Annotated in this window: 54 protein-coding genes and 3 tRNA genes (2 of these 57 running past the window's edge); 21 read left to right on the forward strand and 36 right to left on the reverse strand. The window is 61.3% G+C overall.

Going from position 1 to position 56,639, the window contains the following annotated elements:
* From AC3YMN_RS10460 to AC3YMN_RS10480, 5 genes are all read right to left on the reverse strand, one after another.
* Positions 1–640 carry the beginning of an urease subunit alpha gene (locus AC3YMN_RS10460; RefSeq protein ID WP_489889972.1) on the reverse strand. The gene continues 1,079 nt to the left of window position 1, outside the view, so only the first 640 of its 1,719 coding nucleotides appear in the window; the start codon lies at positions 638–640; its stop codon lies off the left edge, out of view.
* Positions 641–672: 32 nt separating this feature from the next.
* A complete protein-coding gene (locus AC3YMN_RS10465) occupies positions 673–1,086 on the reverse strand; it encodes an urease subunit beta (protein WP_206524711.1) in 414 nt (137 codons plus the stop codon).
* Positions 1,087–1,102: 16 nt separating this feature from the next.
* On the reverse strand, positions 1,103–1,405 hold the full coding sequence (locus tag AC3YMN_RS10470; RefSeq protein ID WP_127752977.1) for an urease subunit gamma: 303 nt from the start codon (positions 1,403–1,405) through the stop codon (positions 1,103–1,105).
* Positions 1,406–1,757: 352 nt separating this feature from the next.
* Positions 1,758–2,195: a CrcB family protein gene (locus AC3YMN_RS10475; protein WP_248305282.1), complete on the reverse strand. Its 438-nt coding sequence runs from the start codon at positions 2,193–2,195 to the stop codon at positions 1,758–1,760.
* 22 nt (positions 2,196–2,217) lie between these two features.
* On the reverse strand, positions 2,218–2,607 hold the full coding sequence (locus AC3YMN_RS10480) for a fluoride efflux transporter FluC (RefSeq protein ID WP_172123252.1): 390 nt from the start codon (positions 2,605–2,607) through the stop codon (positions 2,218–2,220).
* 403 nt (positions 2,608–3,010) lie between these two features.
* On the opposite strand from AC3YMN_RS10480, the gene AC3YMN_RS10485 reads away from it, so the two are divergent.
* On the forward strand, positions 3,011–3,610 hold the full coding sequence (locus tag AC3YMN_RS10485) for a HupE/UreJ family protein (protein ID WP_489889973.1): 600 nt from the start codon (positions 3,011–3,013) through the stop codon (positions 3,608–3,610).
* A gap of 273 nt (positions 3,611–3,883) precedes the next feature.
* Positions 3,884–6,703 (forward strand): cation-translocating P-type ATPase, encoded by a 2,820-nt coding sequence (locus tag AC3YMN_RS10490; protein WP_489889974.1) that lies wholly within the window; start codon positions 3,884–3,886, stop codon positions 6,701–6,703.
* 35 nt (positions 6,704–6,738) lie between these two features.
* Here the strand turns inward: AC3YMN_RS10490 and AC3YMN_RS10495 are convergent, their stop codons facing one another.
* From AC3YMN_RS10495 to AC3YMN_RS10545, 11 genes are all read right to left on the reverse strand, one after another.
* Complete coding sequence (locus AC3YMN_RS10495; protein WP_127752973.1) at positions 6,739–7,047, reverse strand: hypothetical protein; 309 nt, start codon at positions 7,045–7,047, stop codon at positions 6,739–6,741.
* A 179-nt stretch (positions 7,048–7,226) separates the two neighbouring features.
* Positions 7,227–7,302, reverse strand: a tRNA-Val gene (locus AC3YMN_RS10500).
* Between the two features lie 121 nt (positions 7,303–7,423).
* Complete coding sequence (locus tag AC3YMN_RS10505) at positions 7,424–7,702, reverse strand: HU family DNA-binding protein (RefSeq protein WP_127752972.1); 279 nt, start codon at positions 7,700–7,702, stop codon at positions 7,424–7,426.
* Between the two features lie 197 nt (positions 7,703–7,899).
* On the reverse strand, positions 7,900–9,087 hold the full coding sequence (gene tet, locus AC3YMN_RS10510) for a Tet(A)/Tet(B)/Tet(C) family tetracycline efflux MFS transporter (protein WP_489889975.1): 1,188 nt from the start codon (positions 9,085–9,087) through the stop codon (positions 7,900–7,902).
* A gap of 130 nt (positions 9,088–9,217) precedes the next feature.
* The gene (gene lon / locus AC3YMN_RS10515) at positions 9,218–11,650 is read right to left on the reverse strand and encodes an endopeptidase La (protein ID WP_489889976.1); all 2,433 of its coding nucleotides are present in this window, start codon (positions 11,648–11,650) and stop codon (positions 9,218–9,220) included.
* A gap of 363 nt (positions 11,651–12,013) precedes the next feature.
* A complete protein-coding gene (clpX, locus tag AC3YMN_RS10520; RefSeq protein ID WP_127752969.1) occupies positions 12,014–13,291 on the reverse strand; it encodes an ATP-dependent Clp protease ATP-binding subunit ClpX in 1,278 nt (425 codons plus the stop codon).
* Between the two features lie 170 nt (positions 13,292–13,461).
* On the reverse strand, positions 13,462–14,088 hold the full coding sequence (locus tag AC3YMN_RS10525) for an ATP-dependent Clp protease proteolytic subunit (protein WP_127752968.1): 627 nt from the start codon (positions 14,086–14,088) through the stop codon (positions 13,462–13,464).
* Positions 14,089–14,334: 246 nt separating this feature from the next.
* Positions 14,335–14,565, reverse strand: a complete 231-nt coding sequence (locus tag AC3YMN_RS10530) for a hypothetical protein (protein ID WP_127752967.1) — start codon at positions 14,563–14,565, stop codon at positions 14,335–14,337.
* 65 nt (positions 14,566–14,630) lie between these two features.
* Positions 14,631–16,121 carry an NAD(P)H-hydrate epimerase gene (locus AC3YMN_RS10535; protein WP_489889977.1) on the reverse strand — a complete coding sequence of 497 codons (1,491 nt, stop codon included), beginning with the start codon at positions 16,119–16,121 and terminating at the stop codon, positions 14,631–14,633.
* Positions 16,122–16,199: 78 nt separating this feature from the next.
* Positions 16,200–17,579 (reverse strand): trigger factor, encoded by a 1,380-nt coding sequence (tig, locus tag AC3YMN_RS10540; RefSeq protein ID WP_489889978.1) that lies wholly within the window; start codon positions 17,577–17,579, stop codon positions 16,200–16,202.
* A gap of 43 nt (positions 17,580–17,622) precedes the next feature.
* A tRNA-Leu gene (locus tag AC3YMN_RS10545) sits at positions 17,623–17,707 on the reverse strand.
* 292 nt (positions 17,708–17,999) lie between these two features.
* On the opposite strand from AC3YMN_RS10545, the gene AC3YMN_RS10550 reads away from it, so the two are divergent.
* Both AC3YMN_RS10550 and glnA read left to right on the forward strand, forming a co-directional pair.
* Complete coding sequence (locus AC3YMN_RS10550) at positions 18,000–18,338, forward strand: P-II family nitrogen regulator (RefSeq protein ID WP_035079039.1); 339 nt, start codon at positions 18,000–18,002, stop codon at positions 18,336–18,338.
* 51 nt (positions 18,339–18,389) lie between these two features.
* Positions 18,390–19,799 carry a type I glutamate--ammonia ligase gene (gene glnA / locus AC3YMN_RS10555; protein ID WP_127752964.1) on the forward strand — a complete coding sequence of 470 codons (1,410 nt, stop codon included), beginning with the start codon at positions 18,390–18,392 and terminating at the stop codon, positions 19,797–19,799.
* A gap of 63 nt (positions 19,800–19,862) precedes the next feature.
* Here the strand turns inward: glnA and AC3YMN_RS10560 are convergent, their stop codons facing one another.
* Positions 19,863–20,519, reverse strand: coding sequence for a PilZ domain-containing protein (locus AC3YMN_RS10560; protein ID WP_489889979.1), 657 nt, complete (start codon positions 20,517–20,519; stop codon positions 19,863–19,865).
* 466 nt (positions 20,520–20,985) lie between these two features.
* The gene (locus tag AC3YMN_RS10565) at positions 20,986–21,306 is read right to left on the reverse strand and encodes a hypothetical protein (protein ID WP_127752962.1); all 321 of its coding nucleotides are present in this window, start codon (positions 21,304–21,306) and stop codon (positions 20,986–20,988) included.
* 270 nt (positions 21,307–21,576) lie between these two features.
* On the opposite strand from AC3YMN_RS10565, the gene parE reads away from it, so the two are divergent.
* Together parE and AC3YMN_RS10575 are read left to right on the forward strand one after the other, a co-directional pair.
* Positions 21,577–23,598, forward strand: coding sequence for a DNA topoisomerase IV subunit B (parE, locus tag AC3YMN_RS10570; protein WP_489889980.1), 2,022 nt, complete (start codon positions 21,577–21,579; stop codon positions 23,596–23,598).
* A gap of 353 nt (positions 23,599–23,951) precedes the next feature.
* Entirely contained in the window at positions 23,952–25,466 is a 1,515-nt protein-coding gene (locus AC3YMN_RS10575; RefSeq protein WP_489889981.1) for a DEAD/DEAH box helicase, read from the forward strand.
* A gap of 119 nt (positions 25,467–25,585) precedes the next feature.
* Here the strand turns inward: AC3YMN_RS10575 and AC3YMN_RS10580 are convergent, their stop codons facing one another.
* The 8 genes from AC3YMN_RS10580 to AC3YMN_RS10615 form a co-directional block, all read right to left on the reverse strand.
* Entirely contained in the window at positions 25,586–26,854 is a 1,269-nt protein-coding gene (locus AC3YMN_RS10580; protein ID WP_489889982.1) for a 3-phosphoshikimate 1-carboxyvinyltransferase, read from the reverse strand.
* 70 nt (positions 26,855–26,924) lie between these two features.
* Positions 26,925–27,305, reverse strand: a complete 381-nt coding sequence (locus tag AC3YMN_RS10585) for a HesB/IscA family protein (protein WP_489889983.1) — start codon at positions 27,303–27,305, stop codon at positions 26,925–26,927.
* A gap of 53 nt (positions 27,306–27,358) precedes the next feature.
* Positions 27,359–27,760, reverse strand: coding sequence for an SUF system Fe-S cluster assembly protein (locus AC3YMN_RS10590; RefSeq protein WP_489889984.1), 402 nt, complete (start codon positions 27,758–27,760; stop codon positions 27,359–27,361).
* Positions 27,761–27,775: 15 nt separating this feature from the next.
* Positions 27,776–28,996, reverse strand: a complete 1,221-nt coding sequence (locus AC3YMN_RS10595; RefSeq protein WP_489889985.1) for a cysteine desulfurase — start codon at positions 28,994–28,996, stop codon at positions 27,776–27,778.
* Positions 28,997–29,091: 95 nt separating this feature from the next.
* Positions 29,092–30,285 (reverse strand): Fe-S cluster assembly protein SufD, encoded by a 1,194-nt coding sequence (sufD, locus tag AC3YMN_RS10600; protein ID WP_489889986.1) that lies wholly within the window; start codon positions 30,283–30,285, stop codon positions 29,092–29,094.
* 18 nt (positions 30,286–30,303) lie between these two features.
* A complete protein-coding gene (gene sufC, locus AC3YMN_RS10605) occupies positions 30,304–31,053 on the reverse strand; it encodes a Fe-S cluster assembly ATPase SufC (protein WP_489890194.1) in 750 nt (249 codons plus the stop codon).
* A gap of 71 nt (positions 31,054–31,124) precedes the next feature.
* Positions 31,125–32,624 carry a Fe-S cluster assembly protein SufB gene (sufB, locus tag AC3YMN_RS10610; protein WP_127752955.1) on the reverse strand — a complete coding sequence of 500 codons (1,500 nt, stop codon included), beginning with the start codon at positions 32,622–32,624 and terminating at the stop codon, positions 31,125–31,127.
* Positions 32,625–32,686: 62 nt separating this feature from the next.
* Entirely contained in the window at positions 32,687–33,835 is a 1,149-nt protein-coding gene (locus AC3YMN_RS10615) for a cysteine desulfurase family protein (protein ID WP_489889987.1), read from the reverse strand.
* Positions 33,836–34,118: 283 nt separating this feature from the next.
* Between AC3YMN_RS10615 and AC3YMN_RS10620 the strand changes: the two genes are divergently transcribed.
* Together AC3YMN_RS10620 and tyrS are read left to right on the forward strand one after the other, a co-directional pair.
* Complete coding sequence (locus AC3YMN_RS10620) at positions 34,119–34,781, forward strand: alpha/beta hydrolase (RefSeq protein WP_127752953.1); 663 nt, start codon at positions 34,119–34,121, stop codon at positions 34,779–34,781.
* A 39-nt stretch (positions 34,782–34,820) separates the two neighbouring features.
* Positions 34,821–36,071 (forward strand): tyrosine--tRNA ligase, encoded by a 1,251-nt coding sequence (gene tyrS / locus AC3YMN_RS10625; RefSeq protein ID WP_489889988.1) that lies wholly within the window; start codon positions 34,821–34,823, stop codon positions 36,069–36,071.
* Positions 36,072–36,219: 148 nt separating this feature from the next.
* Here tyrS and clpA read toward each other — a convergent pair whose 3' ends face one another.
* Complete coding sequence (gene clpA / locus AC3YMN_RS10630) at positions 36,220–38,562, reverse strand: ATP-dependent Clp protease ATP-binding subunit ClpA (RefSeq protein WP_127752951.1); 2,343 nt, start codon at positions 38,560–38,562, stop codon at positions 36,220–36,222.
* 9 nt (positions 38,563–38,571) lie between these two features.
* Complete coding sequence (gene clpS / locus AC3YMN_RS10635; RefSeq protein ID WP_127752950.1) at positions 38,572–38,979, reverse strand: ATP-dependent Clp protease adapter ClpS; 408 nt, start codon at positions 38,977–38,979, stop codon at positions 38,572–38,574.
* Between the two features lie 315 nt (positions 38,980–39,294).
* Between clpS and AC3YMN_RS10640 the strand changes: the two genes are divergently transcribed.
* Together AC3YMN_RS10640 and AC3YMN_RS10645 are read left to right on the forward strand one after the other, a co-directional pair.
* Complete coding sequence (locus tag AC3YMN_RS10640; RefSeq protein ID WP_127752949.1) at positions 39,295–40,905, forward strand: SPOR domain-containing protein; 1,611 nt, start codon at positions 39,295–39,297, stop codon at positions 40,903–40,905.
* Positions 40,906–40,997: 92 nt separating this feature from the next.
* Positions 40,998–41,276 carry a hypothetical protein gene (locus tag AC3YMN_RS10645; protein WP_127752948.1) on the forward strand — a complete coding sequence of 93 codons (279 nt, stop codon included), beginning with the start codon at positions 40,998–41,000 and terminating at the stop codon, positions 41,274–41,276.
* A gap of 13 nt (positions 41,277–41,289) precedes the next feature.
* Here AC3YMN_RS10645 and AC3YMN_RS10650 read toward each other — a convergent pair whose 3' ends face one another.
* From AC3YMN_RS10650 to mgtE, 4 genes are all read right to left on the reverse strand, one after another.
* On the reverse strand, positions 41,290–42,195 hold the full coding sequence (locus tag AC3YMN_RS10650; protein ID WP_172123172.1) for a division plane positioning ATPase MipZ: 906 nt from the start codon (positions 42,193–42,195) through the stop codon (positions 41,290–41,292).
* Positions 42,196–42,338: 143 nt separating this feature from the next.
* A complete protein-coding gene (locus tag AC3YMN_RS10655; protein ID WP_489889989.1) occupies positions 42,339–42,764 on the reverse strand; it encodes a DUF1489 family protein in 426 nt (141 codons plus the stop codon).
* Positions 42,761–43,438, reverse strand: a complete 678-nt coding sequence (locus tag AC3YMN_RS10660) for a glutathione S-transferase family protein (protein WP_489889990.1) — start codon at positions 43,436–43,438, stop codon at positions 42,761–42,763. The genes AC3YMN_RS10655 and AC3YMN_RS10660 overlap by 4 nt, the downstream gene beginning before the upstream one ends.
* 382 nt (positions 43,439–43,820) lie before the next feature.
* A complete protein-coding gene (gene mgtE / locus AC3YMN_RS10665) occupies positions 43,821–45,236 on the reverse strand; it encodes a magnesium transporter (RefSeq protein ID WP_172123170.1) in 1,416 nt (471 codons plus the stop codon).
* Positions 45,237–45,366: 130 nt separating this feature from the next.
* Between mgtE and AC3YMN_RS10670 the strand changes: the two genes are divergently transcribed.
* Positions 45,367–45,738, forward strand: coding sequence for an MmcQ/YjbR family DNA-binding protein (locus AC3YMN_RS10670; protein WP_489889991.1), 372 nt, complete (start codon positions 45,367–45,369; stop codon positions 45,736–45,738).
* 64 nt (positions 45,739–45,802) lie between these two features.
* Here the strand turns inward: AC3YMN_RS10670 and AC3YMN_RS10675 are convergent.
* Together AC3YMN_RS10675 and AC3YMN_RS10680 are read right to left on the reverse strand one after the other, a co-directional pair.
* Positions 45,803–45,887, reverse strand: a tRNA-Leu gene (locus tag AC3YMN_RS10675).
* Positions 45,888–46,012: 125 nt separating this feature from the next.
* A complete protein-coding gene (locus tag AC3YMN_RS10680; RefSeq protein WP_127752944.1) occupies positions 46,013–46,246 on the reverse strand; it encodes a FliM/FliN family flagellar motor switch protein in 234 nt (77 codons plus the stop codon).
* A 49-nt stretch (positions 46,247–46,295) separates the two neighbouring features.
* On the opposite strand from AC3YMN_RS10680, the gene lipB reads away from it, so the two are divergent.
* Both lipB and AC3YMN_RS10690 read left to right on the forward strand, forming a co-directional pair.
* Complete coding sequence (gene lipB / locus AC3YMN_RS10685) at positions 46,296–47,060, forward strand: lipoyl(octanoyl) transferase LipB (protein WP_489889992.1); 765 nt, start codon at positions 46,296–46,298, stop codon at positions 47,058–47,060.
* A 30-nt stretch (positions 47,061–47,090) separates the two neighbouring features.
* Positions 47,091–47,624 carry a DUF4282 domain-containing protein gene (locus AC3YMN_RS10690; RefSeq protein ID WP_127752942.1) on the forward strand — a complete coding sequence of 178 codons (534 nt, stop codon included), beginning with the start codon at positions 47,091–47,093 and terminating at the stop codon, positions 47,622–47,624.
* A gap of 74 nt (positions 47,625–47,698) precedes the next feature.
* Here the strand turns inward: AC3YMN_RS10690 and AC3YMN_RS10695 are convergent, their stop codons facing one another.
* On the reverse strand, positions 47,699–48,100 hold the full coding sequence (locus AC3YMN_RS10695) for a DoxX family protein (RefSeq protein WP_489889993.1): 402 nt from the start codon (positions 48,098–48,100) through the stop codon (positions 47,699–47,701).
* 228 nt (positions 48,101–48,328) lie between these two features.
* Between AC3YMN_RS10695 and rimO the strand changes: the two genes are divergently transcribed.
* From rimO to folK, 8 genes are all read left to right on the forward strand, one after another.
* Entirely contained in the window at positions 48,329–49,699 is a 1,371-nt protein-coding gene (gene rimO / locus AC3YMN_RS10700) for a 30S ribosomal protein S12 methylthiotransferase RimO (protein WP_489889994.1), read from the forward strand.
* Between the two features lie 172 nt (positions 49,700–49,871).
* The gene (gene cysP / locus AC3YMN_RS10705) at positions 49,872–50,870 is read left to right on the forward strand and encodes a thiosulfate ABC transporter substrate-binding protein CysP (protein WP_489889995.1); all 999 of its coding nucleotides are present in this window, start codon (positions 49,872–49,874) and stop codon (positions 50,868–50,870) included.
* 51 nt (positions 50,871–50,921) lie between these two features.
* A complete protein-coding gene (cysT, locus tag AC3YMN_RS10710; protein ID WP_489889996.1) occupies positions 50,922–51,764 on the forward strand; it encodes a sulfate ABC transporter permease subunit CysT in 843 nt (280 codons plus the stop codon).
* Positions 51,758–52,582 (forward strand): sulfate ABC transporter permease subunit CysW, encoded by an 825-nt coding sequence (cysW, locus tag AC3YMN_RS10715; RefSeq protein ID WP_489890195.1) that lies wholly within the window; start codon positions 51,758–51,760, stop codon positions 52,580–52,582. The genes cysT and cysW overlap by 7 nt, the downstream gene beginning before the upstream one ends.
* A 102-nt stretch (positions 52,583–52,684) precedes the next feature.
* Positions 52,685–54,454 (forward strand): SLC13 family permease, encoded by a 1,770-nt coding sequence (locus tag AC3YMN_RS10720; protein ID WP_489889997.1) that lies wholly within the window; start codon positions 52,685–52,687, stop codon positions 54,452–54,454.
* 66 nt (positions 54,455–54,520) lie between these two features.
* The gene (gene folP, locus AC3YMN_RS10725) at positions 54,521–55,387 is read left to right on the forward strand and encodes a dihydropteroate synthase (RefSeq protein WP_489889998.1); all 867 of its coding nucleotides are present in this window, start codon (positions 54,521–54,523) and stop codon (positions 55,385–55,387) included.
* Position 55,388: 1 nt separating this feature from the next.
* On the forward strand, positions 55,389–55,775 hold the full coding sequence (gene folB / locus AC3YMN_RS10730; RefSeq protein ID WP_172123161.1) for a dihydroneopterin aldolase: 387 nt from the start codon (positions 55,389–55,391) through the stop codon (positions 55,773–55,775).
* Positions 55,775–56,209 (forward strand): 2-amino-4-hydroxy-6-hydroxymethyldihydropteridine diphosphokinase, encoded by a 435-nt coding sequence (gene folK, locus AC3YMN_RS10735; RefSeq protein WP_489889999.1) that lies wholly within the window; start codon positions 55,775–55,777, stop codon positions 56,207–56,209. Before folB ends, folK begins: the two co-directional genes overlap by 1 nt.
* Here the strand turns inward: folK and AC3YMN_RS10740 are convergent.
* On the reverse strand, positions 56,206–56,639 hold the 3' portion of the coding sequence (locus AC3YMN_RS10740; RefSeq protein ID WP_127752932.1) for an ATP12 family chaperone protein. It continues 346 nt past the right edge of the window; 434 of the gene's 780 nt are visible here — the last part of the coding sequence; the start codon falls outside the window, past its right edge — the gene reads right to left on this strand; it ends in the stop codon at positions 56,206–56,208. The genes folK and AC3YMN_RS10740 overlap by 4 nt on opposite strands.

Genomic DNA, 56,639 nt, shown 5'->3' on the forward strand with positions numbered 1-56,639 from the left:
TCTGCTCTTCGAGCGGTGCCGGCGAGGAGCAGTTGCCCTTGCCCAAGACCCCGGCATTGACCGGCCAGGCATCAAAAGAACGCAGCATCATCTCGATGTTCCAGGTGCCGGGCGTGATGGTGGTACCATTGGTGCCATCGGTCGGCCCGACGCCACCGCCAAAGAGCGTGGTGATGCCGTTGCTCAGCGCCGCTTGCGCCTGTTGGGGCGAAATGAAGTGCACATGCGCGTCAATGCCGCCGGCGGTGAGGATCAGGTGCTCGCCTGAAATGGCGTCGCATCCTGGCCCCAGCGCCAGGCCGGGCGTGACCCCGGACATGACGGAAGGGTTGCCCGCCTTGCCGATGCCGCAGACCACGCCGTTCTTGATGCCAACATCAGCTTTGATGATGCCCTGGATGGCATCAATGATGGTCACATTGGTGATGACCAGGTCCGGTGAGCCGGCGGCGCTTGTGAGCTCGTTGTCAAAACCCATGCCGTCGCGCAAGGTCTTGCCACCGCCATATACGGCTTCCTCGCCATATACCCGCAGGTCCTTCTCGACCTCGACGTAAAGGTCGGTGTCGCCGAGACGGATTTTATCGCCAGTGGTCGGACCATAAAGGTCCGAATATTGCCGCCTTGAGATCTTCGCCATGGTGTGACCCGTTCTTGAAGTAGCTGTTCAAATTATTGGGGGGTGTTCTTGAAGCCGTAGCGCTGGACCCGTTCCATCGCGTCAGCCAGGCGGGGCCGCTGGTCGTCATAGCTCTCATCGCCGACCCAGCCATTGACGAGGCCATTGAAGCCGATGACGCGCTGCTTGCCCTGAAAAGGGATCAACACCACTTCCTTTTCGTCGCCGGGCTCGAAGCGCAGCGCGGTCGTGGCCGGGATATTGAGGCGCTTGCCGAAGGCCTGTTCGCGGTCGAACTCCAGCGCGGAGTTCACTTCGAAGAAATGGAAGTGGGACCCGACCTGGACGGGCCGGTCGCCAGTATTGCGGACCTTGAGCGTATTGGTCGGGTAGCCGGCATTGATCTCGATCTCGCCATCCGCGAGCACCAGCCCGCCAACAGGAGTATTCGTGGTCTCGGTGGCCATTGAACCACTCCTTTGCTTATTGGATCGGGTCGTGAACGGTGACGAGGCGGCTGCCATCGGTGAACACCGCTTCGACTTGGACGTAGGGGATCATGTCCACGACACCCTCCATGACGTCCCCGCGGGTGATGGCTTTGCGCGCAATTTCCATGACTTCCTCGAGCGTCTTGCCGGCGCGGGCATTGTCGAGCGCGCTGGCGGCGATCAAGGAGACGGCCTCGGGATGATTGAGCTTGAGCCCATCATCCTTTCGGCGCTGCGCGACCATGGCCATCATGTAGATCATGAGCTTGTCGGTCTCTCGCGGCGTCAGGTGCATCTCTAACCTCCGACATGGGTGAATTCTGGCGACGTCGTCTCGTCTTAGGCTGCAACAGGCTGGCTGCCACGCCCCGATAAAGAACAACGCCCATAAACAAAGGGTATGCCTCGCCATCGTGTAAGTAAATCTGCAACCCGACTGCTTCGGGCGCGATGCTGAACGCGTACTGAACACAGAACAACAGCAATATAAGAAGTTCTATTTTGTCTTTGTCGCCGTTTTGTTTGGCATTGTCTCGGTTGCGATACGAGCTTCATGCATGTTCATCCGCGATGGACACGGTGACATCGCACGACTTATATTCACGTCTTGCAGTTGGAGAAGAACTACGGACCCGCAGTCGCGGGAGTCAGGTGCCGCCGTCGCTTTGCCGGCTCAGCATCTCGCCAGCCCTCAACCCAAGCAGCACCGCGACAAAGCCAATGAGAAGGCTCAACACGGCGTAGAGCAGGCCCACGGAGAGCCCGATCGTTGAGGTCGTGAGCAGCACAAAGGTCGCGTAAACAAAGCTGGAAAAGGTGGACATGCCACCCGTCAGGCCCGTTCCGACAAAAAGGTTCGCTCGCGTCCCGATCGCGCCGTGCGAATGCAGGCCGTTCACCATCCCTAGGACAAAGGACGCCACGATGTTGGCCACGAAGATGGAATAAGGAAAGCCATCGCGCCCGGTCGGCACCCAGAGCATGAGCAGTTCCCGGATGGTCGCCCCAACGGCGCCGCCCAAGAATACCAGGATGACCGTCAGGACCAGGCCGCTGTCCTGTTTGCTTTGTTCGTTGGAAGCCATCAACCCAACTCCATCTGCGGACTTAGCCAGCAAGCCGCGCCAGCTGCGCGCCGGCACCTGCCGCGAGAATGCCCAGAACCACCGAGCCCAGCAGATAGCCGACAGTCTTGCCGGGGCTGCCGGAGTGATAAAGCTTGGCGGCATCGAGCTGCATGGTGCTGAACGTGGTGTAGCCACCCAGAATGCCCGTTAGGACGCCCGCGTTCAGCAGGCTCCCATAGCGGTCATGCCACTCCACCGAGAACAGCACTGAAAGAAGACCGATCACGAAGGCACCGGTGACATTGATCAACACCGTCGACCATGGAAACCCACCTGGCCCCTGCTCCTTGACGAGCTTGCCCACAAGCCACCGGAGCACCGATCCAATACCGCCACCACCGGCTACGAAAACAAGGTCAGAAAACTGCATTGTGTCGATCCGCTGGTGATATCGGCGTGGTTCGAGCGACCGAGGCGATCCGCTGGTTCGGCAACTCGATGCGTTTGATCACTATGCTCCGGAACACGCCGCGGGATTTGACCACCGTCAAAAGTGCTCCGCACGAAACGACTATAGCTTGCGCGGCGGGTCGGGCGGCTGCGGCTGGTGTGCAGCTGGCCCTCTTTGATCGAGGTCGAGTTGGGGTGATAATAATCGAGAGCACCCCGCTTAACGCCTCCAGATCATTGGAAAGAAGTGCGGAGTATCAAGATCAACACACCAGTCGATTTTACTTGTTGTGGACGGAAAATCAAAAGAACTCCCCCACACCCTCTGAATAGAAGTTGTCCCACTTAGATTCCCGGGCGGACCAAGAACAGGAGACACGTCCATGGCATTCAAATCAGCAATCCGGGCCGCGGTGGCGGCGGTTGCCTTGCTTCCAACGGCAGCGTTTGCCCACCCCGATATCGGGGAAAGCAGCGGCATCATGCACGGCCTCGCGCACCCGGTTTCCGGGCTCGACCATATTCTGGCGATGGTGATGGTGGGCGTGCTGGCCTATCAACTTGGGGGCCGGGCCTTGTGGCTGGTGCCGGTCACTTTTGTTGCGGTGATGGCGCTGGGTGGCGGTTTGGGCATCGTCGGCATCCAGGTGCCAATGGTCGAGTTGGGCATCGCCCTTTCGGTAATCGTATTGGGTGCCTGTGTCCTGATGAACATCAAGGCGCCTGTTGCCCTGGCGATGGGGCTCGTGGGCTTCTTCGCCGTCTTCCACGGCTATGCCCACGGCGCAGAAATGCCGGCAGGATCGGGTGGACTCACCTATGCCGCTGGCTTCCTTGTCGCCACCGCGCTGCTGCATGTAGCGGGAATTGGCCTCGGCTTCCTCATCGGCAAGGCTGGCGACAACTACGGCTCCGCCGTGGTCCGCTCGTCCGGCGGTCTCGCAGCAGTTGCTGGCCTCGGCATCCTGACCGGCGTCTTGTGATCGCCTGACCCCCTCCCGATCTACCGCGGCCAAGGGAGTTCATTATCTTAGTCGTTGCAAGGCTTCCTCTCTCCCAGGGGAAGCCTTTTGCGTTTCAGAGTATCGCGAGCAGACATCCCGGGTCCCGCGGTGACTTGATGGAAGTCAAAGCCGCCGACGCCGCGACAGGCATGATGGTGGTCCAACCCGACGCCCGCTAAGCCAAACCAGAGCTCCGCCGCTGCTATGGCTCCATCCTCGGCGTTTGGCTGCCCCGAGCGAGGAGCGAGCAAGATGATCATCTCCGCCGATAAGCTGGCTCTCGACCCGGCCCTGGAGCAGCCCGACGCGGTGGTGGATGCTCTGGGAAGCGATCCCGAGCGCGGTCTTGCGCAAGGGGAGGCGCAGCGGCGACTAGAGGCGAACGGCTCCAACGAACTGCGTGCGGTTGCACCTGTACCGAACTGGCGGCGCTTCTTGAGCCAGTTCGAGGACCCGTTGATTTACCTGCTGCTCCTGGCAGCCCTGGTTTCATTTGCCGCGTGGCTGCTCCAGGGGCATGAACCTCTCCCCATCGACGCCATCGTCATCGCCGCAATCGTGCTGCTGAACGCTGTGCTCGGCTATATCCAGGAGACTCGGGCAGCGGATGCGGTGGCGGCACTTGCCAGGATGACGGCCGTTACCTCTTCGGTCATTCGCGACGGGGAACGGCGGCGGATACCCAGCGCCGAGTTGGTGCCCGGCGATCTGCTCCTGCTCGAAGAAGGCGATGCTGTGGGCGCAGACGCCCGCCTGATCCAGGCGGCTGCGCTGCGCGCTCAGGAAGCCTCCCTCACCGGTGAAAGCGCTTCGGTCGCCAAGAACACCCGCCCCCTTGAGGCGCCAGCCCCTCTCGCTGAGCAGACCTGCATGGTTTTCAAGGGCACCGCGATCACGCAAGGCAGTGCCCTTGCCGTCGTAACGGCAACCGGCATGCAGACCCAGATGGGTCTCGTGGCCGGCATGCTCCACGCCACGCCTGAAGACCAAACTCCGCTAGAGCGAGAAGTCTCGCGGCTGGGGCGCACCCTTGGTCTGGCGGCGGTCGGCATTGCCCTGGTTGTGGTCGCCACCATCATCGCCATCTCCGGCGTAAACAGCCCGGACGCTCTTGTCACGATCATGCTGTTTGGTGTGTCGCTCGCCGTGGCCGCAGTCCCCGAGGGCTTGCCGGCCATCTTGACGCTGGTGTTGGCCTTGGGAGTGCAGCGGATGGCCACGCACAAGGCTGTTGTCAAGAACCTCTCCTCAGTCGAGAGCCTGGGTTCGGCAACCGTGATCTGCTCAGACAAGACTGGCACGCTGACCCAGGGTGAGATGACCATCGAACGTGTGGCCACGGCTTCGGGCGTCACCCACATTACCGGGGTCGGTTATGAGCCGCGGGGACAGGTGCTCGGGCCGGGGAACATAGCGCCCGAAAGCCAGCTAAGGGCGGAGCAGATTGTGGTGATCGGCGGCGGCAGCCTTGTCAACAATGCCGCGCTCCGGCAGATCGATCAAGACCGCTGGGAGGTCGAAGGCGACCCCACCGAGGCAGCTTTCCTCGTGGCGGAAAGGAAGTTCGGCATCCACGAGCGCCGGCGACGGCGGTTTCGTCGCATCCGAGAGATCCCGTTCACCTCCGAGCGTAAGATGATGTCCACGATCGCCAGTGATCGCGAGTGGGGGGATCAACCGGTTCTCGTCGCCAAGGGTGCGCCTGACGTGCTGATGGCGCGCTGCACACAGATCCGCGTCGGTATGGACACATTTCCGTTTGAGGCAATGCGACGTCGGCGAGCCCAAGCCGATATCGAAAGGATGTCAGCCGACGCGCTCCGCACTCTCGCGGTAGCCTACAAGCCACTGGAGCGCAGCGAGCAACAGGAGGACCTCGAGGCGCTTGAACACGACCTGATCTATGTCGGCAGCGTGGGCATGATCGATCCGCCGCGCGAGGAAGCTGCTGCCGCCGTGGCCGAGGCCCACGGTGCTGGCATCCGGGTCGTTATGATCACCGGCGATCATCCGAGCACGGCCCTGCGCATCGCCTCTCAGCTCGGCATCGTTGATGCCGACGCTGCCGTTCTGACTGGGGGCGAGCTTGACGGCATGGATGACGCTGCGCTGAGCGCCGCCGTACGCAGCACGTCGGTGTTCGCGCGCGTGGCCCCCATCCACAAGCTCAAGATCGTCGACGCCCTGCAGGCGGATGGCGAAGTGGTGGCGATGACGGGTGATGGGGTCAACGACGCCCCTGCCCTAAAATCCGCTGATATCGGCATTGCCATGGGCATCGCCGGCACCGAGGTGACCAAGGAAGCCGCTGAAATGATCCTAGTGGATGACAACTTCGCTACCATTGTGCGGGCCGTGCGCGAAGGCCGGGCAATCTTCGAGAACATCCGCAAGTTCCTGCGCTATCTGCTATCCTCCAATATCGGGGAAGTGCTCACCGTGTTCCTGGGCGTAGTCGGCGCGAGCTTTATCGGGCTCGATGCTGCAGGCGAAGGTCTGGTGCTGCCGCTCCTCGCCACCCAGGTCCTGTGGATCAACCTGGTTACCGATTCGGGCCCGGCGCTGGCCATGGGGCTCGATCCCGAGACGGACGACGTCATGGCTCGTCCGCCACGCTCCCCAACCCAGCCCGTAATCGACCGGAGCATGTGGGCTGGCGTGCTTTATAGTGGCGTCATCATGGCCGTGACGAGCCTGTTCGCCATCGACTTCTACTTACCCGGCGGCTTTGTTGAAGGAACCGCCTCCCTCGAGGAGGCACGCACCGCCGGGTTCACCGCCCTGGTACTGGCGCAACTCTTCAATTGCTTTAACACCCGTTCAGATACCGCCAGCGCATTCCATCACCTGTTTCTCAACCACTGGTTATGGGCTGCAGTGGCATTGTCGCTGCTGTTGCAGGTGGCGGTGATCCACGTATCGGCGCTGAACTACGCCTTCGGCACCGTCCCCCTGACCTTCGAGCAATGGCTCTTCTGCACGCTTATGGGCAGCATGGTCCTTTGGCTCGGGGAAGCGCGAAAATGGGTCAGCGCTCAGTTTGGGCAGACTGGTGCTTCTCGTTTGCAGTAGATCTCACCGCAAGGCTGCAGAGGAGTGACCAGTTCTCAGCGCATCTCAGCCAAAGCGGCGCTGATGTCCCGCTCCAGCAGGTCCAGTTCGTTCAGCGCGATATCGATCCCTCGCGCCAGATCGTCGGACTTGGTCGGGACGAGCGCAGTAGCCTCAGCCAGAGAGGTCCGTTCCGACCGGATCGCGTCAAGGGTCCGCGTGGCAGCAGCGATCTGGTCTGCATCATGGGTGCCCACCTGCCGACTCTCACTGCCAGCGCCCACGAAGTGAACGGCATCGGCGGACCATGTCCCTATGGACTGCCGCACAAGTTCAAACTGCATCTTGAGATCGTCTTCCGTCATCGCCACTCCATGGGTTGCTCCCCCTGAACGGCTGCAGCCCGGATGAGTTCAACAGATGCTTTGATGATGCTGTCAGTTCCTGCTGACGCATGGCCCGCGAGGACAACGCAAGGCTACTCCCATGTCCTGCAGGCGAGCGGTGGTCGCTAAACGCTAGAGGGAGGTTGCGAGAAGGGGAATGGTGGGCGATGACGGACTCGAACCGCCGACATCCTCGGTGTAAACGAGGCGCTCTACCAACTGAGCTAATCGCCCACAGGCCGTTTGGCCGGTGCAGGGCATTGATTAGGGTGCGCGACCGGGCGCGTCAACCGCAAATCCCCAAGAAAAAGGCCCCGCCGCGAAACGCAGGCGGAGCCCCAAGAAGTTTTCAGGCTCAGGCGGGGTTCAGTGCGTCCTTGAGACCCTTGCCTGGCTTGAACTTGGCCTGGTTGGACTCAGGAATGCTGATCTCGGCGCCGGTCGCAGGGTTGCGGCCGGTGGATGCCTTGCGGCGCGAGACGGCAAAGGTACCAAAACCCACGAGACGAACTTCGTCTCCAGCCTTGAGGGACTCGGCAATGGCTTCGAACACTGCATCCACGGCCTCGGCAGCCTGTGCCTTGGTAATCGTGGCCTTGTCAGCAACGACGCCAACCAAATCGTTTTTGTTCATAGCGTTTCCTCACAGAGAATGGCCGCCGTTGCCGGCGAGCATGGAAATGGCGGCACCCTTGGGCGATTCCGCCCAGGACGCAAGGCAGCCGGGGCTTTTCCTGACTGACGCGCTCAAGCTGTTAATGAACGGGAAAATCGGGGTGGGCAAGACTTCCACCGCGCTTTTCCGAGGGAAAAATCCCCAGAATCGCCCGGTTACGCCCCCGCAGGAGCCAGCTTGCGCAGCCCGAACATGAGCGGCAGCGCCAAACAATAGATCACGGCTCCGATCAGCCAGATTCCCCCGGGCCACTCCCCCCGGACCCCGGCATAGGCGAGGCTGAAAAACAGTGGCCCGAACACCGAGGTCAAACTGACCAGACTGGCCAGAACGCCCTGCAACTGGCCCTGCCGCTCGGCATCCACCTGGCGCGTGATCAGCGACTGCAGGGCGGGCATGCCGACGCCGCCCACGGCAAACAGCGGCATCAGGGCGAACATCACCCAGCCCTGGCCCGCAAAGGCGAGCACAACGAGGCAGAACACTTCGGCCGAAAAGCCGATCAGCAGCGATGCGCGTTCGCCAAACCGTGTCACCACTGGACCGGTGAGAAACGCCTGGGCGCCGGCATGGAAGACGCCAAAGGCGGCCAGCGATAGCCCGATGGTAAGCGGGCTCCAGCTGAACTGATCTTCGCCGAACAACACCCAAACGACGCCGTACATCTGACCGACAAACATCATGATCATCAGAATGGCAATCAGCGGGATCAGCGCGCGAAAGCTCAGCGCCCAGCCTAGCGGCAGAAACGGGTTCAGCGTAGTCCAGCTGAACCGGGCCGTGCCACGCACATGGTGCGATTCAGGCAGCACGAAGAAGGCCAGCGCGCAATTGAGTGCGTTGAGAAGAGCCGCGGCGATGAATGGCGCCCGCAGCCAATATTCCCCCAATACGCCGCCCAGCACCGGCCCGACGATAAAGCCGATTCCCCACATGGCATGGAAATAGCCAAAGCGCCGCGCGCGCTGATCTACGGGAGATATGTCGGTGATATAGGCCGAAGCCACCGCCATGTTGGCCGCGGTGATGCCGGCGATCGCCCGCCCGACCACCAGGAACAGCAGGTTGGGCGCCAAGGCCATCAGCACGTAATCGAGCGCCGCGCCGCACAGCGACAGGATCAACACCGGGCGGCGCCCGAAGCGGTCGCTGAGCACGCCGAGAATGGGCGAACAGATAAACTGCATGGTCGCATAAAGGGCGATCAGCAGCCCGTAGAGCAGCGTCACATCGCCCTGATGGGCCACCTCGCGCAGCAAGCTGGGCAGGATAGGCGCAATCAGCCCGATGCCGATGGCGTCCAGCGTCACTGCTGAAAGGATCACGACCAGGGGTTTGTTCATGCGGCAGGTTCCGGGGGCACGGCGGCGGGCAGCCTAGTACATCCCAAACGCATGACAATGCATGTCAGCAGCCAAAAAAAGGCGGCGGCCCCGATGGGGACCGCCGCCTTGTTTACTCTTGCGCCAGTGCTTAGTGCAGGCCCCCAGTGAGGCCCTCGTCAGCGGCTTCGACCGTGGTCGACACGGCCGGAACCGTATCCTCGAAGTTCCACTCAATCGCCTCGGGCTTGCGTACCAGGGCGCGGGCAATCACCTGATCCATCCGCGAGACTGGCACGATTTCCATGCCTTCCTTGACGATATCTGGGATCTCGGCGAGATCCCTGACATTCTCCTCGGGGATCAGCACCGTCTTGATGCCGCCACGCAGCGCCGCCAGGAGCTTTTCCTTGAGGCCACCGATGGGCAGCACCCTGCCCCGCAGCGTGATCTCGCCGGTCATGGCGACATCATTGCGCACCGGAATGCCAGTCATCACCGAAACGATGGCGGTCGCGAGGCCGATACCAGCGGACGGACCATCCTTGGGAGTTGCCCCTTCAGGCAGGTGGACGTGAATGTCTCTGGTATCGAACATCGGCGGCTTGATGCCGAATTCGATTGAGCGAGAGCGGACATAGGCGGTTGCCGCCGTCAGCGACTCCTTCATCACTTCCTTGATGTTGCCGGTAACGGTCATGCGGCCCTTGCCTGGCGTCATCACGCCTTCGATGGTCAGCAATTCGCCACCCACCGAAGTCCAGGCCAGACCCGTCACGAGGCCAACCTGTGGCTCGGCTTCAATCTCGCCATGCTTGAAGATATCGGCGCCCAGATACTGGGTGAGCTTTTCCTCGTCGATTACGATCTTCTTGACCTTGGTCTTGACGATCTCGGCCACGGCCTTGCGCATCAGCTTGCTGATTTCACGCTTGAGGTTACGCACGCCCGCTTCGCGAGTGTAGCGCTGGATCAAGGCGGTCAGCATCTCGTCGGAGAGTTCGAACTCGCCATGGGCCAGCCCGTTTTCCTTGAGGGTCTCGGGGATCAGGTGCTGCTTGGCGATCGCGTGCTTCTCCTGTTCGGTGTAACCCGACAGGCGAATGATCTCCATGCGGTCCATCAATGGCCCGGGGATGTTCAAGGTGTTCGAGGTGGTCACGAACATCACGTCCGAAAGGTCGTAATCGACCTCGAGGTAGTGATCGGCAAAGGTGTGGTTCTGCTCGGGATCGAGCACTTCCAGCAGTGCCGAGGACGGATCGCCACGGAAGTCCTGGCCCATCTTGTCGATCTCGTCGAGCAGGAAGAGTGGGTTGGATTTGCCGACCTTCTTGAGCGACTGGATCACCTTGCCAGGCATGGAGCCGATATAGGTGCGGCGATGGCCGCGAATTTCGGCTTCGTCCCGAACACCACCCAAAGCCATGCGCACGAACTCACGTCCGGTCGCCTTCGCAATGGACTTGCCGAGCGAGGTCTTGCCCACACCCGGAGGACCAACAAGGCACAGGATCGGGCCCTTGAGCGAACCGGTACGGCCCTGAACTGCCAGGTACTCGAGGATACGTTCTTTGACCTTGTCAAGGCCATAGTGATCCTCGTCCAGTACCTTTTCGGCCAGAACCAGATCGCGCTTGACCTTGCTCTTCTTGCCCCAAGGCAGGCCGAGCAGGGTGTCGAGATAGTTCCGGACCACGGTGGCTTCGGCCGACATCGGGCTCATGGCCTTGAGCTTCTTGACCTCGGCGTCAGCCTTGGCGCGAGCTTCCTTGCTCAGCTTGGTCTTGCTGATCCGGTCCTCAAGTTCGGCAATTTCGTTCGAGCCTTCCTCGCCATCCCCCAGTTCCTTCTGGATCGCCTTCATCTGCTCGTTGAGATAGTACTCGCGCTGGGTCTTCTCCATCTGCCGCTTGACGCGGGAGCGGATACGCTTTTCCACCTGCAGAACGCCGATCTCGCCTTCCATCAGACCAAGGATCTTCTGGAAACGCTCGGCAACGGAAACCGTCGACAGGAGGTCTTCCTTCTCGTTGATCTTGATCACGAGATGGCTGGCAATGGTGTCGGCGAGCTTGGAATGGCTCTCGATCTGGCCAACAGCGGCCACGACCTCGGCCGAGATCTTCTTGTTGAGCTTCACATAGTTCTCGAACTCGGTCTGGGCCGAACGAGCCAGTGCCTTAACTTCAGTCGCATCTTCCTCGGGCTCAGGCAGGATCGATGCCTCGGCCTCGAAATAATCGACGGTCTGGAGATAGCGGTCGATCGTGGCGCGGCTCAGGCCTTCAACCAGCACCTTGACCGTGCCATCGGGAAGCTTGAGCAGCTGCAAAACGGTCGCGATGGTACCAGTGGCGTAGATCTGGTCAGGGGCCGGATCATCGTCCTGGGCATTCTTCTGGGTCACAACAAGAATGTGCTTGTCGTCGCGCATGACCTCTTCGAGAGCCTTGACCGACTTCTCGCGGCCCACGAACAGCGGCACGATCATGCCGGGGAATACGACGATGTCGCGCAAGGGGAGGACTGGGTAAACCCGGTCACGGCTGGTGTCGCCAGCGGCGGGATTGACGTCCGTCATCTTTCTTCCTTTCGAGGGTGCGCCGAGGTGGGGTGATGGGTAGCGCACCCATTGCAGACAGCCCAAGAGGATGCTGGGCTGAATCTCATTAATAAATAGGTTTGTGCTGGCACGCCACAAGCTATTCTTTTCGGCGCGAGAGCCTTGAAAAAGAGCTGGGGTGTCCCTCGCCATCGGCGTTACCGGCGCCAGCGCGCCCCCTATCCATGACACCTATATTGGCTCGGGTTATCTGCAGTTCAATGCCATGGGGGTTACGTTTTTGTTAACCACGGACGGCTGCTTGCGTGGGGCACGGCAAGGAGCCGCAAACGAAAACGCCGGGCACAAAGCCCGGCGTTTCGATCTTGTATCGCGCCGGTGTTAGGCCCCGGCGGGCATGTCTTCCTTCTTGCGATCGGAATAGATGTAGAGCGGACGAACATCCTTGCCCCGCACCACTTCCTCGCTGATCACCACTTCCTCAACGCCTTCAAGCGAAGGCAGATCGTACATGGTGTCCAGGAGGATCGCTTCCATGATCGAGCGGAGGCCGCGAGCACCGGTCTTGCGCTCGATGGCCTTCTCGGCAATCGCCTTGAGCGCATCCTCATGGAAGGTCAGTTCCACGTCTTCCATCTGGAACAGGCGCTGATACTGACGCACGAGGGCGTTCTTGGGCGCGGTCAGGATTTCGATCAGCGCGGCGATGTCGAGGTCTTCCAGCGTCGCCAGCACCGGCAGACGGCCGATGAATTCCGGGATCAAGCCAAAGCGCACCAGATCCTCGGGAGCAACATCGGCAAGCACCTGACCAACGCGACGGTCGTTGGGATCCTTGACGGTGGCCGAAAAGCCGATGCCCGAGCCTTCGCCACGTGCCGAGATAATCTTTTCCAGACCCGCAAAGGCGCCGCCGCAGATGAACAGGATATTGGTCGTGTCCACCTGCAGGAATTCCTGCTGCGGGTGCTTGCGACCACCCTGGGGCGGTACCGAGGCCACGGTGCCTTCCATGATCTTGAGCAGGGCCTGCTGCACGCCCTCGCCCGAAACGTCACGGGTGATCGAGGGGTTGTCGGACTTGCGCGAGATCTTGTCGACTTCGTCGATATAAACGATGCCCCGCTGGGCCTTCTCGACGTTGTAGTCGGCGGACTGCAGCAGCTTGAGGATGATGTTCTCCACGTCCTCACCCACATAACCGGCTTCGGTCAGTGTGGTGGCGTCGGCCATGGTGAAGGGCACATCAAGGATGCGAGCCAGCGTCTGCGCGAGCAGGGTCTTGCCCGAACCGGTCGGACCAATCAGCAGGATGTTGCTCTTGGAAAGCTCGACATCCTGATTTTTGCTCGCGTGGTGGAGGCGCTTATAGTGGTTGTGGACAGCCACGGAGAGCACGCGCTTGGCGCGGAACTGGCCGATGACATAGTCGTCGAGCACCTTGCAGATATCGGCAGGGGTCGGCACGCCATCGGAGGACTTGACCATGGAGGTCTTGTTCTCTTCGCGGATGATGTCCATGCACAGCTCGACGCATTCATCGCAGATGAACACGGTCGGACCGGCAATCAGCTTGCGAACCTCGTGCTGGGATTTCCCGCAGAACGAGCAATAAAGCGTGTTCTTTGAGGTTTCGCCGTTCGTTGTCTCTTTGGACATCCAGTCACTCCCGGGGGCGGAACACCCCCAAAATAAGCGTTATCGGTGACGGTAACGCTCGAGCCTAAAGAAAGTCTAAGCCGAACCGACCTTAAAGGCCGATCCGGCTGGGTGCAATTGAACGCAAGTCACAGTTGCGGGCGCATGCTCATTGGTGTGGACAGCGGGGATCAAACCGCGTCCGGAACAGCGCGCTTTTCCAGAACGCTGTCGATAAGGCCAAAGGTCTTGGCTTCTTCGGGTGACAGGAACCGGTCGCGCTCAAGGGCGTGCTCGATTTCCTCATAGGTACGGCCAGTGTGCTTTTCGTAGATCTGGTTGAGGCGGCGCTTGAGGCCTTCAACTTCCTTGGCATGGATCAGGATGTCCGTCACCTGGCCCTGGAAGCCGCCGGAAGGCTGGTGGACCATGACGCGTGAATTGGGCAGCGAAGTGCGCATACCCGCTTCGCCGGCAGCAAGCAGAAGCGAACCCATGGATGCCGCCTGCCCCATCACCATCGTGGCAACGGCCGGGCGGATGAACTGCATGGTGTCATAGATGCTCAAACCAGCCGTCACCACGCCACCGGGCGAGTTGATGTAAAGCGCGATTTCCTTTTTCGGGTTTTCCGATTCCAGAAACAGCAACTGTGCGACGATCAGGCTCGCCATGTTGTCTTCGACCACGCCGGTCACGAAGATGATACGCTCGCGCAGCAGGCGCGAGTAGATATCGAAGGCGCGTTCGCCGCGGTTGGATTGCTCCACCACCATGGGAACAAGCGTGTTCATATAAAGATCGTGTGGATCTTGCATTAAGATGCCCCTTTGCTGTTCCGGATCGCGTGGAAAACCGGTCAGCCCTCTTGGTTGAAACACGGTCCGCGTCCGAAAACCGGACATCCAGGGTCCGGGGACCGTGCCATTGAAACTCGAATCAGCGCGACAGCCGATTGCAGACCATGCCGCATGAACGCGCGGTAAGGCCAGAGATAGGCGGCATTGGGGCGCGGTTCAATAGTCGAGCAACGCACAACGCATCCAAGGTAAATGGCTGGGTGGTCAGGAGGCGAATTCCACCGCCACACCGCGCTTGCGGAAATAGGCCTGCATGGTCTTGCGCCCCTGCCGGTTGTTCTGCGCCAACTTGGCGGGTTCGAAGGTCGCAGCCTTTAAGCCCTCGCGGTCCAGCGCCCCCTTGAGCGCGGCAATGTGAAGATCGATATCCTCGTTGTTGGCGCGCAGCGAGGCATAAACATTGTCCATGGCTTGGCTGAGGGTCAAATCGCTCATCGTGGCCTTCCTTTAGTGTTGGCGCAATGGGTTAGCGCATTTTGCCGCCCGCGCAAGGGCCAAGCTCAGCCAGCCGGTGCGCTCAGTGCGCGCAGCACCCCCGGAAGCAGCCCTGGCAGGTCTTCGCTCAGCATGCCGGGGCCACCAAAGTGGTTGGCAGCTTCAGCGTGCAACCACACGCCGGCCGCCGCCGCTTCCCAACCGGGCATGCCCTGCCCCATCAGACCAGCAATCATCCCCGCCAGCACATCGCCTGAGCCCGCGGTTCCGAGCCAGCTTGGTGCATTGGCATTGATCACAGCCCGCCCATCCGGCGCCACCACCACCGTATCGCTGCCCTTGAGCACGACGACAGCGCCTGATTGTGCCGCAGCAACTCGCGCCCGCTCTAGCTTCCCACCAGCCAATTGCCCAAACAGGCGCTCGAACTCACCTTCGTGCGGTGTTACCACCACTGCCCGCTCAGGATTGGCCCGCACTGCCGCAAACAGTCGCTCGGGTTCATCGGCAAAACTGGTCAACGCATCGGCATCCAGCACTGCCGCAGCGCCCGAGGCGAGCACGGCCAGCACATTGTCCGCAGTTGTTGGGCCCACCCCTGCTGCTGGCCCCGCCACCACGGCATTGATCCGCTTGTCCTCCAATAATTGCGCCAATGCCTGCGGGTCCGCGGCCGGCTTGAGCATGATGGCGGTGACATGCGCCGCATGCACCGCCAGCGCCTCGGGCGTACCGGTCAGCGACACCAGCCCCGCCCCGGCACGGAAGGCCCCCAGCGCTGCTAGGCGCGAAGCCCCGGTTTGCAGCGGCTCGCCCGACACCACCACGCAATGGCCGCGGTGATATTTGTTGCCCGCGGGCTCATCGACCGGCAGCGACCAAAGCGTTGGACCATTCTTCCAGGTCTGCGCATCGATGGGCCCCAGCACAGCCTCGGGGATGCCGATATCGCCCAGCACCACCTCGCCGCAAAGCGCGCGTCCGGGCAGCAGCAGGTGACCCTGCTTGAGCCGGAAAAAGGTCACCGTCGTTTGCGCCTTGATGGCGATGCCGCGCACCGCGCCCGTCGCCCCGTCAACCCCACTCGGAATGTCGATGCTCACCACCGGCAACCCGCTGCCGTTGATGATCTCAAAGAGGCTATGCAGTTCGCCGGCCACGTCGCGATCAAGTCCGGCGCCGAGCACCGCATCCACGATGAGGTCGGCTTCCGAAATGTCGCTTGGCGAGGGCCGCTCGATGCGGCCGGTCCATTGCGCCGCCATTTGCGCCGCATCGCCCCGCAAGGCTTCGCGCTCGCCCAGAAGGCGCAACTGCACCGGCCAGCCGCGCTGCTTGAGCAGCCGCGCCACCACAAAACCATCGCCACCATTATTACCGGGGCCGCACAACACCAGCACCGAGCGCTGGTAGTAGCGCTCGACGATTGCGTCAGCCACCGCCTGCCCTGCAGCTTCCATCAGCCGCAGCGTCTTGATCCCCGCTTCCGCGGCGGCTCGGTCGGCCTCGCCCATTTGCCGCGGTGTAAGCAAAACATCGGGGTGGGCGCTGGTCATGGTGCGGCTCATGCGGGCTGGTGGACAGGCTGACAAAAAAGCCGCCCCGAAGGGCGGCTCTGGTGAAGGGCTGCGCCCTTAGTGATGGTGCTCTTCGGGGACATCGTCCTCGTCGGCCTGGATCAGCTTGGCCAGTTCGGCGCGGGTCATGGTCTGCTCGGTCTGCTCGGCCAAGCCCATGACATAGTCAACGACCTTGTTCTCGAACACGGGAGCACGAAGACCGGCAAGCGCCTGCGGGTTCTTGCGGTAGTAGTCGTAGACCTGCTGTTCCTGGCCGGGGAAGCGACGCACTTCGGCGATCAGCGCCTGCTGGTGCTCTTCGTCGGTGACATTGACTTCGTTCTTGTTGCCGATTTCGGCGACAACCAGCCCAAGGCGCACGCGACGCTCGGCGATCGTGCGATACTGCTCGCGCGCGGCTTCTTCCGTGGTGCCCTCGTCTTCGAAGGACCGACCGTGGTGCTCGATTTCGTGCACGACGCGGTTCCAGATGGTGTTGAACTCGGCATCAACCAGCTGGGCAGGAACGTCGAACTTGTGGCCTTCATCCAGGGCATCCAGGATCTGGCGCTTGACGTGCTGACGGCTCATCGATTCCAGCGCGGACTGCATCTGCGACTTCACAGCGTCACGCAGTGCGGCAACATTCTCGAGGCCAAGGCGCTTGGCGAACTCGTCGTCCAGCTCGCCGGTGTTGGGGCCATCGATATGCAGCACGGTGACCTCGAAGGTCGCCTTCTTGCCGGCCAGTTCGGCGCTCTGGTAGTCCTCGGGGAACGTGACCTCGATCTCGCGGGTCTCGTTCTTCTTGAAGCCGATCAGCTGCTCTTCAAAGCCGGGGATGAACTCGCCAGCGCCAACCGTCAGGTGAGCGTGGTCGGAGGTGCCACCTTCAAAGGGTTCGCCCTCGATCTTGCCGACAAAGCTCAGGCCCAGACGATCGCCATTTTCCACAACGGCGTCGTCGCCCTTGTCGGTGTAGCCGCGGTTCTGGGCGAAGACGCGATTGACCTCGGCGTCAAGCTCTTCTTCGGTGATCTCGACCACTGGCTTGACCAGCTTGATGCCATTGAGGTCAGACAGCTCAACCGGGGGCAGGATCTCGTATTCAACTTCAAACGCCAGGTCGGCCTTGCCGTCGAGCACGTCGTTGATCACGGCCTGATCGTCGGGCAGGTCAACCTTGGGCTGGGCAGCCGCACGCTCGGAGCGCTCTTCGAGGGCATCGGACACGGTGGTGTTGATGGCGTCGGTCATCACTTCGGACATGGCCGAGCGGCCATACATCTTGCGCAGGTGAGACATTGGCACCTTGCCGGGACGGAAGCCCTTGATGTTGGCCTGGCCCTTGAGCTCTTCGAGCTTGGCATCAAGGCGCGTCACCAGGTCCTGGGCTGGAATGGTCACGCTCAACTTGCGCTTCAGGCCCTCATTGAGGGTTTCGGTAACCTGCATTCGGTCTTCATCCCGTTTTGATTGGTTTGGGCCAGAGAGTATATGGTGCGGGTGAGAGGGGTCGAACCTCCACGCCTTGCGGCGCTGGAACCTAAATCCAGTGCGTCTGCCAGTTCCGCCACACCCGCTAAAGTCCCGCTGGCCGGGTTGCGCGAGGGTCTAGCCTAAGATGAAACGGCAGTCAAAGCTTGATTGCGGCCGTTGCGGGCTCGGCTCGCCCTCTTGCGAACCTGTCGCCTGCCCGCTTTTTGTGCATGGAGCACCAAAACTGCTCATTCTCCGACCCTGCGCGTCCGCTTTCCCCATAGGTTTCGCCGCAAAGGACGGCAAAAGCTTACGTTTTGGGCTTTCCCTTTGGGTTGGCACGGGTCATGCATACTGTGAGGCGGTACCAGCCTATCGTAGCAAGTGGAGGCACACGTGAAAAAGATCGAGGCCATCGTAAAGCCGTTCAAGCTGGACGAGGTCAAAGAGGCCCTGCAGGAAGTCGGCCTGCAAGGCATCACGGTGACCGAAGCCAAAGGCTTTGGGCGCCAGAAGGGTCACACCGAACTCTATCGCGGCGCCGAATATGTGGTGGACTTTCTGCCCAAGGTCAAAGTCGAGGTCGTGTGCCCCGACGAGCTGGCCGAGAAGGCAATCGAAGCGATCCGCAATGCAGCACAAACCGGGCGCATCGGCGATGGCAAGATCTTTGTCTATTCCATTGAGCAGGCCATCCGCATCCGCACCGGCGAATTTGGCGACGACGCGCTTTAAGCAGCGCGCGAGACCATCAACCAACATCCGATCCAAACAGGGGAAGACTTAATGACTACCGCAAGCGATATCCTCAAGCGCATCAAGGACGAGAACATCAAGTATGTCGACCTGCGCTTTACCGACCCGCGCGGCAAGCTGCAGCACGTCACCATGGACGTGAGCGTCGTCGATGAGGACATCTTCGAAGAAGGCACCATGTTCGACGGCTCCTCGATCGGTGGCTGGAAGGCCATCAACGAGAGCGACATGGTGCTGATGCCCGATCCGAACTCGGCCTATATGGACCCGTTCTTTGGTGCATCGACCCTCGCCATCAACTGCGACATTCTCGATCCCCTGACCTACCAGCCCTATACCCGCGATCCCCGCACCACCGCCAAGAAGGCCGAGGCCTATCTTAAGGCGTCCGGTATTGGCGACAGCGTCATGTTCGGCGCCGAGCCCGAATTCTTCATGTTCGACGATGTGAAGTATTCCAATACCCCCTTCAAGGTTGGCTTCGAGGTCGATCATCCCGAGCTACCGTCCAACAACGACACCGCCTATGAAGGCGGCAACAATGGCCACCATATCGGCCTCAAGAAGGGCTACTTCCCCGTGCCGCCGCTCGACAGCGCGCAGGACATCCGCAGCGAAATGCTCGCTGCAATGGCCGACATGGGCGTTGTGGTTGAAAAGCACCACCACGAAGTGGCCTCGGCTCAGCACGAACTCGGGATCAAGTTTGCCCCGATGATCAAGGCTGCGGACGACGTACAGATCTACAAGTATGTCATCCACCAGGTTGCCAACGCTTATGGCAAGACCGTGACCTTCATGCCCAAGCCAATCTTTGGCGACAACGGCTCGGGCATGCACTGCCACCAGTCGATCTGGCGCGACGGCAAGCCGCTGTTTGCTGGTGACCAGTATGCCGGCCTCTCGATGGAAGCCCTGTACTACATCGGCGGCATCATCAAGCACGCCAAGGCCATCAACGCCTTCACCAACCCCACCACCAACAGCTACAAGCGCCTGGTGCCCGGTTTTGAAGCTCCGGTTCTGCTGGCCTACTCGGCCCGTAACCGTTCGGCCTCTTGCCGTATCCCCTTCGGTCAGTCGCCGAAGTCCAAGCGCATCGAGATCCGCTTCCCCGATCCGCTGGCGAACCCATACCTGGCCTTCTCGGCCATGCTGATGGCTGGCCTCGACGGCATCAAGAACAAGATCCATCCCGGCGATCCGATGGACAAGGACCTGTACGAGCTGCCCCGCCAGGAGCTGATGCAGATCCCGCATGTTTGCGGCTCGCTGCGCGAAGCCCTCGACAGCCTCAACAAGGATCGCGAGTTCCTGCTGGCTGGCGGCGTCTTCGACAACGATCAGATCGACAGCTATATCGAGCTCAAGATGACCGAAGTGATCAAATTCGAGCAGACCCCGCATCCCGTCGAGTACGAGATGTACTACTCGGCCTAAGCCGAACACCAAAACTGGGAAGGGGCCGCGAGGCCCCTTTCTCCTATCGGGAGAGCCCCTGCCCTAGCGTTTGCTCGCCTTGGGCGGCAGCAACATCTCTTCCAGCCGATTTGCATCCTGGATCTGGAGAAACTGCAGGGCAAAGCCCTCAGCCGTGTGGCGCACGACGCGGCCGATCATGCGGCCCAGGGCGACAGGTGTGCCGATACCGGGCCGGCACGCGGTCAGCACGGCAGCACCCGAGCGGGAAATATCGGCCACCACGCAGTGCTCCTGCTCTCCGCTGGGCAGCGTCACCATGCTGGCCGCGTTTTCCGGAACGACGCGCGGAAATTCACGAGCTTCGGTCAATCCGCCTTCGCTCAGGCGCTTGTGCCAGACTATCTTGGCTGCAAGGTTCTCCCGCTCGGCCTGACCAAGCTCGAACGCCATTTCAAAGCCATCCGGCAGCCCCCTGCAGACTTGGGCAGGCAGAATGCCGAATGCATTGAAGTAGACCGAAACGCGCTCGCCCTCAAAGCCCAATACCGGCGCTTTGATGACCGCGTCGTTGGGCGAGATCGAGCAGAGCCGGCACGCGAAAACCGGCAAGCGCTCGATGATCCTGCTGCGTTTTTCGGTTATGGCGTAGCGGCCCGGCAGGTTCGCGGTCAGGCGGAGTTCCTGACGGTCGAACACGGACTTGAGCTGTGGCACAAGCTTGTCCAGATTCGGCAGCACGGTGAAATCCTCCGCGCAGCGTCATTACTTGTGTTAACTGCGCAGAGTTCAAGTCGCACCGGCCGGCACCCGTTCCCCGCAAGTCTGGGGCAGGCTTCAGCGCGGGTTAATGCCCGCCCAAGAATAAAGCTGAAAGGCGGGGCAAGGGATCCCGCAAGGCGGGATTGCTGCACACTAGACCAGATAGAACAGCGCTGAAACTAACGCCAGGACACCCCAACGGGGGGCAGACAGATTGACCAGCCGGTACGCAATACCTGATCCGGCATAAGGCCAAACGTCGATAGCAACCGAGCTTATCGGGACCGCTTGATACGCAGTACGACAATCCCTTTGAGCTCGCATACGGCAACTCCAAACACAAAACCGTATGACCCTTGTTCTAGCAGCGCGCCTTTAAAAAAGTGCTGCCAAGAAGCAAAGGCTTGGTAAATGCGTCGCCCGATACTGGGACAACTCCCGCCCGCTATTGCGCGGGGCGCAGCCGCTCGACCGATTCGATCTCGGCAGTGCAGTAGTTGTAGTCGAGCAGATAAACCCACCCGTCGCGGGTCGCCCGCACTTGGATATGCTCGTCATAGGGTACGTTGAGGAACACATCGCTATAGCCCTGCGCCTCGACCGACTGGCGAACCTGGCGCTCATCAAGGCACAGCATCGGGCCAAGAAGAAAATCGCGCTCCTCGTCACCGAAAAAGATCCCGAACTGCGCCTGTGCCGGCAGCGGGGCCACGACCACACCAAGCGTCAAGACCAGTGCCATCAGAGTTGGCAGCGCTTTGTTCATGGCTTTACCTTCGGTCCTGTCGCAGCTTGCAGGTCAATATGTTTCACCAACGTCAACCGCCAATGGGCAGTTGCCGGGTGTTCGCTCACCGATCATTGAGGGATCTGTGGTTAAGCTCGCCTGCGGCAAGCGGCGGCTTGCGCGAGCCGTTCAGATTTCGTTCATGTACTGTTCATCTGGGGAAAGCGCCTTACATGAATGGGGCGGGCGCGCTTGCGTAACCGCAATATGGTACCAACAGTGAACACGCCGATTCGGCAGACGGGGAACATGTCGGAAGTCGAAGACCTTTTTGCAGCTGCAGCTGAGTTAGCAAGTGCACCCGCGCCTGTTGAGCGTAGCCGGCCAGCTGCGCGCCAAGCTCCCGCCCAGCACGAGTATTCCGCCGCAGATATTGAGGTTCTAGAAGGACTGGAGCCGGTTCGGCGCCGTCCAGGCATGTATATCGGTGGCACCGACATCAACGCCCTGCACCACTTATTTGCCGAGGTGATCGACAACTCCATGGACGAGGCAATCGCCGGCCACGCCAGCCGCATCGAGGTCCATCTGGGCGCCGACGGTTATATCACGGTCTCCGACAACGGCCGCGGCATCCCGGTCGAAACCCACCCGAAGTTCCCCAATCGCTCCACGCTCGAAATCGTCCACACCGTCCTGCATGCCGGCGGCAAGTTCGATTCCAAGGCTTACGAAACCTCTGGCGGCCTGCACGGCGTCGGCGTTTCCGTGGTCAACGCCCTCTCGGACGACATGGTGGTGGAAGTCGCCCGCGAGCAGCAGCTGCACCGCCTGCAATTCTCGCGCGGCAAGCCGGTTGGCGAGATCCAGCATCTGGGCCGGATAAATAACCGACGCGGCACCACCACGCGCTTCCATCCCGATCCGCAGATCTTTGGCGACGGCGCCCGCTTCTCGGCCGCACGCCTGTTCAAGATGACTCGCGCCAAGGCTTATCTCTTTGGAGGGGTGGAACTACGCTGGAGTTGCGACGAGGAATTGGCGAGCGACGACGCGCCAGCCCGTGCGGTCTTCCACTATCCCGGTGGGTTGCGCGACTTCATGGCCGACCGGATTGCCGGACAAACCCGGATCGTCGATGATATATTCTCGGGAAGCCACGGCAAGCCCGGCACACATGGCGCAACTGAGTGGGCCATCGCCTGGACCCTTGGAGATGGCGGGGTTGCTTCCTACTGCAACACCGTGCCCACCCCCGATGGTGGCACGCACGAAACCGGCTTGCGGACCGCCCTGCTGCGCGGTCTCAAGAACTATGCCGAACTGACCAAGAACAAGGCGGCCGCCAACGTAACGGCCGAGGATCTGTTTGCGCATTGCAACGCCATGCTCTCAGTGTTTGTCAGGGAGCCCGAATTTGTCGGCCAAACCAAGGACAAGCTCGCCTCGGGTGAAGCAACCCGGATCGTGGACACCGCCATTCGCGATGCTTTTGACCATTGGCTGGCCGCTTCCCCCAACCAAGCTGGCAAGCTGCTGGACTGGGCGGTTGAACGCGCCGAAGAGCGCATGCGTCGGCGCAAGGAAAAAGAGATCGACCGCGCCAGTGCAACGCGCAAGTTGCGCCTGCCCGGTAAACTCGCCGACTGCACGCAAACCGCCGCTCAAGGGGCTGAACTCTTTATCGTTGAGGGCGATAGCGCAGGAGGCAGTGCGAAGCAGGCGCGCAACCGGCAAAGCCAGGCCGTGCTGCCCCTTCGCGGCAAGATCCTCAATGTGGCCGGTGCCAGCCGCGACAAGCTAGCGGCTAGCCAGATCATCCAGGACATCATCCAAGCGCTTGGCTGCGGCACCCGTGATCGCTATCGCGATGATGATCTGCGCTACGACAAGATCATCCTGATGACTGACGCCGATGTCGACGGCGCGCATATTGCTTCGCTGTTGATGACGTTCTTCTTCCAAGAGATGCCTAAACTGATCGAAGGCGGACACCTGTTCCTCGCCTTGCCCCCGCTTTATCGCATTAGCCAAGGCGCCAAGACGCTTTATGCTCGCGACGACGCGCACAAGAACGAGCTCATGGCCACCGAGTTCACGGGCAAAGGCAAGGTTGACGTCACCCGCTTCAAGGGCCTGGGTGAAATGCCATTTGCGCATCTTCGCGAAACAACCATGTCGCCCAAGTCGCGCACATTGCTGCAGGTCAAGGTGATCGACACGCAAGATGCAACGAAGTCCAGCGTCGACAGGTTGATGGGCAATCGACCCGAGGCAAGGTTCGACTTCATCCAAGAAAATGCGGCATTCGTCACCGACCTGGACGTGTAAAGCACCCAGTTAAGCTTATCGACCGCAAAGCCGTTGACTTGAAAGGGCTTTGCGCTATGGTCCGGCCCGCTGGAGCATTTTCCGGCTTGCCGGCATTTATCGCGGTCCCCCGGGGCCCATCGCTGGCGTGGCTGAAATTGTTTCAGGGCCATTCCGTCGCTTTGCAGTTCCTGCACTCCCGCCCGATTGGCCTGATGTGTGTACGCGGACGCGTTCGAGCTTAGCCCTTTTGGTCCGCAAGTGACGCAACTGTTCCGGTTCTGGGAACCGGTGCGACACCATTCCCGATGCACCGTTTCGAGCAGTTCGAACGGATTTGGCAGCGGGCAAACTTTTGAGTGGAACGACCGAATTTGAGCGACGATTTTTCCGGGCTTGGCCTGTCAACCAAGGTCACCGACGCGGTGACTGCCGCAGGTTATACCAAGCCGACCGAAATTCAGGCCCAGGCGATCCCGCATTTGCTGGAAAAGAAGGACCTGATCGGCATCGCCCAGACAGGTACCGGCAAGACGGCATCCTTTGTGCTCCCCATGTTGACGCTGCTGGAAAACGGCCGCGCCCGTGCCCGCATGCCGCGCACGCTGATCCTTGAGCCTACGCGAGAATTGGCGGCTCAGGTCGCTGAAAACTTCGAGAAGTACGGCAAGAACCATCGCATCACGATGGCGCTGATCATTGGCGGCGTGTCCTTCGAGGATCAAAACAAAAAACTCGACCGGGGTGTGGACGTTCTGATTGCCACTCCCGGGCGCCTGCTTGATCAAATCGATCGTGGCCGCATTCTCCTGACGGGTGTCGAGATCCTCGTAATTGACGAGGCGGACCGCATGCTTGACATGGGCTTCATCGACGATATCGAAAAGATCTGTTCGCGCCTGCCGCCGCGGCGGCAAACCATGCTGTTCTCGGCGACAATGTCCAAAGAGATCGAGCGACTGACCAAGAAGTTCCTCAAGGACCCGGTACACGTTCAGGTTTCGCGCCAGAGTTCAACGGCCGACACGATCGACCAGAAGCTCGTGAAGGTGTCCTCCAAACCCGAAGAAAAGCGCGCTTCGCTGCGTGCTCGCATTTCCGAGGGCGAAAACCTCACCAACGCGATTATTTTTTGCAACCGCAAGCGGGATGTCGCGACCCTCGCCCGCTCTCTGGAGCGACACGGCTTCAGCGTTGGCGCGCTGCATGGTGACATGGACCAAAAGAGCCGCACCGAAACCTTGGACGCTTTCAAGAATAATCGCTTGACGCTCCTGGTGGCCAGCGACGTTGCGGCCCGCGGCCTCGACATTCCCGCTGTCAGTCACGTGTTCAACTTCGACGTTCCCGTGCATGCCGAGGATTATGTCCACCGCATCGGTCGCACAGGTCGCGCGGGCCGTTCAGGCGTGGCTTATACCTTCGTCACCCCGGCAGACAGCAAGCATCTAGATGCCATTCTGAAGCTGATCCAGAAGCCGATTGAATGGCTAGATGTGCCCGAGAACGGGGCCGCCGAGCCTGAGGCTTCCGAAGAGCAGACGGAGGGGACCACCCGTACCCGTCCGCAACGCACGCGCCGCGGTGGCCGCCGGCCCGCAAGGTCCGAGGCGGAAGCGGCGGCACCTGAAGAGACGGGCGCGCAGCCGGCTGACGCACCCGCAACGGCTAGTCCTGCTGAAGCGGAACAGCCCGCCACGGAGCCGAACGAGGGGCGTGGTCGTCGGCCACGCCGTCGCGAAAAAGCGGAGACACAAGGTGAACGCGAGTCCAGGCAGCGCCCCAGCGCGCGTCGGCCTGCGCCGGAAGACCTTGGTGTGGATCCGCAGTCGCCCTTTGGCACGGATGGACCCATCCCGGCATTCCTGCTCCGGTCCACGGCTCGCTAGCCTCGATCTTCAGGCAACAGCTTTGGGGCGAAAGCCCCCTGCTCTGTTTCATGCTGCTACTGAAGTCATCAGCCCGCAAGTTTTCGCTTGCGGGCTGATGACGTTTTTGGCGCGACGGCCTAGGTGGTGGGAAGGAGTTCCACTCCGAGGCCCTCAAGCATCTCCCAATAGGCGGGATAGGTTTTGCTCGTGCAGGCTGGATCCATGATGGTGATGTCCCGGATCATAAGACCCGCCAACGCAAAGCTCATGGCGATACGGTGATCGTGATAGGTTTCAATACGTGCCGGGCGGGACTGACCAGCTAGATCTGGATCGGCGTTGACCAGGAGATCGTCCCCCTCCTCCACGGCTAGCCCGGGCTGAATCCGGTTGAGCTCATTGGCAACTGCGCTGATGCGATCGGTTTCCTTTACCCGCAGATTTGCAATTCCGACGAACCGGACCGGGTTCTGGTTGAAGGCAGCGACCACGGCCAGTGTCGGTACCGCGTCCTGCATCTGGGAGCCGTCGATCACCGCAGGCATATGCGGGAACTTCGCGAGCACCGCCTGTGCAGCAGCATCGGGCTGGGTGAACGCATCGGCAGACACACCCAGATCAATGCTGCCGCCGGTGAGAACCTCAATGCCCCACAGATAAGTGGCAGCAGATGCATCTGGCTCGACCTTGAAGTCAGTTGCCATGTAGCCGGTGGGTTGCACTAGCCACGCACCGTTACCGTGCTGCTCGACTCGAGCGCCGAAGGCCTGCATGGCGGCGAGGGTCAGATCGACATAGCCCCGCGCCCCGATATCCTGCCCAGCCAAGGCCACCTCGATAGGTCCGTCGCCGAAGGGTGCCGCCATCAACAAGGCCGAGACATATTGGCTTGATAGCGTGGCGTCGATTTCCACCCGCCCTCTACCGAACCGGCCATTGCCGTTGATGGTTATTGGCGGGCAGCCGGTGGGTGCAGTGGCATCGACGCCGAGCGATTGCAGCGCCTGAACCAGTGGACGGATTGGCCGCAAGCGCATGTCCGCGTCGCCGTCGACCACAACTGTGCCGTTGATCGTAGCGGCGGCCGCTGTCAGAAAGCGGGTAGCGGTACCTGCATTCCCAAGGAACAATGGCTCGGCTGGCGCCTGTAGTCGCCCGGAACTTGTGACCACGAAGCTGGTTGGATCGGGCTCCGCCACGTCAACGCCCATCTGGCGAAGAGCGGAGACCATCAACACTGTATCCTTGCTCTTGAGCGCCCCCGTAATCCGGCTAGTGCCGCTCGCCAAAGCACCCAGCAACAAGGCTCGATTGGTGATTGACTTGGAGCCTGGTGGCGAGACCTGCCCGATCAGCGGGTGACCAGGTGGAACGATGGTGAGTGCGGGCGGAAGTGGATGGCGCATGACGCCGCTGTTAGGACATCAGGCCGCGCGATGCAATCACGAGTCGATCCCAGGCGCGGGCTGATGCTAATCAGGCCCCCTCACGGGCCTCGGCAATAGCCTTGAGGTCTGCCGGCTTGAGCGTAACGCTTTCGCCGCAGCCACATGCGCCGGTTTGGTTAGGATTCTTGAAGGTGAAGCTCGAGCCCATCTTGGATTGCTCGAAATCCATCACTGTTCCCAGCAGGTACATAGTGGCTTTCGGGTCTACCCAAACGTCGACGCCATGATCGTTGACGTGATCATCGCCCGGCACCGGCTCGGAGACGTAGTCCATGGTGTAAGACACACCGGCGCAGCCGGCGTTCTTAATACCTACCCGCAGCCCGATAACCGGCTTTTCAGAGTCTTCGATGATCTCAGTGATGCGCTCGGCAGCGGCATCACTCAACGACATGATCTTGAAGGGCATGGGGCGGCAACCTTTATCGGTGTTTCACGATATATAGAACCTAACGTCGGGGATTACCACCAGTTCAACGCCACTTGAGCTTCCTCGCTCATGCGCGAAGCGTCCCACGGGGGATCAAACACCATGTTGACGGTGACATCCTGAACCCCTTCCACCGCGCGGGCGGCGTTCTCAACCCAGCCGGGCATTTCGCCGGCCACGGGGCACCCCGGTGCTGTCAGCGTCATGTCGATGGTGAGATTGCGGTTATCATCCAGATCGACCTTGTAGATAAGGCCGAGCTCGTAGATGTCCACGGGGATTTCCGGATCGTACACCGTCTTGAGCGCCGCGATCAGGTCAGCCGTAATTCGCTCGACCTCACCCTCGGGAATGGCTGAAGAGACGGTGGGATTGATCCGAACGAAGGTTTCGGCAGTGTCGTTGACGGCGGTAGCTTCGGCTTGTTCGGTCATAAGTGTCCTCGCGGCTTACGCGAAAAATTTCTGGGCGCGCTCGATGCCATCCACCAGCGCGTCAACATCATCAGTCCCATTATATAGGGCGAAGGAGGCCCGGCAGGTAGAGGTGACGCCGAAACGCTGCAGCAGTGGCATGGCGCAGTGCGTGCCAGCACGTACCGCAATGCCGTAACGATCAAGGATCGTAGCGACGTCGTGGGCATGCGCGCCAGCTATCTCGAATGAGAAGATGCCGCCCTTCCCCGCCGCAGTGCCAATCAGGCGCAGGGAATTGATGCGGCTGAGCCGTTCCTGCGCATAGGCGGAAACCTCCGCCTCATGGGCCGCAATGGCATCGCGGCCAAGGGCTTCCATGTAGTTCAGCGCGGCGCCAAGACCGATTGCCTGCACGATGGGTGGGGTGCCGGCTTCAAAGCGGTGGGGCGGCTCGTCATAGGTTACCGCTTCAGTGGTCACAGTCTCGATCATCTCGCCGCCGCCCTGGTAGGGCTGCATTTCGGCGAGCAAATCATACTTTCCGTAAAGCACGCCGATGCCTGTTGGCCCGTAGAGCTTGTGACCGGTCATCACATAGAAATCGACATCCAGATCCTGAACATCGACCGCCGTATGCACCGCCCCTTGGCTACCATCAACCAACACGGGGATGCCGTGGGCATGGGCGATCTCGATGGTCTGCTTGATCGGTGTCACCGTGCCCGTCACATTGCTCATATGCGTTATGGCGACCATGCGGGTCCGAGGCGTCAACGAAGCCGCGAAAGCATCGAGATCAAACGAGCCGTCGTCGTGAACATCCACCCAACGCAACACCGCACCCTTGCGCTCGCGATGAAAATGCCATGGCACGATGTTGGAATGGTGCTCGAGCATCGACAGCACGATCTCGTCGCCCTCCCCGATGCGCGGACCGGCAAAGGAGGCGGCAACAAGGTTAATCGCTTCGGTAGCCGAGCGCGTAAAGATGATCTCCTCGGCCCGCCCGGCATTAAGGAACTTGCGCACGGCAGCCCGCCCGCCTTCGAAAGCCTCGGTGGCGCGGTTTGCCAGCGTATGCAGGCCCCGATGAACATTGGCGTATTCGTGGCGGAACGCGTGGTCCATGCGATCTAGGACCTGCACCGGCTTTTGCGCCGAAGCGCCGCTGTCCAGGAACACCAGGCGCTTGCCGTGGATCTGCTCGGACAGGATAGGGAAGTCAGCGCGCACTTTTTCGAGGTCGAAGGTCATGGTTCAGCTTTCGTGCGGACAGCAGCCCGCGTGGCCCATCTCGACAAACAAGGAACAAGGTGTGGCACAACTCGTGTCACACCTCAGGGCACCGCCTACTGGGCGTTCAGCAGCCAAGCGTCAACAATGCCGTTCAGAACAGTGTTGAGCGCCTCATCCTCAATCGGATCGAGCACTTCGTTGAGGAAGCCACGTACGAGCATGGTCTCGGCCTGCGCCCGCGGGATCCCGCGGCTCATCAAGTAGAACAGCGAGTCCGCGTCCAGTTCGCCACAAGTGGACCCATGACCGCAAACGACGTCATCGGCATAGATCTCGAGTTCAGGCTTGGACAAGATCTCAGCCTGATCCGACAGCATCAGCCCCTGCATCATCATCTTGGCGTCAGTCTTTTGGGCATCCCGCGCCACAACGATCCGGCCCTGGAACACCGCCTTGGAGCGTCCCCGCGCAATCTGCTTGAACATTTCTTGCGAGGTCGTGTTCGGCACGGCATGGTGGACGTCGAGGGTGATGTCACAGTGCTTGCCGTCATCTACCAGGTTGAGGCCGGTGAAATCAGCATGGGCGCCTTCACCCGAGAAGCGCGCGAAAAGCTGCGTGCGCGAAAGCGCCGCACCCGAGTGGATCGCGAGCGTGCGCAAGTTTGCCGCCGGCCCAATCTCGTACTGGTTGGTGGCGAAGTGCGTTGCCGCACGTGCCGACAGATCAACCGTGATATGGGTCACGTTCGCGCCCGTGCCGACGGCAAGGAAGCCCGCGTGATTGCCGATATGAGCTTCGTTCGAGCCGAGATAGGTCTCGATGATCGTGACCATGGCGCTTTCCGCCACAAAGATCTTTACGGCGCTGGCGGAGTGAGCTGCCGGGCCATCGGAACGGCGATCAATATGGATGACTTGCTCGACCTCACCGTCGATGTGCAGGTTGAGGCTCTCGGGCGCGAGGGCGCTGTTGAGGTGAACCAACACATCATCGCGCGCGGAGAGCACATCTCCGTCCGACTTACCAACAACGACGCCTGCGGGAGCCGCTGGAGCGGCCTGAACGCGTCCATTGACGATCGTTACCTGGTAGGCGCCAGCAATCCGCAGCGCCGGTGCTTCGGCCGCATTAGCGGCCTCAGCCAGCGGCGGCACTGACCGCAGCAGGGATTTTAGATCGGTATAGTGGTAGCTTTCGACCCGGCGGGTCGGCAGTCCCGCCACCGTAATCCGCTCCGCCACCGCATCGGCACCAGCACCCTTGAGCTGGGCTATCAAAGTTTCTTCGGCGGCGCTCAGCCGCATTTGCAGGTTCTGTCGCATCTAGGCCGCCGCGGTATCGAAGTCGGCATAGCCCTTGGCTTCGAGCTGAAGCGCCAGGTCCTTGTCGCCGCTTTCAACGATCCGTCCGTCCGAGAACACATGCACGACATCGGGCACGATGTGGTTTAGCAGGCGCTGATAGTGGGTGATCACGAGCATGGAGCGGTTGGGCGCGCGCAGGGCGTTAACGCCGCGTGAGACCACCTGCAGCGCATCGATATCGAGGCCGGAGTCGGTCTCGTCGAGGATGCACATCTTGGGCTGGAGCAGCGCCATCTGCAGGACCTCGGCACGCTTCTTTTCGCCGCCGGAGAAGCCGACATTGAGCGGACGCTTGAGCATATCGCTATCGATATTGAGGTCGGTGCCGGCCTGCCGTACAGCGCGCATGAAGTCAGGGGTGGAAAGCTCCCCCTCCCCTCGCGCCTTGCGCTGGGCGTTCAGCGCCGCCTTGAGGAAGGTCATGGTCGCAACACCGGGAATTTCGATCGGGTACTGGAAGGCGAGGAACAGGCCAGCAGCGGCCCGCTCAGCCGGCTCCATGGCAAGGAGATCCTCGCCGTCAATCAGAACTTCGCCTTCCGTGATTTCGTAGTCTTCCTTGCCGGCCAGCACATAGCTCAGCGTCGACTTGCCTGAGCCATTGCGGCCCATAACGGCATGCACCTCACCTGGAGGGATCACCAGGTTCACGCCCTTGAGGATTTCGCGATCTTCGATGCGAGCGTGCAGGTTGCGGATTTCAAGAATGGGGGTAGTCACTGCAATTCTCCGGAATGGCCGGGGTCGCCCAATGGGCGCCGCCCGGATGAAAATGATGGTTAGCCGACGCTGCCTTCGAGGCTGATCGAGATCAGCTTCTGGGTCTCGACCATGAACTCCATGGGCAGATGCTGCAGCACATCGCGGACGAAGCCATTGACGATGAGTGCCACCGCTTCTTCCTCGGACAGCCCACGCTGCTGGCAATAGAACATCTGGTCGTCGGAGATCTTGCTGGTCGTGGCTTCATGCTCGAACACGGCCGTGCCATTGCGGCTTTCGATATAGGGCACCGTGTGGGCCCCGCACTTATCGCCGATCAGCAGGGAGTCGCATTGCGTGAAGTTCCGGGCGTTCTTGGCTTTCGCATGCGCCGAAACCTGGCCGCGATAGGTGTTGTCCGAGAACCCGGCAGCGATACCCTTGGAGATGATGCGGCTGGACGTGTTCTTGCCCAGGTGGATCATCTTGGTGCCGCTATCAACCTGCTGGTAGCCGTTCGAGATGGCGATGGAATAGAACTCGCCACGCGAATTGTCGCCGCGCAGGATGCAGCTCGGGTACTTCCAGGTGATCGCCGAACCGGTTTCCACCTGCGTCCAGGAAATCTTGGAGTTGTCGCCACGGCAATCGCCGCGCTTGGTGACGAAGTTGTAGATGCCGCCCTTGCCGTCCTTGTCACCGGGATACCAATTCTGGACGGTGGAGTACTTGATCTCGGCATTTTCCAAAGCCACGAGCTCGACCACTGCGGCGTGCAGCTGGTTCTCGTCGCGCATCGGCGCCGTGCAGCCTTCGAGATAGCTGACATAGCTATCCGCTTCGGCAATGATCAACGTCCGCTCGAACTGGCCGGTATTGCGCTCATTGATGCGGAAATAGGTCGACAGCTCCATGGGGCAGCGTACGCCCTTGGGGATGAAGACGAAGGAGCCATCGGTGAATACCGCCGAGTTGAGGGTGGCATAGTAGTTATCGGTCACCGGCACCACGGATCCGATATATTTCTGTACCAGTTCTGGGTACTCGCGGATCGCTTCGGAGATCGAGCAGAAAATGATGCCGACCTTGCTCAGTTCCTCGCGGAATGTGGTCACCACCGAAACGGAGTCGATCACGGCGTCCACAGCCATGCCGGGACGCTCGACGCCCGCAAGAATTTCGCGCTCGCGCAGGGGCACGCCCAGCTTGTCGTACATCGCGATCAACGCCGGATCGACTTCATCGAGGCTCTTGGGTGCCGGCGACGATTTTGGCGCCGCGTAGTAGTACATGTCCTGCAGATCGATCTCAGGATAGTGCACCTTGGCCCAGGTCGGCTCGGTCATGGTTAGCCAGCGCTGATAGGCATCCAGACGCCATTGCAGCATCCACTCCGGCTCGTTCTTCTTGGCCGAAATGAAACGGACGGTGTCCTCGCTCAAGCCTTTGGGCGACTTGACGGACTCGATCTCGGTCTCAAAACCATATTTGTATTTGTCGACGTCGAGCGCGAGCACCTGATCGACGGTTTCGCGATCGATGTTCTCCTTGAGCGTCGGGATGTCGTAGTCAGCCATATCGCTTCTCCTTTGCCCCGCAGCGATTCAAGGTCGCCGGGAGCCGTCTAATTTCTTGCGGCCTAAGCCGCATGTTCCTGCCGCGCCCGATGGCGTTGCAGGATTGTCCCAAATGCCGCGAGCAGCGCGTCCACGTCGGCCACCGTCGAGTTCCAACCGAGGCTGACGCGCAGGGCGCAGCCCGCAAGTTCGGGTGGCACACCCATCGCAGCCAATACATGGCTGCTCGAAACCTTCCCCGACGAGCAGGCGGAGCCTGATGAAACCGACAGGCCCAACAGGTCCAGCGCCATCATAGCCGTCGCACTCGCTACGCCCGGTGTGGCGAAGTTGCTGATACAGCCAACACGCTCGCTGCCAAACAGCACGGTCTCTGCTTCCAGCTTGCGCAGGCCTGTCTCTAGCCGGTTTGAAAGCTCCGGCACATCCGCTGCGGCATAAAGCGTCGGGAAAGCGCCAGCCGCTGCACCAAAGGCCGCAATCAACGCGGCGGCCTCAGTACCACCGCGGCGACCCTGTTCCTGACCGCCGCCGGGAATAAGCCGCACTTCATCGGCATGGCCCTTGACGAGAAGTGCCCCAATGCCCGCAGGCGCCCCGATCTTATGACCGCCTACAGCCATCATATCGGGTGCCGAGGCGGCAAAATCGAGGGGCAGTTTGCCAAACGCCTGAGCTGCATCGATAAAAAGCGTGTGACGTGTCGGCCCCACCAGAGCATTGATGCGGCTAACCGGCTGCACCACCCCGGTTTCGTTGTTGACCCAATGCAGCGCGACGAGCAGGGTTTCGTTTGCTGCGTCGGCTTGGGCCAGTTGGGCCGCGAGCTGGTCAAGGTCGATGCGGCCATCAGGGTCGAGGCCGATAACGCGCACCGGGAGTCCGGTTGCCGCGGCCGCTTTCAGCACGGCTGTATGCTCGCCGGCACTCACCAACACCGCACTTGCGGCAAAAGCACGCGCGCCGCCGACGATCGCTTGAGTAATGGCTTCGGTGGCGGAGCCCGTAAAAACCACCTGCCGACGCTCCGCACCGGCCAGTTGCGCGACCTGGTCACGAGCAGCCTCTATGAGATTGCGCAGCTTGCGGCCATGCCCGTGCACCGAGGAGGGATTGCCCGCAAGCTCAAGAGCGGCGACCAGCGCGTCGCGCGCCGCGGGGAGCAATGGCGCGGCGGCAGCGTGATCGAGATAGATCGCCGATTGTTTCATCAACTCGCCCTCGAGCCATGCCTCCGAGCATGGTTCACTTGCCGAGCCTGCAGGCCGCGATGACGGTCTGGGCCAAACACTTCTTGAAATTGCGCACCCACATTCTTTACAAGGGGCGCTCTCGGGCCGGAAACCCGGCGAAAACGAGTTTCGAATAATTCTAAACTGGTTTTACGAGCCATGTTTTATGGAGCGTGCGGGGCTTAGTCAAGCGCGCGCCCTGCAGAACCGATGCTCCGTCAGACCATATCAACAGAGCCGAAACGGCCGGAAAAGCAGTGTCATGCCAGAAGTGATTTTCAATGGCCCCGAAGGCCGCCTGGAAGGCCGGTACCAGCCAGGCAAGGAGCCCAATGCTCCCATCGCCATCGTGCTGCATCCGCACCCGCAATTTGGCGGGACGATGAACAACCAGATCGTCTACAACCTCTTCTATATGTTCGCTGAGCGCGGCTTTGCGGTGCTGCGGTTCAATTCGCGCGGCGTTGGCCGCTCGCAGGGCATGTTCGACCACGGCATTGGCGAGCTGTCCGATGCGGCGGCGGCGCTGGACTGGTTGCAGACCATCAACCGGGAATCGCGGGGCTGCTGGATTGCCGGCTTCTCGTTTGGCGCCTGGATTGGCATGCAGTTGCTGATGCGCCGACCGGAGGTGGAGGGCTTTATCTCGGTCGCGCCACCAGAAAATCTCTATGATTTCTCGTTCCTTGCCCCCTGCCCTTCATCTGGGCTGATCATTCATGGCGACAAGGACCGCGTGGCGCCGCCCAATTCGGTGCAGAAGCTGGTCGACAAGCTCAAGACGCAGAAGGGCATCACCATCGAGCAGCAGATCGTGGAAGGGGCCAACCACTTCTTCGAAGGCAAGATCGATGATCTGACCACGCGTTGCGCCGATTACCTCGACCGTCGCCGGCAGGAGATTGCCGCGGGTGGCGGGCGCTAGGCGGCTGAGTTAAGCCCCTGATAAAGAAGCGGTTTCTTGATGTCGAAGTTCAAGTCTGATTTCCTGCGCGTGCTCGATGAGCGCGGTTTCATCCACCAGATTTCCGATCCGGAGGGGCTCGATGCCCTGGCCCTCAAGGGACCGATCACTGGCTATGTCGGGTATGACGCCACCGCCACGTCGATCCATATCGGTAATCTGATCACCGTTACGATGTTGTATTGGCTGCAGGAAACCGGCCATCGAGCGATCAGCCTGATGGGCGGCGGTACCTCGATGGTTGGGGATCCCTCCTTCCGCGACGAGCAGCGCAAGCTGCTGACCGTCGAGCAGATCGAAGCCAATATCGCGAGCATAAAGCGGGTCTACAGCAACATCCTGCGCTATGATGGCCACAATCCAGCCATCATGATTAACAACGCTGAATGGCTTCTGAACCTCAACTATATCGAGTTCCTGCGTGATGTTGGCCGGCACTTTTCGGTCAACCGCATGCTCAGCTTCGACTCGGTCAAGCTCCGGCTCGATCGCGAACAGTCGCTGAGCTTTCTCGAATTCAACTACATGATCATGCAGGGATACGACTTCGTCGAGCTCAACCGCCGCTATGGCACCGTGCTGCAGATGGGCGGCTCGGACCAGTGGGGCAACATTATCAATGGCGTTGACCTCAGCCATCGAATGGGTGGACCGCAGCTTTATGCGCTGACGACGCCACTGCTGACCAAGTCGAGCGGCGAGAAGATGGGCAAGTCTGCCTCGGGGGCCGTGTGGCTGAATGGCGACCTCTTCAGCCCCTATGACTTCTGGCAGTATTTCCGCAACACCGAGGATGCGGACGTTGGCAAGTTCCTCAAGATCTTCACGCGGTTGCCGCTCGACGAGATTGCCAAGCTCGCAGCGCTTGGTGGGACCGAGATCAATGAGGCCAAGAAAGTGCTGGCCACGGAGGTGACCGCCATCGTGCATGGCCGCCAGGCGGCCGACGAGGCGGCGGCGACGGCCAAGGCGACCTTTGAAGCCGGTGCTATCGACCTGTCTTTGCCAACGGCCACGGTGTCGCGGGCGGAGCTGAACACCGGTGTCGGGATCTTGTCGGCGCTGGTGACGGCGGGGCTGGCGGCTTCGAACGGCGAAGCGCGCCGGCATGTGGCTTCAGGTGCGGTGCGCGTCAATGACACCGTGGTCGAGGACGACAAGCTGAGCCTGGGTGAAAACGCGCTGCTGGCCGAAGGGGTGATCAAGCTGTCCGTCGGCAAGAAGCGGCATGCGTTGATCAAGCCGGTTTAGGGCTTGCTACCAAGCCCTGAGAGCTCGAGATGGACCCCGGCTCGAGGCCGGGGTGAGACCGGCGGGTGTGACCGCTCAAGGGCTGAACTGAACATTAAAAACAAAAAGGCCGGGATCGCTCCCGGCCTTCGTTTTTGGGTTTGGAGGACTACTCCTTGTCGGCGGTAGCCTTGGGCTTTTTAGGCTTGGGCAGTGCCTTGGGCTTGGCGGGACGCGGGGGAACCGCGACGAGTTCGAGCTTGGCATCGGCCCCTTCGCCGACCACTGCGACCGTCACTGAGCCACCGTTGACCAATTCGCCGAAGAGTACCTGATCGGCCAGAGGCTTCTTGACGTGTTCCTGGATGACGCGACCCAGCGGACGGGCACCCATGCGTTCGTCGTAACCGTGCTCGGCCAGCCAATCGGCGGCTTCCGAGGTCAGGTTGATGGTGACGCCACGCTCGGCCAGCTGACCTTCCAGCTGCAGAACGAACTTCTCGACCACCCGACGGACCACTTCGCGCGGCAGGGGCGCAAAGGAGATGATCGCATCGAGCCGGTTGCGGAATTCGGGAGTGAAGATGCGGTTGATTGCTTCTTCATCGTCCCCGACTTCGCGCTTGCGGCCAAAGCCGATCGGGCTCTTTTGCAAGTCCATAGCGCCCGCATTAGAGGTCATGATCAGGATCACATTGCGGAAGTCGACCGACTTGCCGTTGTGGTCGGTGAGCTTGCCGTGATCCATCACCTGCAACAGGATGTTGTAGAGGTCCGGATGGGCCTTCTCGATTTCATCCAGCAGCACGACGCAATGCGGATGCTGATCCACCCCGTCGGTCAAAAGACCACCCTGATCAAAGCCGACATAACCCGGAGGGGCACCGATCAGGCGCGACACGGTGTGACGCTCCATATATTCGGACATGTCGAAGCGCAGCAGCTCCACCCCGAGCGTGTCGGCGAGTTGCTTGGCCACTTCGGTCTTGCCGACGCCGGTAGGACCGGTGAACAGGTAAGAGCCGATCGGCTTTTCGGGCTCGCGCAGGCCGGCACGGGCCAGCTTGATCGCGGAGGACAGTGCCGTGATGGCTGCATCCTGCCCGTAGACCACGGTCTTGAGGCTTTGCTCGAGGCTGCTCAGCAGTTCCGCATCGGACTTGCTGACAGATTTTGGCGGGATGCGCGCAATGGTGGCGATGGTGTTCTCGATATCCTCGACATCGATCACCTGCTTGCGCTGATCCTCGGTGAGCAGCATCTGGCTAGCGCCGGTTTCATCGATGACGTCGATCGCCTTGTCGGGCAATTTGCGGTCGTTGATGTAGCGGGCCGACAGTTCCACCGCCGCCTTGAGAGCATCGTCGGTGTACTTGATCTTGTGGAACTCTTCGAAATAAGGACGCAGGCCCTTCACGATTTCGATGGCATCGGGGATCGAAGGCTCGTTGACGTCGATCTTCTGGAAGCGCCGCACCAGCGCGCGGTCCTTTTCGAAGAACTGGCGGTATTCCTTGTAGGTGGTCGAACCGATGCACCGGATCGCGCCCGAAGCCAGAGCCGGCTTGAGGAGATTCGAAGCATCGAGCGCGCCGCCCGAGGTTGCACCCGCACCGATCATGGTGTGGATTTCGTCGATGAAGAGCACGGCATGAGGCAGCTTTTCCAGCTCCTTCATCACGGCCTTGAGACGTTCCTCGAAGTCACCGCGATAGCGGGTGCCGGCCAGCAGGGAGCCCATGTCGAGCGAGTAGATCACCGCTTCCTTGAGCACTTCGGGCACATCGCCCTCAACGATCTTGCGGGCCAGGCCTTCGGCAATCGCCGTCTTGCCCACGCCGGCGTCACCCACATAGATCGGGTTGTTCTTGGAGCGGCGGCACAGCACCTGGATGGTGCGGCGCAACTCGGCATCACGACCGATCAATGGATCGATCTTGCCTGCTCGTGCCTTGGCGTTCAGATCCACGCAGAAATCTGCGAGAGCCGAACTCTTGGCGTTGTCGCCCCGCCCGCCTTCGCTATTCCCTTCACCGTCCTCGGCACCACGCACTTTGCGCTCCTCGCTGGGACCAGACTTGGTGATCCCGTGGCTGATGAAATTGACCGCATCGAGCCGGCTCATATCCTGCTGTTCGAGGAAATAAGCAGCATGGCTTTCACGCTCGGCAAAAATGGCAACCAGCACATTGGCACCGGTGACCTCTTCGCGGCCAGAAGACTGGACGTGGATTACGGCGCGCTGAATGACCCGCTGGAACGCGGCAGTGGGCCGAGCGTCCTGGCCATTGGCGACGATGAGGCTGTCGAGTTCCTCATTGATGAAGTCCTCGAGATCGCTCTTGAGCGCGTCGACATCGACATCGCAGCCCGCAAGGACGGCAATGGTGTCCCGATCGTCGGTCAAGGCGAGCAGAAGGTGTTCGAGGGTAGCGAATTCGTGGTTACGCTCGCGCGCCAGGTTCATCGCCTGATGCAGAGCTTTTTCCAGTCCGCGAGAAAATGATGGCATGTGATGTTCCTATTGCTTTTCCATCACGCATTGCAGCGGATGCTGGTTCTTGCGCGCCGTATCCATGACGCGAGTGACCTTGGTTTCGGCGACTTCGTAGGGGTAGATGCCACACTCACCAACGCCCTTCTGGTGAACATGGAGCATGATGCGCATCGCGTCTTCGCGCGATTTGTTGAAGACGTCCTGGAGCACCAGGATGACGAACTCCATCGGAGTGTAATCGTCGTTCAGCAGCAACACACGATAAAGATTGGGCCGTTTGGTCTTGGGCCGAGTTTTGGTTGCGGTACCGGATTCCGTGCCGCCGGCATCCTTGTTGTCATCGCCGTCATTCGGACCGGCAGAGGTGAGCGGGCGCAGCCAAGTGGTGGCAGACGCCTCGCCGATGGGAGCAAGGAGATCGGGTAGTGTCATGGCAAGGCATCTGTCGTGAGAGAAACGAAGCAGCATGGTGGACCCATTATGTAGGAAAATTATGGGCGCTGTTAAGGGTCATCGCTTCTCATATTCGTGACCGGCAAAAAGACCTGATAAGAGGAGTTTTGCCCGCTGCCCACGCTGACGCCACATCATCTCCACATCACGGACAAAAAGCTGGGCATTTTACGGAATGGTAATACGCGAAGCCTAGGTTCGGGATTGTGGTGGAGACGGCGGGGGCACGTCGCCATCATTGTGTGAGTTGTGTACGGACGCTTTGACCGTCCGAGAGTGAAATTGGAGTTGCGGGTGGCTTTTCAGGCGAAATCCCCTTGGCGCGTCGTCCTCGTCCGCGCCTTTGCCGCTATAGTGGTTGCGCTTTCCCTTGCTCTACCTAGCGCCGCTCCCGCCCAGGCTATCGAGAACCTGCGCAAATATGCCGGCATCGTTGTCGACGCCAAGTCGGGCCAGGTTCTTTACGAAGAAGCTGGCGACGCAAGGCGATACCCGGCCTCGGTCACCAAGGTAATGACCCTTTACGTGCTGTTCCAGGAACTCTCGGCGGGCAATATCAAGCTGTCCACCAAGATGACGGTGTCCAAGCACGCCGCTTCCGCAGTGCCCACCAAGCTGGGCCTGCGCGCCGGTGCGACCATCACCGTGGAAGACGCGATCAAGTCGCTCGTGACCCTGTCCGCCAATGACATGGCCCGGGTGATCGCCGAGCACATCTCGGGTTCGGAAAGCAAGTTCGCCGAGCGCATGACCGCCACGGCGCGGGCGCTGGGCATGCGGTCCACGACCTATCGCAATGCCTCGGGGTTGCCCGACGGCGCGCAGATCACCACCGTGCGCGACCAGGCGATCCTCGCCATCGCAGTTTACCAGCACTTCCCCAGCTATTACGAATTCTTCCAGACCCGCTCGTTCTCCTATGGCAAGCGCACCTATGGCAACCACAACCGAGTGCTTGGCTATATGGGCGCTGTGGACGGCATCAAAACCGGCTATATCAATGCTGCCGGTTCGAACCTGATGACCGCCGCCCGCAAAGACAATCGGCATATCGTTGTGATCGCATTCGGGTTCAACTCGTCGGCCTCGCGCGACCAGAAGGTGCGCCAGCTCGTCGCCAATTACCTGCCCAAGGGTCGCAAGGGCAATTACCTGCAGACCGCCCAGATCCCGCAGCCGGGCCGCCAGGGCAATATCCAGGTGGCCGTGGCCCAGCCCAGCAAGCCAGTGTTCGTGATGCCCATGCCCCTGCCCGGCTTCCGCCTGGCCCAGTTGGTGGCGGCAAACGGTGCCCAGGCCCAGCCACGCGCTCAGCTGCCGCAACCATCTCAGGCGCCCGTCGTGGTCGCCAGCGCCGCGCCGGCACCGGTGCCGCCCGCCCCCATGCCGGCCGACCTGTCGCTGCAGCCTGCGGTGCAGGCCGCCAATGTGCTCGCTGCCCCTTCGCAGACGCCCCAGCCGGCCTATCCTTCGCAGGACGTGATCGGCGCCTGGCTCAGCGACTCCTATAATTTGGGTGCACCGCCTTCCGCCCTGGGCCACACCGTCCCGTCAGCGCCGCTGGCGCCTGAAGAGCGCATCGGCTCGGATGGCGTGCCGATCGATCCGGCGATCAGCGGCTCGGTGAAAGTGGCTGCTGCCAATGACAATGCGGTGCCGCCCGGCGGCTGGGTGGTCCAGATCGGCGCCGGCCCGAGCGAAGAAAGTGCCCGCGGCCTCCTGAGCGATGCTGCAAGCAAAGTCGGCCAACTCGGTGATTTCCGCTCCTATGTCGAGCGGTTCGAAAAGAACGGCAAGACCTTCTTCCGCGCCCGCTTCGTGGGTTTCGGGGACCGGGACGATGCGACTGCCATGTGCAATCAGCTCAAGCAGCAGAACCTGGCGTGTCTCGCCATGCAGAGCTGACGCCGGCCTAAACCTTCCGTTCGAGGCAGGACTGTTGTGCCGGCCCCGGATTCCCCATCAAGCAAATTGGCGCCTGTGTTTGGAGTAGTCCAATGAGCGAACGAACTGCCCTGCTGGACCTGGCCAGTTTCATTGGCCGCTCGAGCCTGGTGAGTGACGACATGACGGCCCGCAACCGGGTGCTGGCCGGCGTTGGCAAGCGCATGCAGTCGCGCCATGGCCGACGCAGCGTGGGCGAGCTGCTGGGGGTGGTGCTGGCACTGTCGGCCCGGACCCGCCGGATGGTGCAGGAGCCGGTCCGCATTGATCTGGATGTGTTCGCGCCCGGCGGCAAGCGCGCCGTACTGATCAGCTTTGGGGGGGACCGCTAGCGGTCCCCTGCCCTCAGGCGTGGCAAGGCACGGGCGTATAGCGCGCGTGCACTGAAGGGGGCGCGGCGACAATCTCGGCGGCAGCCCGATGGGTTTCAGCCCGGGCCTTTGCCGGCAGGTTCAGCGCGGCAACGAGACTGCGATACTCCTGGCGCGCCGTCATATGCGAGTTGGACGGCTGGCCGCCAAGCAATTCCTCATCGAGTGGATCAAAGACGGTCATGCCGCTGGCAAACAGCGAGCGGAAGATCACCCGCTCGCCGATGCCGTCCGACACCCGGCAGCCGAAGCGCGCCGCAATGCGATCGAGCATGCTCTGCACCTGGCGCGTATTGCGCGAGGACAGCATGGAGATGCGGTTGCGCACCAGAATCCAGTCGATGCTTTGGCCATCAATGCTGAGCCGCTCGGAGCGCGCGCGCTGCACAAGGCGTGAGTAATGGCTGGTTTCCACGGGCTCACCGGTAACGGCATCGGCACGGGCCAGCACGTTGAGGTCGATAAGGCTGTCATTGACCGGGGTGATCAGGGTGTCGGCTAGCGAATGGGCCAGCCGAGTCATGTTGGTGTCAAAGCCGGGCGTGTCGATGACGATGAAGTCCACGCGGTCCTCGACCTCGGCTATGGCCCGACGGAAGACGTCGAATTCGGCCCGATGGTTGTCCTTGACGGAGTCACCCCAGGCAGCCGGCAGGTGAAAATGCTTGGGGCTGGGTAGCGCCAGCTGGTGCTCGCTGTTCCAGGCACGCCGGTTGCGGACATAGTGGGTGAAGGTTTGCTGGCGGCTATCCACATCGATGGTGGCAACCCGGTGGCCCTGGTAGAGCAGGAAGATCGCCAGGTGAAAGGCAGTGGTCGATTTGCCCGAGCCACCCTTCTCGTTTCCAACCACAATGACATGTGCGCCTTGCCGTGCCATTCGCCGCTCCATCTTGGCCCCGAAAGACTCGGGCTCGCTCAATGGGCAGAGAAGCGCGCCTATGGTTAACAAAGCTTAAACAAGCGGCGCTGGACTGTACCAGCCCTGCTCACAAGCTTGGCAAGTGGCCCGATATCCCCAGGCTAAAGCAAACCGAGCCTGGCGAGATCGGCCGCGATCTGCAGGGCGCCGGCATTCTCGTTGGCACCGATATCGGGTGGAGCATCCTTTGGATCGAGATAGCGCCAGCCCTGGAACGGGCGCTTTGGATAGGGCACCGTACGAACCATGTCGCGGCTCATGATGATGTCGCAGCAGTTCTTGCCCTCCTCATCGGTGTAGGGGGCGAGCCTTAGGATGGGCTGCCGCAACACGATCGAGCCGGCGATCACCCAGTAGATGGAAGACTGCCCCTCCATCTCGGCCGCGCGGCGCGGCATCATCCGGGTGCGGTGGACATGCACGTCCTCGCCATAGTCAGCGCCCCACCAATGGGCCCGCTCATTGCGAAAGCTTTCCAGTTCCTCCACGCTGGCGACGCCAACGGACAACTTGACCATGTGGATCATGCGAGGCTTCCCCGGGGTGCCACGCCCTGGATGACATCGATCTCGTCGTCGTCAACGATCCACGGCTCCTGCAGAGCCAGGGCCAGCCATCGCTGAAAGGCGGGCAAGGCATAGATGGCGGCGACATAGTCGTTGAGGGTATCGGAAACGGGCAGAGCATAGGTGCGGATGCGGGTAGCGACGGGAGCGTACATGGCGTCGGCAGCGGTGAAGGCCCCGAAAAGAAAGGGTCCACCAGAGCGAGACAACAAGCCGCCCAGGGAATGCTCGAGCCGCTGCAGGTCCTTGGCGACCATGTCGGCACTGACCCGGCCCGGATGGCTGGCGCGCAGGTTCATCGGCGCGTAGCTACGCAAGGCGGTGAAGCCTGCGTGCATTTCTGCGGAAACCGCTCGTGCCCGGGCCCGGTCGGCGCGATCCTGCGGCCAGATCGGTTTGTCAGGAAAACAGTCGGCGAGATATTCGATGATGGCGATGGTTTCGGGAACCTGGAGATCGCCATCGATCAGCAGCGGCACCCGGCCCGTCGGCGAGCGCTGGGCCAGCACATCGCGGAAGCCTTCCCCCGCGAGTTGGAGCACTTCATCCTCAAATGGAATGTCGAAGTGAGCCAAAACCAGCCAGGGCCGCAAGGACCAACTGGAATAATTACGATTGCCGATCAGCAGCTTCATCGAACTCTCCAAAAAAGAAGGGCGCCCTTTGGCATGGGCGCCCTCCGAAATGCCTTGGGTGAAAAACTTTGGCGCTTAAACGCCCGCAACGACAGAGAAGACTAGTCCCATCGACGCCAGGCAAACCATGGTCCAGGTTGCCGCGCGCCACATAGCAGCTCTCGGATGAGTGCGCATTATCGCTCCTTAAAAGCCATTCACTCGGGGGTCGCACCCCAGCAGCAAAACGTTAACCCTGACGAATTGTTCTGGCAAGCGGCCAAACTGCAACACTCCGGTTCACAGCCTGCCCCACGCCAAAGATCGTACATGCTTAAACTTGGCAGGGAATGTCCCCGTTCCAAGCAAAGCTGTTGATAATTGGTTAAACTTTTACCGAATTTCAAAAGAGCCCGAACCACAAGCCGGCGATGCCCAGAAAAGCAAAGAAGCCGACCACATCGGTGATGGTGGTCACGAACACCGCGGAGGCGATGGCAGGATCGGCCTTGAGGCGATCCAGGATCACAGGGATCAGAATGCCGGCCGTGCCCGCCACCACGAGATTGATCACCATGGCCGAGCCGATCACCACCCCTAGCTGGACATCGCCGAATCGGGCCGCGGTGACCAGGCCCACCAAGATGGCGAAGATGACCCCATTGGCCAGGCCCACCACCATTTCGCGGGTGATCAGCCGGCGCAAGCGGCTCCCATCCAGCTCGCGCATAGACAGGGCCCGGACAGTCACCGTCATGGTCTGGGTGCCGGCATTGCCGCCCATGGAGGCAACAATCGGCATCAGGACGGCCAAGGCAACCATCTGCTCGATGGTGCCATCGAAAAGGCCGATAACGACCGAAACCAGCACGGCGGTAATGAGATTGATCACCAGCCACGGCACACGGCTACGAATGGTATCGACGGTGGAGTCGGAGATGTCTTCATCACCAACGCCCGCGAGCAGCTTAATGTCCTCGTCCGCTTCTTCGTGAATAACGTCGACGATGTCGTCGATGGTGAGCACGCCGACCATGCGCCCGCTTTCATCGACCACGCCCACCTCGACCAGGTCGTAGCGCTCGAAGCCGCGGGCGGCTTCCTCCTGATCCTCATCGGCCCGAACCAGAATCACCTGCGTATTCATGATCGCGTCGATCTTGGTCGATCGTGGGGAGCGCAGGAACTTGTCGAGAGGAATGGTCCCGAGCACCTTGTAGGCCGCGTCGACCACATAGATCTGGTAGAACTCGTCGGGCAGTTCAGCTTCGGTGCGCAGGTAGTCGATGGTTTGGCCGACCGTCCAGAAGGGCGGGATGGCGATGAAGTCGGTCTGCATCCGCCGGCCGGCGGAATCCTCGGGAAAATCGAGGCTACGCTTCAAGCTCAGCCGTTCAAAGGTTGGCAGTGCCGAAAGAACCTCGTCCCGGTCCTCCTGCTCGAGATCCTCCAGAATGGTTACGGCGTCGTCATTGTTGAGGCCGGTGACGCCACGGGCGATTTCGGCATTGGGAATCGCCTCCATCAGCTCGACGCGGATGCTCTCATCGACTTCTGTCAGTGCCGAAAAGTCGAATCGGTCCCCCAGAGTACGGACCAGCAAAATGCGTTCATCGGGGTTGAGGGTTTCGAGCACATCGCCGATATCGGCGACGTGCAGAGGCTCCATGACACTGGCGACGTCATCCGCCCTGCCCGCTTCCAGATAGGCGCGCAAACGCTCCAGCCAAAGCGGGCTGATGCGGTCTTCGCTGTTGCGAAGCGCGTCGGGATCAACCACGGCCTCAGGGCCCGGTGCGGTATCGAATTCTGTGCTCACTGGAAGCCCTTTGTGTCGCGAGTTTCGGGGGCGCGCCAAGCTGTAGCTAATCAAGGAGCGATGCGCCAGACTAGCCGTTGTTGTTTCAAGCACTGCGCAAGTGCAGTGCGGCATGACAAGGAAAACCGCGATGGCTGCTTCCGAAGCGCTCGACCAAGTCTTTGTTCGCATTGAGAGGATTGCCACCCAACGCGCGCTGCCCGGCGTTGAACGATCAACCAGCTATGGCACGCCGGCGCTCAAGGTAAACGGCGCCAGCTTCACCAGGCTCAAAGACGAGGAGACATTGGTGCTGCTGTGCCCCGAGGAGCAGAAGGCGCTGCTCATGGAGATATCGCCCGAGATCTATTTCGAGACCGACCATTATGTCGGCTGGCCGGCGGTGCTAGTCCGGCTGGAACGGATCAGCGATGAAGAACTAAGCCTGCGGCTGGAGGACGCCTGGCGCAGCAAGGCCCCTGCCAATCTTGCGGCGGAGCGCCCGTTGACGCCCCCGGCCTAACGGGGACCAGAAACAAGAAAGCCGCCCCGGAGGGCGGCTGTTCTGGTGTCACCCTGAAGGTGACTGGTGCGGTCGAGAAGACTCGAACTTCCACATCTTGCGATACAGCGACCTCAACGCTGCGCGTCTACCAATTCCGCCACGACCGCACGTCCTGGTAGAAGCACCGCCCTGGGGCGAAGCGAGACGGGGTTTAGCAAAGGTCCTTGAGAACCTCAAGCGCTTAAATTGCTTATCAAAGAGATCGGTGGAAAACCTACCCGCTCCCGGGCGGCTAAAAGCGCTTGCTGGCCTTGTTGCGGACCAGGACTTGGAGCTGCCCATTGTCGACGCTGACCTCGCCATGGGCTACGAGCGTGTTGTTGGCATAGATGTGCAGCGGGTCGCTTTCCAGCGCATCCAGCTCGATCACGGCGCCGCGGCCCATCCGCAGCAGATGGTGGATGGGCATGGTGGTCGCGCCCAGCTCCACCGTGATTTCCACTTCAATATTGTCGAGAGTGTTCATAGATATCGGTTCAACCCCTGCGCCGCAGAAAGGCGATCCTCAGCTCATCATGGTTAGTGAAGCGTTAACGGCACCCCAAGCTTGCGACAGCGCAAGCAAACTGCGACGCGCTGATTCTCGGCCTGTCGAGTGGATGATCTCGTCCAGCCCCGTCCCTTATCCCATGGCACTTGGGGCCATGCGCGACCGGGCTGCGGCAATCGCCGCCGGCACTGCCGAGGAGGCAGTGTGGTTGCTGGAGCACCCACCGCTTTACACTGCCGGCACCTCCGCAGTGGCCGCAGACCTGTTGACGGATCGATTCCCAGTGTTCGAGGCCGGGCGCGGCGGACAATATACCTATCACGGCCCCGGCCAGCGCGTGGCTTACCTGATGCTCGATCTGCGCGAGCGCGGTCGCGACATTCGCTGCCTGGTGCAGGGCCTGGAGGGCTGGGTTATCGACACGCTCGCTGCCCACAATATCGTCGGCGATCGCAGCGAGGGGCGCATCGGCGTTTGGGTCAAGCGGCCCGACAAGGGGGCGGACCGCGAGGACAAGATTGCGGCACTGGGGGTGCGGGTCTCGAAATGGGTGACGTTCCACGGTATCTCGCTCAATATTGCGCCCGATCTCAGCCACTACGGCGGAATCGTGCCTTGCGGGATCACCGACCAAGGTGTGACGAGCTTTGAAGATCTGGGGCAGCTGGTCTCAATGCCTGAGGTCGACATGGTTCTGCGGGCGCAATTTGAGCGCCGCTTTGGTCCAACGCGCGACGGCTCGGCAGAAGAGCTTGTGCCCGAAGGCATCACTGACCAAGTTGTGACTTAATCGAATCGCGCCAAGCTCGAGGAAACTGCAATGACGCTCGACGACCTCAAACGCCTGTTCAGCCGACAGACATTGTTCAGGCTGGACGCGATCCTGGCGCCCAAGCTGGTGCCCATCCTTTATGCGTTGGGCCTGGCGGGTATCCTGCTTTGGGCCATTAGCCACCTGTTCTGGACCTTTGGCTTTGGCTTCGGCAATGGGCTTTGGGGCCTGCTTGAGATTGCCGTGTTCGGCCTGCTGTTGTTTGTTGGCCTCAGGATTGGCTGCGAGGCGCTGCTGGTGTGGTTCAAGACGCATGAGGGGCAAACCGAGCCGGTGACCCGTTCGCGCTATTCGAGCTCGCTGCTGGACGAAGTTCGGGACGCAATTCGCGATCTTGCCGAAGCGGGCGAGGAACGGGAGTTCGTCGAGACCGACGAATATGTGCTCAATGCCGTGGATGCGGTGACGGAACCCGATCTTGAGCCGGAAGATACGCTGCGCTCGCCGGCGACCAGGGCTGGCGAAGTGTTCAAGCCGCGCCGCACCGCCAAGCGGACGCCCCGGATCGACAGCGAGGAATAGGCCGGCACGGCTTGTCGCAGGTGAAAAAGAGGCCGCCCCGAAATGATCGGGGCGGCCATGCTTTTCGCGGCGCGTCAGACGCGGCTGAGCGTGCGGTTGCGAGCGCGGGTATCGATGGCCCAATCGCCCGGGCCGGCAAAGACCAGGTAAAGGAAGATGAAGCAGTAAAGGGCTGCGGCATCGCCGCCATTACCCACTGGCCAGAAGTTCTGGGGGAAGTGGACCATGAAATAGGCCACGGCCATCATACCTGAAAGAACGAAGGCGACCGGACGGGTGAGGAACCCAACCAGGATCAGCAGACCACCAAAGGTCTCGAGAATGCCGGCAATCAGGAACAACCCTTCGGGGGTGCCCATGCCGGGAACGGGGAAACCAAACAGCTTTTGGGTGCCGTGCTCGATAAACAACAGGGCGGTGACGATGCGCAGCACGGCGAGGGCCTGCGGCGCAAAGGCGGAGAGACGATCGAACAAGTGTGCCTCCTTGGGGCAAGTGCTGCGCCGGTTTGACGCATTCAACCCTGCTAGCTTAGCCGCATCATTCTTAAAATCTGACCATATGCGCACACACTGTTCACCAACCGCACCCAACCCCGCACGTGGTGCAGGCCTGCTTCACGGCAGCGTCAAGGCCGGTTGATTGCGCTTTGGGCACAATTTCTGTATGAGGACGCCAATCCTTAACATCGGAAACCGTGCTCAATGAGCCAAGCGCCAAAAATTGGCCTCGTCAGCCTCGGCTGCCCCAAAGCCCTTGTCGACAGCGAACGCATCATGACGACGTTGCGCGCCCAGGGCTATTCGTTTTCCCGCGACTACCAGGGTGCCGACATCGTTCTCGTCAATACCTGCGGCTTTCTCGACAGCGCCAAGCAGGAAAGCCTCGAAGCGATCGGCGAAGCGCTCAACGAGAATGGCCGCGTGATCGTCACCGGCTGTCTGGGCGTCGAGGAAGAGCTGATCCGCCAGACCCATCCCAGCGTGCTCGCCGTTTCGGGCCCGCACCAGTATGAGTCGGTGGTCAATGCCGTCCACCAGCATTTGCCGCCGGTGCCGAACCGGTTCGTGGACCTGGTGCCCGAGGAGGGGCTGAAGCTGACCCCGCGGCACTATGCCTATCTCAAGATTTCCGAGGGCTGCAATAATCGCTGCTCGTTCTGCATCATCCCTCAGATCCGCGGTGACCTGGCCTCGCGCCCGGCTGCCGGCGTGCTGGGGGAAGCCGAGCGGCTGGTGAAGGGCGGCGCCAAGGAACTGCTGGTGATCTCGCAGGACACCAGCGCCTATGGCGTGGACCTGAAATATGCGACCTCAAACTATCGGGGCCGTCCGGTTGCCGCCAAGTTCTATGACCTGGCCAAGGAGCTGGGGGAACTGGGCGCGTGGGTGCGCCTGCACTACGTCTACCCCTATCCCCATGTGGACCAGATCATTCCGCTGATGGCGGAGGGCAAGGTGCTGCCTTACCTCGATATTCCGTTCCAGCATGCGTCGCCGAGCGTGCTCAAGAACATGCGCCGCCCAGCCAACCAGGAAAAGACGCTCGATCGCATCAAGCGCTGGCGCGATATCTGCCCGGATCTCACCATCCGTTCGAACTTCATCGTCGGCTTCCCCGGCGAGACGGACGAGGACTTTGAGTTCCTGCTCGATTGGCTGGAAGAAGCCGAGATCGATCGTGCGGGCTGCTTCAAGTATGAGCCGGTGACCGGCGCACCGGCCAATGAGCTGGTTGGCATCGTGCCCGACGAAGTGGCGCAGGATCGCTTCGAGCAGCTGATGGAAGTGGCGCAGAACGTTTCGACCGGCCAGCTGGCCAAGAAGGTCGGTCGCACCATCGAAGTGCTGGTCGATGATATCGACAAGAACGCCAACCGCGCCATCGCCCGCTCCAAGTGGGATGCGCCCGATATCGACGGGCAGGTCGTGGTCAGCGATGCCACCGGCATCAAGCCGGGCGATCTGGTACAGGTCGTGGTGACCGACAGCGACGAATACGACCTGTTCGCCGACCCGGTGCGCCCGAGCACGGTGGCGACCCCCGTGCGCTTCGAAGCGCCGCCGCAGGCATAAGGTCGAACAACTTTATCGCGCCGGCCGAAGCGCCGGCGCAATGTCTTTCCGGCAAACTGCCCTTCGGGTAAATCGCTCATCCGCGTCAACGCCTTAGGCTTTGACGCGGCTCGGCACAGCGTGCATCTGGGCTGTATTATTCCAGCGCAGCACACCGGAGCCAGCGTTCCCCATGAAGAAGATTCTTGCCGCAGCCATCGCCTCGCTGGCCCTGGCTGCAGGTCCTGCCGCGGCGCAGCCCACCGAAATCCTCAACGTGTCCTATGACATCGGCCGCGAGCTCTACGAGGCGGTGAACCTCGCCTTCGTGCCAAACTATGCGGAGAGCACCGGCACCACGCTCAATGTCAGCCAGTCCCATGCCGGCTCTTCGGCCCAGGCGCGCGCTGTCCTTGAGGGTCTGCAAGCCGATCTCGTTACCTTCAACCAGGTGACCGACATCAACATGCTGGCCCGGCAAGGCTTTGTGTCCGAGGACTGGCAGAGCGAGTTCCCCAACAATGCCTCGCCCTATTACTCGCTGCCCGCGTTTCTGGTGCGGGCTGGCAATCCCAAGAACATCACCGATTGGGGCGATCTGGCGCGCGACGACGTCAAGGTGATCTTCCCCAATCCCAAGACCTCGGGCAATGGGCGCTACACCTATCTGGCCGCCCGCGCGTGGGCGCAGGAAGAGTTTGGCGGCGACGAAGCGCAGGTCGAGCAGTTCCTGACCAAGCTCTTCAGCAATGTTCCCGTGTTCGAGACTGGCGGGCGCGCCGCCACCACCGCCTTTGTCGAGCGCAACCTCGGGGATGTGCTGATCACCTTCGAAGCCGAAGTGCAGGGCATCCGGCACCAGCTTGGAGTCGACAAGTATGACGCGGTGGTCCCCAGCATCAGCCTGCTTTCGGAATTCCCCGTAGCGGTGGTCGACAAGGTCGCTGACCAGCGCGGCACCCAGGAGATCGCCAAGGCTTATCTCGACTTCCTTTACACACCCGAGGGCCAGGAAATCCTCGCGGCTAACTACAACCGCGTCCATGACGAGACGGTCGCTGCCGCCCACAAGGCCGACTTTCCCGAAGTGCGGCTGGTGACGGTGGAAGAGGCCTTTGGCGGCTGGGACAAGGTGACGGCGGACCATTTCGCCGATGGCGGACTGCTGGATCGCGTGTTCCTCAACCAGTAATGCAGAGCCGGGCAGCGCCGCTTTGGCGGGCCGCCCGATGCCGAGGACCGTATGGCCGCCGCTTCCCGACGCAATAACCTGCTCCCCGGCTTTGGCGTAACGCTGGGGACCACCCTGCTCTATCTCGGCATCATCATCCTGCTACCCATCGCGGCCATGTTGCTGAAGGTGGCGGGGATGGGGCCGGCCGAGTTCTGGCGCATTGTTTCGTCGCCACGGTCGCTGGCCGCCTATCGGATCACCTTCTCCTCGGCGCTGGTGGCCACGGCGATCAATGGAGCCTTCGGCCTGCTGCTGGCCTGGGTGCTGACGCGCTACGAGTTCCGGGGAAAGCGGGTGCTGGATACTCTTGTTGATCTCCCCTTTGCCCTGCCGACCGCCGTAGCGGGGCTCGTTCTTGTGACCCTTTTTGCGGATAATGGCTGGTACGGGCAGGCGCTGGCGCAAATTGGGATCCAGGTCAATTACACCCAGCTTGGCATCATCGTTGCCATGAGCTTCACCTCCATTCCCTTTGTGGTGCGCACGGTCCAGCCCGTGCTTGAGGAAGCAAATCTGGAGCTGGAAGAGGCGGCGAGGACCTTAGGGGCGAAGCCATGGCAGGTGTTTGCCCAGGTTATCTGGCCGACCATTCTCCCCGCCTTCATGGCGGGCTGCGTGCTGTCTTTTGCGCGCTCATTGGGAGAGTTCGGGGCCGTGGTGTTTATCGCCGGCAATCTGCCCGGATTAACCGAGATCGTGTCCCTGCTAATCTATATCAGGCTCGACGAGTACAATTATGAGGGCGCAGCGGCGCTCGCCTTTGTGCTGCTGCTGACCGCCTTTGGCACGCTGTTCCTGACAAATGCACTGGCCGCCTGGCAGCTGCGCTACACAGATCGGAGCAAATCGTGAGCCGCTCTGTTCCGGTCCATCGCAGCCCAGGTGAAAGGCTGTTGATTGCCCTAGCCCTGGGGCTCTCCGGCCTGATTCTCGTTGTTCCCTTGCTGCTGATTTTCGCCACTGCGCTGCGCGAAGGAATTGGCGTTTATTTCAGCAACATCCTCGAGCCCAACACCCTTCACGCCATCTGGCTGACGGTGCTCACCGCTAGCGTTGTTGTGCCGATCAACATGGCATTCGGCGTGTGCGCGGCCTGGCTGGTGACGCGGTTCCGCTTTCCGGGGCGGCAGCTGTTAGTGACATTGATCGAGCTGCCGTTTTCGATCAGCCCCATCGTGGCTGGCGTTACCTATCTGTTCCTCTACGGTGGCCAGGGACTGCTCGGACCAGCGCTACAGGGCGCTGGCATCCAGCTGATGTTCACGGTGTTCGCCATCTTCCTTGTCAGCCTGTTCGTGACGGCCCCCTTTGTGGCGCGCGAGCTGATTCCGCTGATGCAGCAGCAGGGCAGCGAGGATGAGGAAGCGTCGCTGTCGCTCGGCGCCAGTGGCTGGCAGATGTTCTGGTACGTCACCCTGCCTAATATCCGCTGGGCGCTGCTCTATGGGGCAGTGTTGTGCAATGCCAGGGTGATGGGGGAGTTTGGCGCGGTATCGGTCGTTGCCGGCTCCATTCGAGGGCAGACCAACACGCTGCCCCTGCAGATCTCTCAGCTGTTCAACGACTTCAACGTCACCGGCGCCTTTGCAGCCGCATCGACCCTGGCCCTGATGGCGGTCGTAACGTTGATCCTCAAATCGGTGCTCGGCCGTAACGCGGGCCGTGGATAGCGACCGTGTAAAGGTTCCACTCCGCAGGTGCGGCTTTTATTTTCCGGCTCTGGCATACAACGCCGGCCATGGGCGTTGCTCATGGCGAAATCCGGAGCCGATATGACCACACCGCAGATGTTAGCCTTCCTCGTTATTGGCGCCATGATGGTCGCCTTTATCTGGGGGAGGTGGCGATACGACGTTGTCGCCGTTGGTGCACTCCTTGCCGCCATGGCCGTGGGTATCGTGGCGCCTGAGGATGCCTTTAGCGGCTTTTCGGACGACATCGTCATCATCGTGGCCAGTGCCCTGATCGTCAGCGCCGCCATCGCCCGCTCCGGCGTCATGGAAGTGGCGGTGCGGCGCCTGGCACCGGGCTTGACCGCGCCACGCGCGCAATTGCTGTTGCTGGTGGTGGTGGTCACGGTGCTTTCCGCATTCGTCAAGAATATCGGCGCGCTGGCGATCATGATGCCCATCGCCTTCCAGATGGCGCGCCGCTCGGGCGTGTCGCCATCGCTGTTTCTGATGCCGATGTCGTTTGGCTCGCTCCTCGGCGGTCTGATGACCCAGATCGGCACCTCGCCTAATATCATTGTGTCGCGGGTGCGCGAGGAGTTGGTCGGCACGCCCTTCACCATGTTCGACTTCACCCCTGTGGGCGCGGCGCTCTCCGTGGTGGGTGTTGCCTTTCTCGTGCTGTGCTACCGCTTGCTCCCCGAGCGCCGACCGGCGGATGGCGGCATGGAAACCGCAGTCGACATCAAGAACTATACGACCGAAGCCCATGTGCTCGAGGATACCGGCGCGGTAGGGCTGCAGATCGGCGAATTGCAGGGGCTCGCGGACGGGCGGGCGATGGTGACGCGCATTCTCAGTGCTTCCGGACAGCGCCGTACACCCTTCCCGGACACCAAGCTCAAGGCGGGCGACACGCTACTGATTGAGGGTGAACCCGACGCGCTCGACAAGATGGTGGCGCAGGCAGGGCTTTCCTTTTCCGAGCGGCGCGACGCTATTGCCAATGCCTCCCAGGAAACCGGCACGATCGAAGCAATCGTGGGCGAGCGCTCGGACCTGATCGGCGCCACCGCGCAGGAACTGACGCTGTTCGATCGCACCGGGCTCAATCTTCTCGCGGTGAGCCGGCGCAATGAGCGCCTGACCGAGCGGCTGGGACAGATCCGGTTCCGCAATGGCGACGTGCTGCTGCTGCAGGGCGATCTCAACAAGCTGCCTGAATTGCTGCGCGAATGGGACTGCCTGCCCCTGGTGGAGCGTGGCTTACGCATTGGCAGCGTGCGCAACGGACTCGTGCCGCTCGGGATTTTGCTGGTGGCGATGGCAGCGACTGCCTTTGGAGTGGTGCCAGTAGCACCGGCGTTCTTTGCTGCGGCGGCCGCTATGGTGCTGACGCGCGCACTGCCGCTGCGGGAGGTTTATAATCGGATCGATGCGCCGATCCTGATCATGCTCGCTTGCCTCATCCCCGTCAGCGATTCGCTGCGCTCAACCGGCGGCACCGAGATCATCGCTGGCTGGCTTTCCGCCACCGCCAGCACCTTGCCGGGCTGGGGCGCTCTCGCCCTGATCATGGTTGCGGCCATGGCCGTGACCCCCTTCCTCAACAATGCGGCGACCGTTCTTGTGATGGCGCCGATTGCGGCGACCTTTGCGACCGATCTCGGCTATGCGCCCGAGGCTTTTCTGCTGGCGGTGGCCATCGGGGCCGGCTGCGATTTCCTCACGCCGATCGGACACCAGTGCAACACGCTGGTGATGGTGCCGGGCGGGTACAAGTTCAGCGACTATGCGAGATTGGGGCTACCGCTATCGCTGCTGGTGATTCTGGTCGGGGTGCCAATGCTGATGCTGGTGTGGCCGTTCTAACGAGCTAGCGTGCTTGAGCGGGCCGATGCTCACCGGTAAGTTGCGATACCGGAGACCGCGCCCTTCATGCACACATCCCACTCGATAGACCTGCCCGGCCAACCACCGCTCCTCCTGGGGCCCACCGCCAAGATCATGGGCATCCTCAATGTGACGCCTGATTCGTTTTCCGATGGCGGGCAACACAATCGGGTGGAAGCGGCTGTAGACCATGCCCGCGCGATGGTGGCTGAGGGTGCAGATATCATCGATTTGGGCGGTGAAAGCACCCGCCCCGGCGCGGCATTGGTTGGCGTCCAGGAGGAACTGGACCGGGTGATGCCGGTGCTCGATGCGCTCCGTGCCGCCCAAATCGGGGTCCCGATTTCAATCGACACCTATAAGCCGCTGGTTGCCGACCAGGCGATCCAGGCGGGTGCCGCGATGATCAATGACGTTCATGGCCTGCAAGGCGATCCAGAGATGGCTGATGTGGCGGCGCTGCACGGGGTGCCGGTGATTGCCATGCACTGGGACAAGTCGCGCGACCCTGACGACGATTTGCTGACTGCCATGCAGCGCTACTGGGCGCGAACACTCGCGATCGCCGAGGCGGCAGGAATCGGGCGTCAGCAGCTGATCGCCGACCCGGGCTTCGGCTTTGGCAAGAGCCTGGCCGAAAACTACGCCATGCTGACGCGGCTAGAGAAGGCGTGTTCCGCCGCGGACGGTTTGCAGTTGCCCATGCTGGTGGGGACATCGCGCAAGTCGATGATTGGCAAGGTGTTGGGCAACGAGCCCGAGGAGCGGCTCGCGGGTACGATCGCGAGCAATGTCTTGGCCTATAGCCATGGTGGCCATATCTTCCGGGTGCACGATGTGCGCGCGCATCGCGACGCGCTGCGCGTGGCGGAAGCGGCGCTATATGGCCCGCCGGCAGAAGGAAACAATTGAGATGAGCCAGCCATTCAGCGGCGACCGCATCATCCTGCGCGATCTCGGTTTTTACGGCTTCCACGGCTTGCTCAGCGAAGAACAAACGCTGGGCCAGCGCTTCTTTGTGGACCTTGAATGCGGGGTGGACCTGTCGGAGCCCGGCTATACCGACCAGATCGGCTCGACGGTCTCCTATGCCGAGATCTATGACGTGGTCAAAGCGGCCTTTGAAGGCAAGCGGGTCGATCTGATCGAGGCGCTGGGGCAGAACATCGTTGATGGCGTGTTCGCAGCCTTTGCCGATGTGCAGTGGATCGTGGTGCGGATCCGCAAGCCCGAGGCGCCGATCGCCATGGTGCGGGGGGAAGCAGCCATCGAGCTGCACCGCCAGCGGCCGGTCGCCTGATGGCACGGGCCTGGCTCAGCCTGGGCGCCAATCTGGGCGATGCACCCGCCAATCTGGCGGAAGCCGTGCGGCGAATTGGTGAAGCGGACGGGGTTGCCGTCGTGGCGCAATCGGGCATGATCACGACCAAGCCCTGGGGTAAGACGGACCAGCCGGATTTTTTTAATCTCGCGCTAGAGATCAACACCGCGCTGGAGCCCCTGCCCCTGCTCGACGCCCTGCAGGCGATCGAAGCGGTGATGGGGCGGGAACGGCTCGAGCATTGGGGGCCGCGGGTGATCGATATCGATATCGTCGCCTATGAGCGGCTGGAGATGGATACGGCAAGGCTGACCTTGCCGCATCGCTATGCCCATGAACGCGATTTCGTGCTGGATCCGCTGCGTGAAATTGCGCCCGCCGTTACGGAGTGGCTGACCAGCCGGCGCCGTTAGGGGCGCAGATGGTCCAGCACGCCGACGGCGGCATCGAACTCGATGCGGCGGCGGGCGCGGCGATAGGCGGCTTCCTCGTCCTGCCCCCATTGGCCGATCTGGAAATCCTCGTCGAGATGGGCGGCGGTCCAGACATGGTCGGGGGTAAAAAGCTTGTGCCAAAGGCCCAGCGCCAGCAGCCCCGAGCCGGTGAGACCGGTGATGGAGACCAGTGCCGTCAGCACCAGCAGGTTCTCGCTTTCGAGCTCTTCGGCGAGCCGGCTCAGCGTTGCTGCAGGTTGCTCCTGGTGCACAATGCCGACCGTGGGCTGGAAGCGGACGCCAAAATGGCGGGCGAGCGCCACGAGCGCGTTGTCCCAAACGGCTTCCTGTTCGGCCACCAGCTCGCGCGGCGCTTCGGCGCGGTAGAGCATCAGGTCGCCGCCGGCGA

The sequence above is a fragment of the Devosia sp. Z11_6 genome, assembly GCF_058133665.1.

Bases quoted from the DNA above. Each gene is read 5' to 3' on its own strand.
- AC3YMN_RS10465 (WP_206524711.1), bottom strand. From the start codon at position 1,086: ATGGCCACCGAGACCACGAATACTCCTGTTGGCGGGCTGGTGCTCGCG.
- AC3YMN_RS10470 (WP_127752977.1), bottom strand. From the start codon at position 1,405: ATGCACCTGACGCCGCGAGAGACCGACAAGCTCATGATCTACATGATG.
- AC3YMN_RS10475 (WP_248305282.1), bottom strand. From the start codon at position 2,195: ATGGCTTCCAACGAACAAAGCAAACAGGACAGCGGCCTGGTCCTGACG.
- AC3YMN_RS10480 (WP_172123252.1), bottom strand. From the start codon at position 2,607: ATGCAGTTTTCTGACCTTGTTTTCGTAGCCGGTGGTGGCGGTATTGGA.
- AC3YMN_RS10485 (WP_489889973.1), top strand. From the start codon at position 3,011: ATGGCATTCAAATCAGCAATCCGGGCCGCGGTGGCGGCGGTTGCCTTG.
- AC3YMN_RS10490 (WP_489889974.1), top strand. From the start codon at position 3,884: ATGATCATCTCCGCCGATAAGCTGGCTCTCGACCCGGCCCTGGAGCAG.
- AC3YMN_RS10495 (WP_127752973.1), bottom strand. From the start codon at position 7,047: ATGACGGAAGACGATCTCAAGATGCAGTTTGAACTTGTGCGGCAGTCC.
- AC3YMN_RS10505 (WP_127752972.1), bottom strand. From the start codon at position 7,702: ATGAACAAAAACGATTTGGTTGGCGTCGTTGCTGACAAGGCCACGATT.
- tet (WP_489889975.1), bottom strand. From the start codon at position 9,087: ATGAACAAACCCCTGGTCGTGATCCTTTCAGCAGTGACGCTGGACGCC.
- lon (WP_489889976.1), bottom strand. From the start codon at position 11,650: ATGACGGACGTCAATCCCGCCGCTGGCGACACCAGCCGTGACCGGGTT.
- clpX (WP_127752969.1), bottom strand. From the start codon at position 13,291: ATGTCCAAAGAGACAACGAACGGCGAAACCTCAAAGAACACGCTTTAT.
- AC3YMN_RS10525 (WP_127752968.1), bottom strand. From the start codon at position 14,088: ATGCAAGATCCACACGATCTTTATATGAACACGCTTGTTCCCATGGTG.
- AC3YMN_RS10530 (WP_127752967.1), bottom strand. From the start codon at position 14,565: ATGAGCGATTTGACCCTCAGCCAAGCCATGGACAATGTTTATGCCTCG.
- AC3YMN_RS10535 (WP_489889977.1), bottom strand. From the start codon at position 16,121: ATGACCAGCGCCCACCCCGATGTTTTGCTTACACCGCGGCAAATGGGC.
- tig (WP_489889978.1), bottom strand. From the start codon at position 17,579: ATGCAGGTTACCGAAACCCTCAATGAGGGCCTGAAGCGCAAGTTGAGC.
- glnA (WP_127752964.1), top strand. From the start codon at position 18,390: ATGACTACCGCAAGCGATATCCTCAAGCGCATCAAGGACGAGAACATC.
- AC3YMN_RS10565 (WP_127752962.1), bottom strand. From the start codon at position 21,306: ATGAACAAAGCGCTGCCAACTCTGATGGCACTGGTCTTGACGCTTGGT.
- parE (WP_489889980.1), top strand. From the start codon at position 21,577: ATGTCGGAAGTCGAAGACCTTTTTGCAGCTGCAGCTGAGTTAGCAAGT.
- AC3YMN_RS10580 (WP_489889982.1), bottom strand. From the start codon at position 26,854: ATGCGCCATCCACTTCCGCCCGCACTCACCATCGTTCCACCTGGTCAC.
- AC3YMN_RS10585 (WP_489889983.1), bottom strand. From the start codon at position 27,305: ATGCCCTTCAAGATCATGTCGTTGAGTGATGCCGCTGCCGAGCGCATC.
- AC3YMN_RS10590 (WP_489889984.1), bottom strand. From the start codon at position 27,760: ATGACCGAACAAGCCGAAGCTACCGCCGTCAACGACACTGCCGAAACC.
- AC3YMN_RS10595 (WP_489889985.1), bottom strand. From the start codon at position 28,996: ATGACCTTCGACCTCGAAAAAGTGCGCGCTGACTTCCCTATCCTGTCC.
- sufD (WP_489889986.1), bottom strand. From the start codon at position 30,285: ATGCGGCTGAGCGCCGCCGAAGAAACTTTGATAGCCCAGCTCAAGGGT.
- sufB (WP_127752955.1), bottom strand. From the start codon at position 32,624: ATGGCTGACTACGACATCCCGACGCTCAAGGAGAACATCGATCGCGAA.
- AC3YMN_RS10615 (WP_489889987.1), bottom strand. From the start codon at position 33,835: ATGAAACAATCGGCGATCTATCTCGATCACGCTGCCGCCGCGCCATTG.
- AC3YMN_RS10620 (WP_127752953.1), top strand. From the start codon at position 34,119: ATGCCAGAAGTGATTTTCAATGGCCCCGAAGGCCGCCTGGAAGGCCGG.
- tyrS (WP_489889988.1), top strand. From the start codon at position 34,821: ATGTCGAAGTTCAAGTCTGATTTCCTGCGCGTGCTCGATGAGCGCGGT.
- clpA (WP_127752951.1), bottom strand. From the start codon at position 38,562: ATGCCATCATTTTCTCGCGGACTGGAAAAAGCTCTGCATCAGGCGATG.
- clpS (WP_127752950.1), bottom strand. From the start codon at position 38,979: ATGACACTACCCGATCTCCTTGCTCCCATCGGCGAGGCGTCTGCCACC.
- AC3YMN_RS10645 (WP_127752948.1), top strand. From the start codon at position 40,998: ATGAGCGAACGAACTGCCCTGCTGGACCTGGCCAGTTTCATTGGCCGC.
- AC3YMN_RS10650 (WP_172123172.1), bottom strand. From the start codon at position 42,195: ATGGCACGGCAAGGCGCACATGTCATTGTGGTTGGAAACGAGAAGGGT.
- AC3YMN_RS10655 (WP_489889989.1), bottom strand. From the start codon at position 42,764: ATGATCCACATGGTCAAGTTGTCCGTTGGCGTCGCCAGCGTGGAGGAA.
- AC3YMN_RS10660 (WP_489889990.1), bottom strand. From the start codon at position 43,438: ATGAAGCTGCTGATCGGCAATCGTAATTATTCCAGTTGGTCCTTGCGG.
- AC3YMN_RS10670 (WP_489889991.1), top strand. From the start codon at position 45,367: ATGGCTGCTTCCGAAGCGCTCGACCAAGTCTTTGTTCGCATTGAGAGG.
- AC3YMN_RS10680 (WP_127752944.1), bottom strand. From the start codon at position 46,246: ATGAACACTCTCGACAATATTGAAGTGGAAATCACGGTGGAGCTGGGC.
- lipB (WP_489889992.1), top strand. From the start codon at position 46,296: ATGGTTAGTGAAGCGTTAACGGCACCCCAAGCTTGCGACAGCGCAAGC.
- AC3YMN_RS10690 (WP_127752942.1), top strand. From the start codon at position 47,091: ATGACGCTCGACGACCTCAAACGCCTGTTCAGCCGACAGACATTGTTC.
- rimO (WP_489889994.1), top strand. From the start codon at position 48,329: ATGAGCCAAGCGCCAAAAATTGGCCTCGTCAGCCTCGGCTGCCCCAAA.
- cysP (WP_489889995.1), top strand. From the start codon at position 49,872: ATGAAGAAGATTCTTGCCGCAGCCATCGCCTCGCTGGCCCTGGCTGCA.
- cysT (WP_489889996.1), top strand. From the start codon at position 50,922: ATGGCCGCCGCTTCCCGACGCAATAACCTGCTCCCCGGCTTTGGCGTA.
- AC3YMN_RS10720 (WP_489889997.1), top strand. From the start codon at position 52,685: ATGACCACACCGCAGATGTTAGCCTTCCTCGTTATTGGCGCCATGATG.
- folP (WP_489889998.1), top strand. From the start codon at position 54,521: ATGCACACATCCCACTCGATAGACCTGCCCGGCCAACCACCGCTCCTC.
- folB (WP_172123161.1), top strand. From the start codon at position 55,389: ATGAGCCAGCCATTCAGCGGCGACCGCATCATCCTGCGCGATCTCGGT.
- folK (WP_489889999.1), top strand. From the start codon at position 55,775: ATGGCACGGGCCTGGCTCAGCCTGGGCGCCAATCTGGGCGATGCACCC.